Here is a 57,671-nt window from a genome sequence, read left to right as displayed (position 1 = left end):
TGATTTGACCTTTTTCCAAACGCTCCAATACATCGTTGATCCGATCTAGCGGCTGCGTCTCGATGATCGCACGAACCTTGCCACGTGCTGCAAAATCAAGTGCTTCTTGCATATCCTTACGCGTCCCCACGATGGAGCCTTTCACTGTCACCCCATTCAACACCGTATCAAAAATCGGGATGGGCAACTCTGCATTCGGTAAGCCAACAACGACGAGAGACCCACCGCGTCGAACAGATTTGTACGCTTGTTCAAACGCCTTCTTGGTGACTGCCACGCTGATCGCCCCGTGGACACCGCCCACCTGCTCTTGAATGGCTTGGACCGGATCAACCTCACTGCCGTTTACTGTCACATCAGCCCCTAGTTCTTTTGCCAAGTCCAGCTTTTCCTTGTGAATATCGACCGCTACGACGTTGTAGCCCATCGCCTTGGCATATTGGAGAGCCACATGCCCCAAACCGCCGATGCCGTAGATCGCCACCCATTCACCTGGCTTCACGTTTGCTACCTTCAATGCTTTATACGTGGTTACCCCTGCGCACAGGATCGGCGCTGCTTCCACATCCCCCAGCTCGTCAGGAATGCGTGCCACGTAAGCAGCAGGTGCTACGCAATATTCAGCATAGGCACCGTCAGCGGAATAGCCCCCGTTTAACTGTTGCATGCACAGTGTCTCCCACCCTGTCAGGCAGTAGTCGCATTCGCCGCAAGCGGAGAATAACCACGGAATTCCTACACGATCACCAATTTTCAATGAGGTAACGCCTTCCCCCAGCTTTTCGACAACACCTACGCCCTCATGCCCAGGAATCAAAGGCAGCTTTGGCTTCACAGGCCAATCCCCGTGTGCCGCATGCAGGTCCGTATGGCAGACACCACACGTTTTGACTTTTACCAGAACCTCACCGTGTCCGACTTCTGGAATAGCAACTTCCTTTACTTCCAGCTTTTGATGGAACTCGTTGACTACTGCTGCTTTCATCTTAACCTTCCTCCTCTTTTTTCCCCTTCAGGCATGTGCGTAAAGGGCAGGTGTTCTTCCCGCCTCCTACTAATTGCAAGCCGTATGCCAACATGAAAACGCTTAATCATTCAATGATCTAGCCGTTTCCTTTCTTCTAAGCAGCCGATATGACGGCACATGAGCCGAAAAAACGGCCCGCCTGCCAACCTTTTGGCCGAAAAAGGGTATTCATCCTTGCCTGCGGTATTACTACGTAGTGGAAAAAGGGGGAGAACGCATGCAAATATCCAAGTTCATGACGCCGGAAATCATTTTCGGGAACCAGTCCCTCGGCCAGGTAGGGGAAAGCTTGCGCCGATTGGGAGCTTCTCGTGTCTTTCTTGTCAGTGATCCTGGTGTCGCAAACGCAGGCTGGGTCGAGCGGATCATCTCTTATTTGCAGCAGCAAAAGCTCGACTACCATCTATGGACCAACGTGACAGCTAATCCGAAAGACTACGAGATTCATGCCGGGATTGCCGAATATCGAGCCAAGGAATGCAATGCCATTCTCGGTGTCGGTGGAGGCAGTGCCATCGATGCAGCCAAGGCAATCGCGCTGTTGGCTACCAACGAGGGCAGCATCGTCCAATACGAAGGCGTCGACAATATCCAGCATCCCCTTCCTCCCATGGTGATGGTACCGACTACTGCTGGCTCCGGATCGGAGGTTTCGCAATTTTCCATTATTGTAGATAGCGCCCGCAAGGTGAAAATGGCGATCATCTCCAAATCGCTCATACCCGATATCGCCATCATCGATCCGCAAACCTTGATGACCAAGGACAAGCTGCTCACAGCCAATACAGGCATGGATGTGCTGACACATGCCATTGAATCGTATATTTCGCTCGCCGCAACGCCGCTTACCGAAGTGCATTCGCTACAAGCCATGCGTCTCATCTCCAAGCATTTGCGCCCATCTGTCGCCAGTCAATACAATACAGAGGCCAAGCAAGCGATGGCCATGGCGAGTCTTCAAGCCGGAATCGCTTTTTCCAACGCCATCCTTGGTGCTGTGCATGCCATGTCCCATCAGCTCGGGGGATTCCTCGACGCTCCGCATGGCGAGATGAATGCCATCCTGCTCCCACACGTGCTTGAGTACAACTACATCGCAGCACCGGAAAAATACAGACACATCGCAGAATGCCTCGGTGAAAACACGGCGGGCTTGAGCACACATGCTGCCTCTCGTCTCACACTCAAAGCGGTTAAGGAGCTGGTAAGCGATCTGGAAGTGCCCCAATCGTTGTCGGCTATCGGCCTGCATCCAGAGCAAATCGACCTGCTCAGCTCTCTCGCCGTACTGGACGTGTGTATGACGACCAATCCCCGCGACATGACCGTCCACGATGTCGCGACGTTGTTTCGCCAAGCCTTGTAGGAGGTTCGTCATGCATACCAAACAAGAGATTTTGGAAAAATTGACCGGGATTCAATCCTCGCGAAAAAGCTATTACAGTGAACTCGTCTATCTTATCGAGGAGATGAAAAAGAAAAACAAGCAGCTCGCCGTTATTAACCAGCTGACACAAATTCAGATCAACGCCACCTGGCAACAAACAACCAGTTATATCGCCGCACAGCTCTCGCAAATTCTCGTGTTCGAGCATTTCGCCCTAACCATCGTGAAGGGAGGCACGCTCTCCTCCTATCTCGCCAAGTGGAATGACGGGGATTGGCAATGCCATACGATGACACAAACCGTTCCAGTGAAAGCCCCTGTGCTCACCGGGCAGGTTCATCTTACCCTTGCCGAAGTACTGCCTGAGCATCACGCCACCTCGGTTCCATTGCGCAGTCAGTTGAATCAGACTTTTGGTTTTCTGACTCTCTTACGCCAAACAAAGCAGCTAGTCGATCGGGACGAAGCCGAATTGATTCAGCTCGTCGCCAGCCATGTCGGTGTCGTCGTAGAAAACAGCCTACTTTTTCAAGACGTGAATGAAAAGATCAAAATCGAAGCCCAACTGATTCAATCTGCAAAAATGGCTGCGATTGGAGAGATGGCTGCCGGCATTGCCCATGAGCTGAACAGTCCGCTCACGGCCATCCTCGGAAACTCTCAATTGCTCATGCGCGAGATGACAGATGCACCAGAGGCTCCCTTGATGAAAGACATCTATCAATGCGGGGTACGCTGCAAAAAGATCATTCAAAACCTGCTCACCTTCTCGCGGCAGGAAGAGTACTTGTTTTCTACTACCTCTATTGACGTGGTCGTAGAGGACGTTCTAGGACTGATTGGCTACCAGCTGTCTGTTTCCGGCTTGACCATAACCCGGGAAATGTCTGAGCCTCCTCTGCTGTTTCATGGAAGTCGTCATCAGATCGAGCAAATTGTGATCAATCTCCTGTTAAATGCACGGGACGCTGTGGCAGGCAGGAATTCTCCACACATTGTCATCCGTTCCTTCCTCGTACAAGAGGAGGACGGCTCTTACGTAGGCTTATCCGTCTACGATAACGGCACAGGCATTTGTGCAGAACAGCTTTCGCAGATTTTTCAGCCTTTCTTCTCGACGAAGGAACGGACAAAAGGGACTGGTCTCGGGCTTTCCGTCAGTCTTGGAATTGCAGAAGCGCACGGCGGGAAGCTGTTTGCTGAAAGCGTGGAGGGAGAGTACAGCAAGTTCACGATGCTTTTGCCACTGTTAGCTGACGAGGAGGACAACGATGGAGAAAAAACGGATTTTGATCGTGGATGATGAAACAGAGGTGACTACCTTTTTCACCTATTTCCTCAAGAAAAAAGACTGCGATATCGTCGTCGCCAATTCTGGAAAGGATGTGGAACGACTGCTTCATTCGGATTCTACCGGCTTTCACGCTGCACTCGTGGACCTGAAGCTGCCCGATGCAGACGGATTGACGCTGCTCAAACAGATCAAGGCAGTATTTCCCGCCTGCGAAGTCTTGATCATGACGGGCTTCAGTACGATTAAATCGGCTGTGACAGCGATGCAATGGGGCGCGCGCGATTACTTGGAGAAGCCGTTCGACGATCTGGACAGTCTGGAGCAGGTCATCGACGCGGTCCTCTCTTCTTCCAGCAAACACAGCGATCACCTATCCCAAGAAGCCGCCCAATATGGTATCGTGTATTCATCTGACAGTCCGATGGCCAATGTAATCGCAATTGCCAAAAAATTAGCAAAAAAGGCGATCCATGTGCTTATTGAAGGCGAAACGGGTACCGGCAAGGAGCTGATGGCCCGTTTTCTCCACGGAGCAAGCAATCGCGCCCAGCAGCCTTTTGTCGCTTTTAACTGCGGGGCAGTGCCGGAATCCTTGCTGGAAAGTGAACTGTTCGGCTATGAGAAGGGCGCTTTTACTGGAGCGCTCAAATCCCGCAAAGGCTTGTTCGAGCTGGCACATAACGGAACGCTGTTTCTTGACGAGATCGGGGAGGCTCCTCCTTCCATCCAAGTGAAGCTCTTGCGTACGCTAGAGACGGGAGAGTTCATGCGCGTCGGTGGCGAGCAGATCGGTCAGAGCAATATTCGCTTTATTTCTGCTACCAACCGCGATCTGGAACATGAAGTCGGGATGAATCGTTTCCGCAGTGACCTGTTGTATCGTCTGGAAGGGATCAAGCTGTCGATTCCTCCTCTCCGAGAACGGATTCAGGATATCCCGACAATCGCGCACTACTACTTGCAAAAGCGCAGTGGAGGCCCGTGTGAAATCGATCAGGATGCCATCGAGCTCTTGCAGCGCTATGATTGGCCGGGCAATGTCCGCCAACTGATCAACGTACTGAATCAAACCATCGCGTTGCACGAATGCGAACGACTGCGTGCCGAGCATTTGCCAGCGAATTTGCGGAGCCGCACGGTACAGGTGCATCCGCCCACTGTCCCCAAACGGATAGAACAAGTTATCGATCACGAATGCGAGCGCTTTGTCGATACAATTAGCCGCCTTGTCACCTCTGTAGACGGGATCGACTTCGATTATTTGATCAAGCGGATTAAACAGCTCGAAGGCGAGATCGGGCGAACGATTATCGAAAAAGGCTTGACCGAAACGAATGGAAACAGACAGCTTTTAAGCAAAAAATTAAACATCACCAAACGGACGATTCGCTACATTTTGAACGAAAAAGCATAACGTCTGCATTGGCGCATCTAGGAGGCATTCACGTCGTGGTACCTGAAAAACCTTTTTCGAACCTAAAAAAAATCCCTGCTGACTTCTCTCTATCTGCCGTTATTGTTGGACTCATCGCCACGATGGTCTCCTATGCAGGACCATTGCTGATCGTCTTTCAAGCTGCCAAAGGTGCAGGACTCAGCGATGCTGTCCTCGCCTCTTGGATTTGGGCCATCTCGATTGGGAGCGGCTTGACGTGCATTGTGCTCAGCATCTGGTTTCGCACCCCGATCATTACAGCATGGTCGACGCCGGGGGCAGTTCTGTTAGTCACCAGCTTGACGGTATACTCCTTTCCCGACGCGATTGGCGCGTATATTTTTTCGGCCGTGGTCATTACGCTCGTCGGTGTTTCCGGTTTGTTTTCCGTCTTGATGAAATACGTGCCGCAGTCGATTACGACCGCCATGCTTGCGGGGATTCTCCTGTCTTTTGGCGTAGACGTCTTTGTTTCCATGCAGCACCTGCCTGCATTGGCTCTTCCGATGATCTTTTGCTACCTGTTCGCCAAACGCTGGTCTCCACGGTATGCTGTCGTGCTTACGCTTTTGGTTGGCTTGGTTGTCGCCTTTCTTTTGGGGCGTTTGCAAATGGACAATGTCCAGATGTCCCTCGTCCAGCCCATCTTTACGATGCCGACGTTTTCTCTCGATGCGATCATCGGCTTGGGGATTCCATTGTGCATCGTCGCACTTGCCTCGCAGAACGCTCCGGGAATTAGCGTCTTAAAAGCAGACGGGTACGATACACCTGCTGGACCTCTCGTAACGACTACTGGCATCGCTTCGCTATTGCTCGCTCCTTTTGGTTCACCGGGAATCAATCTGGCGGCGATTACAGCTGCGATTTGCACGGGAAAAGAAGCTCATCAGGATCATACTAAGCGCTACATTGCCGGGATTGCCTGTGGGGGCTTCTACTTAATCTTCGGGATGTTTGGCGCTACGATGGCTTCGGTATTCGCTGCCTTGCCCAAAGAATTGATTGCCGTCATTGCGGGCTTGGCTCTGTTTGCCTCGCTCAGTTCCAGCCTCGCACAGGCGATGAGCGAAGCAAAGGAACGGGAATGCGCCTTGGTTACGTTTCTCGTCACGATTTCCGGTATTTCCATTGGCGGGATCGGCGCTGCTTTCTGGGGCTTGATTGCGGGAGTGGTCACCCATCTGATTTTGAATGGCAACGTGAAAAGCTGGTTTGTGAAAAAGAAGAATACGCAGCCGTTGGCGTAGCCAAGGTTGTTTAGAATGGCTCTATTCCAAAGGCGTATAAAGAGAAAAAACGGCTCCTTCAAACGAATCCGGGGAGCCGTTTTGTATGTTCCTTGCAACTAGCGGTAAAGCCCTTGTTCCTCGGCGTAATTTCCCCAATGCGGGCGGCTACCGTCTTTATCCGTAAAAGGATACTCGTCCGATAAGCCCCATGTACTGACCGCTTTCCCCGTTTTTTCTGCAACAGCCGGGTCTGTAGCCAGCGCAACTACTGCTCGACCGATGTACGCTGGCGTTTCCGACATGATAAAGTGCTTTTCTTGCTTCACTGCCTCTCTCCACGTCTCTTCTGTCACGCCAAAATGATCGAGCATCGCTTCCGAGCGTAGGAAGCCCGGCGTTAAAGCCAACGCGGTAACCCCGTGTGGGCGCAAGTCCTCTGCCATCGAAGCAGCTAGATGAATCGTCGAGATTTTTGCCAAGCTGTAGTACAGATTGCCGCGGTACCGATAGTCGACTCCGTCCGTAATTTCGATGATCAACCCTTTTTTCTGTGCCACCATGAGCGGAACCGCATAGTGACTGGTGATCATATGCGTACGAATGGCGCGCTCTTGCATCAATAGACCGTCTGCCAATGGCTGCTCCCAGAACGGCGTCCCCCAGTGAGTCAATGGATCTCCACCCCAGATGTCATTGACCAATAGATCGAGCTGTCCATTTTGCTCCGCTTTTACTCGCTCAAAGAACGCTTTTACTTCTTCTTCCTGCGTTTGATCGACGCGCACAGCGATCCCGATTCCGCCGCTTGCCGTCACGAGCTCTGCTGTCTCTTCAATCGTCTCCTGTCGTGCCATATCAGAGTGCTGACCACGCACCGTGCGTCCCGTCACATATACCGTTGCCCCTGCTTCTCCCAGACTGACTGCAATCCCCCGTCCTGCTCCTCTTGTGCCGCCTGCTACCACCGCTACTTTGACTTGTAATGGTTTCATTCGTAATGCCTCCTTTATCGATTCATACATCAAGAATAACGAAGGAAATATGACAACTGCTGTCATATTCGTTACGATACAATCAAAGTAATGTTGTTTTTACTTCTAGGAGGGCTTTTTATGCGGGCAGATCGACTCCTTACGATTTTGTTGCTCTTGCAAAACCACGGTCGCATGACTTCCAAGCAATTAGCAGAAAGGCTGGAGGTGTCCGAGCGAACCGTTCATCGTGATATGGAAGCTTTGAGTGCGTCAGGCGTTCCCGTCTATGCGCTGCGCGGTGCAGATGGGGGCTGGACGTTGGCAGAAGGGTATCGCAGTAATTTGACCGGAATAAAAATAGATGAGCTGCAATCCCTGCTCGTAGCCTCCCCTGCTGCCTTGTTGAATGATCTCGGACTACATGAAAACTATGAAGCTGCTTTTCTCAAGCTGTTGTCTGCCCTGCCAAAAACCGTTCAGCAGGATGCCATCCACGTACGCCAGCTCCTTCATATCGATGGGGCTGGCTGGCATGAATCAACGGAGACGTTTCCTTTCTTATCGATGATTCAAGATTCCGTATGGCTTTCCCGCAAGCTGTTCATTCGTTACATGCGCGAGGATGTGGCCGTAGAGCGCATTGTCTGCCCGCTCGGACTCGTCGCCAAGCGCAGCATCTGGTATTTGGTCGCCAAAGTGGACGAGGACATGCGGACGTACCGGATTTCACGACTTTTGGATGCGCAGCTACTAGATGATAGCTTCATCCGCCCAAGCGATTTCGATCTCGCTTCCTATTGGGAACAATCCACCTTAGACTTCAAATCCAGCCTCCCACGTTATCCTGCGCGGTTGCTAGTCAAAAAAGAGACGTTGCCTGCTGTAAAACAGGAGCGTTATATAAAAATAGCCTCCACCCAAGCCGCAACAGACGACTGGATGGAAGCAGAGGTTGAATTTCATACACTTGCATCAGCATGCTCGCTAGTGCTCAGCTTCGGCTCACACATCCAAGTGTTGGAGCCACAAGAACTGAAACGGGAGGTCATAGAGCAGGCGCGTGCTATACTTGGCCAGTACGAGGTCCAGAATTAGCAAGGACTTTCGTTTCTCGTCCGCACATGAGCAGGACGATTGTTCCCACGATCAGCACCGCGGTAAAAACACTAAAAATGAACGTGTAGCTGTAATGATGCGACGAGTAGTAACCGACGAGATACGGTGCGATAATACTGCCAATTCTTCCGACACCGGATGCCATCCCAGAACCGGTAGCGCGCAGCGGTGTCGGATAATTTTCCGGCGTGTACGCGTACAAAGCACCCCAGGCCCCCAGATTGAAGAAGGACAAGAAAGCTCCCGTCACCAACAGCTCTGTCGTGCCACTGCTTTGTCCAAAAGCAAAGGCCATGACTCCGGTCATGAACAAGAAGGTAGCCAGCGTCCATTTCCGTCCCCATTTTTCCACGAGATAGGCTGCCGCGAAATAGCCTGGCAGTTGGGCCAACGTCATGATCAGTACGTACTGGAAGCTTTTGATCATCGTAAAACCTTTGTCGACCAAAATAGATGGCATCCATAAAAACATGCCATAGTACGAAAAAGCAATCGCAAACCAGACGACCCACAGCGTAATCGTCTCTGTCCGATGGGACGTCAACAGCGTGGCAATCGGAATGTTCTCGGCCTGCTTTTGAAACTGCGGAGATTCAGGAATGCTTCGCCGGGCAAACAAGGCATACACGACGGGCAACGCCCCGATCATGACAGCCACACGCCAGCCATAGTCCGGAATGATGAAATACGATATGACAGCTGCCGCGATCCAACCGACCGCCCAAAAGCTCTCCAACAGCACAACCGTACTTCCTCGCTTCTCCGGTGGCGCAAACTCGTTTACGAGCGTCGAGGCTACCGGCAGCTCGGCACCCAAACCGAGTCCCATCAGGAAGCGGAACAGCAGCATGGTCGCAAAACCAGTTGCGAAAGCGCTCGCAAAGCTCGCCAAGCCAAACAAGATCAAGGTCAGCAAAAACACTGGCTTGCGGCCAATTCGGTCAGCCAAATAGCCACCTACAATCGCTCCAATCGCCATACCGACGAGATTGCCCGTCCCTAAGAGCCCGGCCTCTTCCCCTGTCAAACCCCATTCCTGTCGTAATGCCACCATAATAAAAGATAAAAGTGCAACATCCATGGCATCGAACATCCAACCAAAACCGGCTGCCCAAAAAACTTTTTTGTAAGGCTTTGACATGCTCGTTCCCTGCTTTCCTTTCTTTTGCGCAAGATATTCGCGCCTAGTTATCATTTCGCTTTTTCGCCCAATATCCTGCTCGAGGAAAAAAGTTCGACTATTGTGATAGTAGGCTTTCCCAAGAAGCTCCATTCTAACCAGCCCATGACGAAAAGGCAGTCCGCTGAGTCGTAAGACCGCCATTTTGAAACAAGGGACTTGTTCTTATTGAGGGAGCCTCTGAATGAATCTGTTCATGAGCAAAGAAAGAGAAATCAAGATGGGAGGGTCGTCCGGATGAGGCACATGAAGAGTAACTTGCTGATGAGGGACGATCGTAGTTGGTGTGACAATGATTGGTTTCTTGGAACGTGTGCGCAATGTCTCGTACGGCAGGAGAAAATCCATTGCCTGCATGCCCCAGGCAACAGATGTCGCCATCAAGTAATACGTGCCCGGTTTGACATTGGTAAAACAAAAATTCCCTAGCGAGGGCAGCAATGTGCCGTATAAAGGAAGACCTTCTGGGATCGGCTTGGCAAACAAACCAATCAAAATGACGCCTTGAAAAGGCTCTGTAGACTCGATTGTCCCTGCAATGGTCATCGGTCGCTCGGGGGCTGGATGTAACCGAGTCCACTCAGTCAACTGCTGCAAGGAACGGAGACGGTCTTCCGCTACCTGGGCCGTTTCTCGAAATTCGCTAGGCGATACCCCGACACGCTCCGTAAAACGGGTAGAGAACGTCCCCAGACTCTGCTGGCCAATTTCTAGACCAATGTCGCGAACACTCATGTTCGTGCGTAGCAGTAAATCCTTAGCCCTTTGGAGTCGCATGGTCGATACGTAATAAAGCGGCGGGAGACCGATTCTTTCTTTAAAAATCCGCGCAAAATGATACTGGCTATACGCAACATGATTCGCCAGCCGGGAAAGTGGCAACGGCTCATCTAAATGTCGATGTATATAAGCGATCACTTCGTCAATTTCGGTATACCTGTCCATCAATTGAGCCGCTCCCTCCTTTTTCTGCACAGCCAAACACAGAACGTTTGTTCTGAAATAAAATTTACCATATTTTTCTGACATATGGAAGAGGAAATTGTAGCACTTACGTTTTCGTTTTCTGCAAACGAATTTCGTTCAGAAACGCTTGCATCGTGTTCGTTACAAATGAATCTTTTCGGCGAATAAAGACGGTTGTCACCTCATGATAAGGCTCCGGGATGCGATGAATATGAACCGTTCCGCTCTCGACCAAATGGTGTACTGCCGATTTCGGCAAAATGGTAATGCCGATCCCCGCTGCTACGCCCCCGATAATTGTCTCAAACGTTCCGAATTCCATCACTTTTTTCGGAATCAAGCCCTCTACCTTCATCCAGGTCTCTAACCGTTCTCTATACCCGCAACCCTTCTTGTAGAGCAAAAGAGCTTTCCCTGTGATATCACTGGCAGTGAAGGAACTGTTTTTCGTTACCAGCACCAGCTCCTCTTGAAACACTTGCTCTTGCTCGATCAAAGGATGGTTAATCGGTCCACTCACGAACGCTCCATCCAGCGCGAGATCCAGTACTTTTTGCAGCAAATTCTCTGTCACACCTGCCTTGAGAGAGATATCCACATGCGGATACTGGCTACAATACGAGGATAGCAACCTCGGAAGGGCATTGATCGTCTCGACCATCCCAACCTCCAGCACACCGGACGGCTCGGAAGCCCGATGAAAGTACTTTTGCATTTCTTCGAATTTGGCGATGATCTCTCGCGAATATTCGAGCAGGCGCTTCCCTTCTGTATTTAAGGTCATGCCTCGCTTGTTGCGATAAAACAAAGGTGTCCCCAGCTCTTTTTCCAGCAGCTTGATCCGCGCCGTCACATTCGACTGAACATAACTCAGCTCGGCGGCGGTCTTGCTCACGCTGCCTAAAGTGGCGACCATCTGGAATATTTTCAAATCGTTGATCTCCACGTTTCTCCCCCTCCTTTCATCTATCACTGAAAATGATACATAAAGTTATTATCAATCATTATACTAACATATTTCCATCCAGTATGATGTGGTAAGTCAACTTTGTCAGCTTCAGAATGAAAGGGAGAAATCGCATAATGAACAAGCAACTACTTTTGGGGTCTATTTTCTGCATGGTGGCCAGTATGTCATGGGGGGCGATGTTTCCAGTTGCGCACATTGCTCTGCAAGAGATCGATCCATTTTACTTCTCATTTCTTCGCTATTTTTTCGTAACGATCATTTTGTGCGGTTTGCTCTGGGCAAAAGAAGGCTTGTCTGCTTTTCGTCTTGAGGGGCGCGGGAAGTCTCTGCTATTTTTTGGAACAATGGCGTTTACCGTCTACAATATGGGAGTATTTCTCGGGCAGGATTTGATGGGAGAGCCCGGCACGATTGCAGCGTCCATTATGGAAGTGCTCATGCCGATGATCTCGATTGTACTTTTGTCCATTACTACTAGAAAGCTGCCACCGTACTATACTTTGGCGACGATTCTGATAGCTTTGGTCGGCGCTGTCCTTGTTATTACCAATGGCAATCTTACCTTCTTTACTACAGCAAGTGAGCATTTGATTCCGTTGTTCTTCATTTTCATTGGTGTCGTGGGTTGGGTCGTCTACTCGATCGGCGGCGGGCGTTTTAGCACGTGGTCTACACTTCGCTACTCCACGTTGACGTGTCTCTTAGGAACAGGATTGAATTTCGTGATTGTCACGACTGCTTCACTCTTTCAATGGCTTCCGGTTCCTACCGTCGAAACGGTGATGTCCATCAAGTACGAAATGGCGTTCATGGTTCTTTTACCCGGTTTTGTAGCTCTTTTGAGCTGGAATGCAGGCATCAAGCTACTCACTCCGCTCAACGGCATTTTGTTTATCAACCTGGTTCCGATCACGACCTTTGCCATGATGGCGTTACAAGGTTATGAGATTAGCCGTTACGAATTGTGTGGCACCTTGCTCGTGATTCTGGCCCTGATCGGGAACAACCACTTCCAAAGAAAGCAACTACAATACCGTACCGTCACAAAGCAACAACCGAGCGGAAGAAAAGTTCCGTCCATGTAGTCTAAAAAAGTAAGGATAGAAATTCAGGAAGCCCTGAATCTCTATCCTTTTTTTATAGCGACGGTCGCCGCTACCCCTGCGTGACAAGCATACAATTTTAACAGAAGTGATCCGAATATTGTCCGACTAGTACCTTCGTCGTTTCAATCCAGAGCTTCCGATGCAAAATCGTCGGACCCAATCTTCTTTCCATAAACCGCAGCATGGGCTCGTTGTCATGCTCGATAAAGCAAATGCCAAAGGGAAAGGCTGGCTGAGCCTGTGCAATGGTTTTCATCAACAGCGCAATTCCTCTTGCCTGCTGCTGATACTTCTCCTGTACGAACATCGTTTTGTACAAAAGCATATTACCAGCCATTCGCTGTACGATCACCCAGCCAATGACTTTCCCCTGATAGCGCAAGCCTGTACTGTAATCAGGATCGAATTTTCCTTCTTCAAAAAACGGAGACAACAGCGGCGTATACCATTGCCCTTCTCCCTGTTCAATGTCCAGTCTCTCTGCTGGTGTCAGGTCTTTCCAGGGAAAGAGGGTATAACCTTCGGGGAGTACCAGCCTCTCCATCCAATGGCATTCACCCAACCGCATCGAGCCGAGTGTGTACATATAGGTTTTTACCTTTGGCAACTGCCAACCTTCCCTGATCGCAATTTTGGAGAGCCATGAAAAATCTTGTGCTTTGATGAACCCAGCGAACTGTCCATCGCTGCTACCTTGCTCTCTCATTTTTTGCTCAGCGTACCACAGCAGCTTCATGCCCATTCCCCGCCGTTGATGCCCCTCCGCTACCACTAGCTCGATGATCTTGGCCTGTCCTTCGTTTACAGCGGATCGCCCCAACACGATGCCCGCAGGCTGATTGTTGTTAGAAGCCCCGAATCCCCAAACAGATGAGCCGTTGATCTGGTCCAGCCACTCCAGGTGTTTGGGGTGCACTAACGATTTATACGCCCGTGCAGTGCTAGCAGTCAGTTCCTCTAGTTGCAATGTTCGTACCTCCTCGATGGACTTTGGCTTACTCATTGCTTGGGTTTTACAGGTGCTGTTGCTGTACCTTGTATAAGATTTCCGGCCTTATCCCTCAAGAAGCCTGGGTCAAAGGAAACCTTGCTCTGTTCCGTGATGAGAGACCCGTACGTGGTGTAGAACGTATCCTGGAACATTACGCGAATGGTGTTTCCTGACACCTGGAATTTGGCATACGCCGTTACCTCTCTCTTGTCGTCAAAATTCCCGGAAGGTGAGAATAACATTCTCAAATTGGGGTTCGGGTCATTTCGAAGTGGTTCTGACGCCGACAAGGTATAGGTTGTTCCCTCGCAGGTGACATCTGGAGACAATTGTGGAGGGGTAGCGTCAAATCCGACACTGATCTCCTCTGTATCCAACAAATTTTCACCCCGATACAGCTTAAACACTGCATAAGAGTTGTCATCTTCTATTACCGTTGGCTTTGCCTTGATCGTCACTCCATAATCTCCATGGGTCATTTCCAGCATTGACTCGTCGACCTCGACGGTGATGTATTCCTTTTCATTGATTACAAAACGGTCCAACTGGTTGTCATAACGATACGAGAGGGGCTGATTTTTTACAGATACCTCAAGATATTCGCTCAATGCCCTCTTGTCCATTGCTGGCTCCCACTTGTCGGAAATCGTAACTTGACGAGACTGGGTCGGAGCAATCGGCAGCTCGATCTCGGCATCAGGCAAGCGATCTATTCGTGGGTTGTTGAACAACAATTGTGCTTTTGCTATGTAGGACATCCAGTGTGTTTTTTCTGGGCCCTCACTCAGAAGCTCGACCTTGGCAAAGGCCGCGTCGATCATTTCCTGAGTAACCTTGGGCCTCAGTTCAACCATATCATTATTTGTATATAGCCCCTCTACTGCTTGCTTTGCTTCTTTCAGCAAATCTTTCCCGTTGTCCAATAACGTTTGCGCCTTTTGGATATCCGCTAACAGCAATACTTTTGTCTCCGAGCCGTCTTTCAGCTTTTCTACCTTTTCCTTCGCTGCATCGATCGTGCTCTGTATCACTCCTGGTTTTAGCCCTGTCTGGTTTTCATCGGTGAACAGATCACGAACGGCTTTTTTTGCTTCGACTAGCAACAAGTCGTCATACTGCTCCTGTGCCTTCTCAATATCGGCGAGCAGACCCGGCTTTTCCGATACACGATTGTCCAGCCCCTCGACCAGCTTCTTCGCATCATCGATCTGTTTCTGTGTCGTGCCTGGGCGCAGTTCTTCTTTTTTCCCATCCGTAAACAGCTCTTCGACTGCTCTCTTCGCTTTTAGCAGAGCCGGGATTGGCGGAGGATCGATTGGGGACGGAATCACAATGACGGGGTCTTTGAAACGAATGGAAAAACTGTCACTCGTGACATCTTCCTGTGCGCGCTTGATATGTCGCTTGTCGATCGTGAAGCTGACCTCTTTTACATTGTCCGCGCCTGTATGCTTCCTGGCCTGTCCCGTAAACAAAATGGTGAGCTCGTCGCCGCTCTCTTGTTTGACCTTAATATCCAGACCGTCAGGCAGATTATGTACCTCGATATCATCGGCAGACAGTTCACCAAGGAACTTGCCGTTAGACAGCTTAAGCGTTTGTTTTGCCGTGATGCTGCCATCATTTGCTCCTGCCTCTTCTATCACCGCCTCGCTGACAGAAAGCGCGGGCAAATCAGGCAATTCGGCTCCATCTACAGCTATCTCAAAGACGGCCTCCGCCTCGTCCATTTTTGCCGTAATTTCTACCAGGCCTTCTTTCTTGGCTGTTACCTTGCCCTCAAAGTTGACGAAGGCAATTCGTCTATTGCTAGAGCTCCAGAACAGCTCCCGTCCAGTAACGATGCGGTCATTTTCATCAAATGCAACGGCGATCAGCGTTAGCGACTTATCCGTATGATCTTTGGTAGATAGCCGGGCATCCTCTGCGACTGCTACCAGCTCGATCCGCTCTGCTTTCGTCCCTCTTTCGGCGATTACGAATGGTTCTAATTCCTCTTCTTCGCCGTCATACTGCAAGCGTAGGGAAACCGTCTGTTCTTTTTTCGCTGCACGAATCGGTGAAAAACTGAGCAATACAAGCTGTTCTTCCTCTAGCCAGACAAAGTTTTTGATTTTGATTCGAGTGGGCTCTCGATCATCTATAGCGGCCGTCAAACGGAAATCCTTTGCAACAGGTGCCTTGTCTGGAGCTGTCTCCAATCGATAGGCAATGACGCCGTTGGTCGCTGTATGCTCCTCTGACTCTAGCAAGGACTCCCCTGACTGGTTCTCGTCTTCTCCTACTTCCTCTGATGCCTCTCGAACTTCCTCATCTGTTTGGTCTTCTGCTACTGACGGACTGGCTATGCCGATTGTCTGCCTTTCTTTAATCGGATAAGAAACGGCTGCATAGGCATTGCCGACAAAAGAAAGCAAAAAACCGGTGGAAACAACAGCCGTTAGAATAATTTTGGCCTTTGGCTGCTTTTTGCTCATATGTAAATACCCCCTCTTTTTCTTTTGTATGACAAAATCATGCAAACTAATGCTATCAGAGGAGGAAATGAAAAAAACCTAACAAAAGTTAGGTTTTTGACATACTTTTTAAACGAGTAATAGATCGACAAAAGACGCTTGATCCAGCTTCCCGAAAAACTCCTGAAGATTGATATCTGCCAGTCGCTCACTGATAGAGGAACGATCATACGGCGTATCTCGCAGCACTGCTTCCAGCTCTGCTACATCACGTACACCGAAGAAATCCCCGTATATTTTCGCTTCTTTCATTTTGCCTTTCTCAATATCAAGCTGAATCTCCACGGTGCCGATATCGAAACGCTTGGATTGACGGTAATTGCTTTTCGGTGACTTGCCGTAGTTCCACTCCCAAGTCTGGTAACGGGAACGGGAAAGCTCGTGAATTTTCTCCCAATCCTCGTCAGTCAGCTTGTATTCTTCGATTTCTCCTTCTCCAAAAATCGAACGAAGTATCGCCAGCCGGAACTCTTCAATGGTCATCTTATTCACCAAAAACTCCGAAATGTTGGCGACGCGGCTGCGAATGGATTTGATCCCTTTGGACTGGATCTTCTCTGCATTTACCTTCAGCGCAGACACGACGTTTTCCATCTCCGAATCAAAAAGCAGCGTGCCGTGGCTGAACATGCGTCCTTTGGTTGAATACTGCGCATTGCCAGAAATTTTCCGTTCCCCGACCTGTATGTCATTTCGTCCAGTCAGCTCTGCTTCTACCCCTAATGTTTTCAAGGCTTGTACGACAGGAGCCGTGAATTTGCGGAAATTGTGGAAGGACTCGCCGTCATCATTCGTAATAAAGCTGAAGTTGAGATTGCCCAGATCGTGATAAACAGCACCACCGCCAGACAGTCTGCGAACGACGTGAATGTTGTTATCCTCTACATAGGTCGCATTGATCTCTTCAATTGTATTTTGGTTTTTTCCGATAATAATAGAAGGTTCATTGATATAAAACAGCAAGTAGTCGTCACTGTTGGTCAAATGCTTCAGGGCGTATTCCTCAATGGCCAAATTGATCCGTGGATCTGTTATCCCTTGATTATCGATAAATTTCATTGGATAGCCTCCATCCGTAAGCGTTCTATCCTCCTATCATACCATTTCCTGCTGGTCTGTACTGCTTTCGAATCTGCTCATACATGCAGCAACATTTACTTATATAATTTTTTTGTGGATTTTTTGAAATTCCTCTATAAAAACGTTTTCATATTGTCGATATAGGACGTAAGTCTAGGGCAATCATCTTGGTGTTTTCTTTTCTAGATCAAATACTATGGACCAACGAGGTGTTCTTTATGAAAACAGCCAAGTTCTCCCGTTCAAGCTCTCTTCGTACCAAACTCATCCTGTTATGTCTCCTGCTAATGGCGATTCCTTGCCTTAACATTGGAATTCAGGGCTATTATTCTGCGAGCTACAGCTTGGACGATATGGGCAGTCGCATCTTAAAAAACAACGTGAACTTGACGATTGAAATGATTGATGTTCTCCAGAAACAAGTCGAATCTGGCAAAATCAGCAAAGAAGATGCACAAGAGCAAGTAAAAATTCACATCCTCGGGCCTAAGCAATCGGATGGAACCCGCTCAATTAACAAAAATATCGATACTGGTGCTAGTGGATACATGTTCGTTCTGGATGAGAAAGGTGTCATGCTGGCCTCTCCTTCGATTGAGGGGAAGAATCAGTGGGATGCAAAAGATTCTGACGGTATCTTTTTTACCCAAGAAATGATTAAGCGCGGTCAGGAAGGTGGCGGCTTTACATACTATCAGTGGTTGAAGCCAACGGAGCCAGATGTTCTCTATCCAAAAATCGCCTACTCCAAACTAGACCCTCACTGGGGATGGATCGTAAGCGCCAGCAGCTACATGGAAGACTTCAATGCCCCTGCCGAAGAAGTGCTGTCTGATTTGATGATCGTGCTGGGAATCTCCTTGATCGTCGGATTCGTCGTCTCATGGTATGCCTCCGGGTTCATTTCCAAGCCCATCTCCTTGGTTGCTGAGCGCGTGAAAGAAATTGCCGGTGGTGATCTATCAGGGAAAGACATCGTGATAAAAAACCGTGATGAAATTGGGCAATTGGTACATGACGTGACCCATATGACAGAGAATCTGCGCCAGCTCATTTCTCATGTCCGCATCAGCTCTCTGCATGTCGCTTCTACCTCTGAGGAGCTGACGGCGAGTGCAGAACAGACGAGCAAGGCAACCGAGCAAATTGCCGTCACGATGCAAGAGATCGCCCTCGGAGCAGAGGATCAATCCAAAACGATCGATGGAACGGTCAAAACGATCAACGACATGTCTTCGCGTCTGCAACAAATTGCATCCAGTAGCGAACAAGTCTCTCTGACAGTCGATACAGCGAACATGCTGGTCTCAAGCGGCAATCAAGCGATTGACGGTGCCATCGCTCAAATGAATTCCATCAGCACGACTGTTCTTGAGTTGGCAGATTCAATCAAAATGCTTGGTCACCGCTCTTCGGAAATCAGTAAAATTGTTGAGGTCATCACCTCGATTGCTGAACAAACGAACCTGTTGGCGCTAAACGCTGCAATCGAAGCGGCCCGTGCTGGAGAGCATGGACGTGGATTTGCTGTCGTTGCCAATGAAGTACGTATCTTGGCCGAGCAATCAGCAAAATCTACTCAGCAGATTAAAGATCTCATTAGCGCGATTCAAGTCGATACGAACAAAGCCGTATACGTGATGGAAACGACGACATCTGAGGTTTCGGCTGGAATCGAAGTCGTACATGAAGCCAGCAAGGCCTTCCAGGAAATTTTGTCTGGAACGACAGAAGTAGCACGTCAAATTCAGCAAGTGACCACAGCCACTCATCACATGACGACCGGAGCAGAGCAAGCTGTCCATTCCATTGAAACTATTGCCTCCACTGCTGAGACAACGGCTTTCGGAACACAAAACATTTCCGCTGCTGCTGAACAACAATTAGCCTCTATGGAGGAAATTTCGTCTTCTGCTGCTTCCTTGTCAAAAATGGCAGACGAGCTGCATGAATCGATTCAGCAATTTAAGGTGTAACCATATAATCTTGCAAACGAAAAAGGCTGCCTTTGCTGGTCAACCCTGACCTCGCAAAACGCAGCCTTTTCTTCTCCATCAAAACCTATTTACGCCCGAGGCGGTTGCTCCGCTTCCCACGTAATCGCAATCGTCGTCCCCTGCCCGACAGCAGTTTTCACTTCGAGGGAACCACCAAACGCTTCCACTAATGCTTTAGTAATGACCATCCCAAGACCAGAGCCTTCCGTCCTGGACTCGGTGTCTGTGCCACGATAATACCTCTCAAATAGTCGATCTGCTGTTTCTTCATCCATCCCACTACCATTGTCGCTAAAAATGAGCACAACTGTTGATGGCTCGACAGCCTGTACGCTGATGGATACAATTGTACCGCTTTTATTATGAATCAAGGCATTGGCAACCAGATTATCCACGATTCGCTGAAACCAAGGCTTGTAGATGAGCATGTAAACAGGCTCGGCAGAGGGGGTAAACCGGATGCAGCCTTCCGGGTACAAGGGATGTTTGGCTGCTTCCGTAATAGCTTCAGCCGTGCAACCATTCAGGTCAACGAGCTCTACTGAAGGAGCTCCTTGTCCGTTCCTCAATCGATACGTCAGCGCCAAATCGTTGATCAAGTCTTCCATATACGCTGACTTGTCCAAAATAATTTTCGCGAAAGTATGTACCTCTTCTGTCGTCCACGTATACTCAGCATTTCCTAACAGATGCGCGTATCCTTTGACAGAGGACAACGGCGTTTTTAGATCATGAGAAACGCCTGCGATCCACTCATTTCTCAATTGCTCCGTTTCTTGGCGCAGCTTTTCGTTGCGGTAAAGCGTTTGTGACAAGGAATCCATCGAGTCAATCACATCTTGGTAGATACGATATTTGCGCTTTCTCTTCCCTCGCTTGTCTTGGCTGAGTGGAACACCATCCGCATTGGTAGGCTCCTCGTACTTTCCTCCACGCAGAAAGGTCAGCCACCGTAATACGTGAACAATCGGTGCGCCAAATCGCTGTCCGAACAAGTAGGACACAATCCCGAAGACGAACATCGCCGATAAGAGCAGCATGCCCATTCCGATGAAAAGGGCCTTACTTTCCGGTGTCAAAAGCGGTTCTTCCCCGGGAGTCGTTCCTGACAACGGATAACTGAGTACCCAGGTTTGGCCGCTTTTTTGATCATAGTGCGATACGATTGTTGCTCCGTAGCGATCCGGGTATATCGAGCGTAGCGCCAGCTCTTCCACAGAGAAATCTTTGATCGCTTTTGCAGGCTTATTGAATGAAGCCAGCTCTGCTCCCTTCGGGTCCAGGAGCTGTACCCAGCCCTCTTTACTCTTCAGTTGGTTTTGGGTGCTTAGAGGAAGCATGATCTCGTTATTTTTCAGATCAGCCTCCTTAATCATCTGCTGCAAGAAATCGTCATCGCGGTTCGTCATCCCATACAGCAAGGTGTGTACCACGCCGTCTTTTTCCTGTATCCATAACGATAACCGATACGGAAACGGGCTTTTTCGGAGCCAATAAGCCGTTAATTGACCAGGACCGTAATAACTGGGTACGTCAGGCGGGGTAAAGAAAGAGTCGGTGACATAACCCTTTTCATCAATTCGCTGAAGCCACCCCCCGCTATCTCGCACCTGCTCCAGCAGCTTCGGGTCAAAACGGACATCCCCCCCCTCTACTTCAATGGTCTGGATCAGCCGCTGCAAGCCGACACTCTCAAATTCACGTGAGGACTGTACCTTTGTCATTTCTTCAAGCGTCCAATATAACGTAAACCCGGCTAACACAAAGAGGATGAGGCCAACCAGCACCAGCCACATGATCAGATGGAGCGCGATTCTGCTCTTAATATTCATAAGGAAGGCCCTTTTTCACCATTTTGTACCCGAGTCCCCTGACGTTCACCAAAAACTCCGGTTGCGCTGGATCGGGCTCGATGCGCTCCCGAATCCGGTGGATATGTACCATGATGGTGTTGTCATCACGTAAGCTATTCACGCCCCATACTCGCTCGTACAGCTCGCTTTTCGAATATATCCGATTCGGATTTTTACACAAAAATAGCAACAGTTGAAAAACAAGGGACGGACAAGGAATGACTTTCCCCTCCACATAGAGCTCCCCTGCTGCTTCATAGACTTGAAAACGGCCAAAATCATAGACCCCTTGAACGGGTGCTGTCGGTACGACTGGGTTCAGTTTGCGCGTACGGCGAAGCAATGCCTTGATACGTGCGACGATTTCCATCGGATTAAACGGCTTCGTCACGTAATCATCCCCACCAACAGCAAATCCGGTCAGCTTGTCAAAATCGGTATCTCTCGCACTCAAGAACAAAATCGGAGCATCAGTCAGACGGCGGATGAATGGACATGCTTCTATGCCGCTCATGTTCGGAAGCGTTACGTCCAAGACGATCAGGTCATAGCTTTTTCGTTCGCATGCACAGAGCGCCTCCTCAGACGTTTTCACCTTGTCGATCGAGTGGAATCCTTCTTTGTGCAGTACGGTCTCAAGCAATTGGAGAATGGCTTGCTCATCGTCCACGAGAAGGATAGTTGCATCTTTCACGATCACTTCGCTCCTTTTGCGCTTTTGCGTTATCCTCCATTTTATCATGCGTAGTGTCAGCGCGCGTCCACAACAACCTTAACGGAATCATAATTTTGCGTACGTTCGATTTAAGCATCCTGTAAGGTAGCGTTTCATGTCCGATAAGAGTGGCTTTCTATAATAGAGCTAACGCTTAAAACAAGATAGGAGTGGCAACATGAAAAAAGTTTGGATTTCACTCGGTGTAGGAGCAATTCTGTTGACAGGATGTGCTACGCAATCAGAAGCAACCGCAATACCCTCTACTACTGAATCCCCCACAAAGAAAGAAGAAGGTGCAAAGTCGATGACGGTTAAAACGGAATCTTTTGTGCAAGCTCTCCATAACGGAAAAATAGAGGATGTGTATGAGCAAACAAGCTCGTCATTCAAACAGCAGGTTTCAAAAGCACAATTTGTAGAAGGGTATACTGCTTTTAGCAAGGGGTTGAAGTCGTGGAATCACCATTCCCACACGTACGTAAACGGGAGCTATTATGATACCTGGGTGGATCAGGACGCTAAACGGGGTCTCGTCCTTACGATGGATGAAAAAGGGATCATTACAGGCGTTTTATTAAAGCCATTGCAAAGCTACCCTGACACCGACAATGCTATGACAAAGCTGGCGTATAGCGCCCCGTTTACAGGTGAGTGGTATGTGTTCTGGGGAGGTCAGAATGTCCTTTCAAACTATCACTACGAGGTGGAAAGTCAACGCTATGCATACGATCTGATTCAGGTCAAAGACGGATTATCCTACAAAGGTGATCCAGCGAAAAACGAGAGCTATTTCGCATTCGGGCAAGAAATACTCGCACCGCAGGCAGGAACCGTCGTGCATGTCGTCAATGATATCAAGGATAATGTCCCTGTCGGAGCGATGAACGCACAGCAGCCCGCTGGCAACGTCGTCATCCTCGATCATGGCAACGGAGAATTCAGCTATTTCGCCCATTTGAAGGAAGGCTCCGCCAAGGTAAAGGTTGGCGATCATGTGAAGAAAGGGGATTTGCTTGGGGTATGCGGCAACTCTGGTAATTCCAGCGAGCCTCATCTGCATTATCAGGTTTCTGACGGCAAAGATTTGTTCAACAGCAAATCCATTCGCGTGCAATGGGAAAACGGATTGAATCCGCGTCAAGGCGAAAGCATTACCGCGAAATGATCGTATAGCTGTTCATCAGCGGCAGTCCATCACTTTTTCTTGTATCCAAAAAGATGGACTGCCGCTTTCATTTAGAGGACAATATCATACTCCATTATCTTCGCAGTCTGTTCTGCTACTTCCGCGCCTACTAATCGTTTGATGATGTGAAAGGACATATTGATACCCGCTGAGATCCCAGCAGATGTCACGATATTTCCTTCATCCACGAATTTTACTCCTTTTTGCACAACGACTTCTGGAAATTCCTTTTCCATACGATCGAGACTGGCCCAATGGGTCGTTGCTTTTTTGCCCGATAATATGCCTGCTTTTGCAAGTAAAAAAGCTCCTGTGCAGACAGAGGCCATCAGCTCCACCTGCTGCATTTGTTCACGAATCCAGTTGATTACTTGTTCATTATGTACTTCTCGTTCCCTCGCACCTATCCCACCAGGAATGATGAGAATATCAAAAACAGGCATATTGGCAAAACTGTAATCAGGTTGAACCTTCAGACCATTCAGCGTCTGAATCATACTCCCTTTTTCCGATACCGTTTTTACACGAAAAGGTATATGGCTGCCATTTTCCATAGATGTCACCGAGAATACTTCAAACGGACCTGCAAAATCCAACACCTCCACATCGTCAAACAAAAAAATTCCTACTCGCCATTGCTTGGTCTCCATGTAGATCTCCCCCATCCTTGTTTGGATATATTTTACAACAACTATTTACGGAACATCTCTTGTTTTTTTCACTGTAAGAATCTGCTAGAGTCATGGGTAAGAAGAGAAAAAGGATGAGGAGGTCCACTGTCTGATGAGTACCAGTCCGAATATTATAGAGGTCGCATCTCTCATAGGAGAACCATCCCGCGTCTCCATCCTTGTCAGCCTGATGAACGGTAAGGCACTCCCCGCCAGTGAACTCGCCCGAAACGCAAAAGTCACCCCTCAAACGGCAAGCACGCATTTGGCAAAGCTGGTGGAAGGCGGTCTTTTGGTCAGCGAATCGCATGGCCGACATCGCTACTATCGCCTAGCCAACCCCGAAGTCGCCCAAGCCATGGAATCGTTAATGACTATCGCTGCACCTAAGCCGGTTCGTTCCTTGCGCGAGTCCGACCAATTGCGAGCCATCCGCTATGCTCGCACCTGCTACGACCATCTCGCAGGCGAAGTGGGCGTTGCCCTGACGCAGAGAATGCTGGAATTGCAGTTGATTGAAGCATCCGGTCAAGACTACGTACTCAGTGAAGCCGGAAAAAATAAGCTACAATCACTCGGCGTTGACCTTTTGACAAAGCCGAAGAGCAGGCGTCGTTTTGCCCGTCCGTGTTTGGATTGGAGCGAGCGTCGCCATCACTTGGCAGGCAGCCTCGGGGCCTCACTCACTAACCGATTTTTTGAGCTTGGCTGGATCGAGCGAGTACCAGGAGGGAGAGCAGTCCGTGTCACGCCGTTAGGCAGCTCTGGATTTATGACCGAGTTCGGACTGCATGTGGATGAATGCAAAAAGCACAGCTAGCTACTCTGCCAGCTGTGCTTTTTCACTCATTTGCCTTCGCGGAGCAAACGTCCAATTCACCAGGAAAATCCCTGCGAAAATCAACAATCCGCCCATATACACATGCCATTGCACGACCTCACCGAGCAGCAACCACCCCGACAAAACACCGAAGAACGGAGCGAGGAACAAGAAAGCACTCGTCCTGCCCGGATCTCCGTGATTCAGCAAGTAAAACCACGTCGCAAACTGCACAATGGAAGCCATAATCGCGAGCCATAGGACGATGAACACAGCGGTCGGTGTCACAATCAGCTTCGGCGTTTCCAGCGTGAACCCCATAACAAGGAGAAGAATTCCTCCGAACAACATCTGATAGGCAGTCATCACCCACACATTGAAGCGGACTCCCCACTTTTTGACGAGAATCGTAGCAATTGACCACGCCAGGGCGGACCCGATGCCGAACAACGTCCCAGTCTCCCATTGCAGATGGAAGCCAAGCGTGATGAACACCCCAACCAATCCAATCAGAACGCCCATCCATTGCGTCAACCGATAGGATATTCCTAGAAACAGCGTTCCCCATATGACCACGAGCAGTGGGTTCATAAACGTCAGGATCGAGGATTCACCCGCTGTAATTGTACGCAGACTCAAAAAGATACACCCCATGACGGCGGCCGTCTGCAAAAATCCGATCAGACACAGCTTCCCCCAGTCACCCGCCGACTTCGGAAGCGGCTTTTTCCATACCCACGCTCCCATGATCAGTCCTGCTAACGTAAAACGCAGTCCTACCAGCAGCAATGGTGAAAAATAGGCCAATCCAATTTTTCCTACCGCAAAAGACGAGCCCATCAATGATGTCGTCACGACGACAAGTATCCCGAACAAAATTCGATTCATGGCGTTGTTCCCCCGTTTCAGGCAAGCTACTTGTTTCTACTTACATGTAGTGTACCTGACGGTTAGTTCGATGAGGGTCGAAGTGTGCAAATGGTTTACAGTCGGTACTTCTCCACCATTTTGATCCCGATTTGATTCAGCAAAACAGCGAGTACCTTCCAGACCAATTGACGATAATACGGCAAATGTTTGACATACACCGCTGTATATTCCGGTTCCCCCTCGGCTCCCCTGTCCGCTTTGAAAGCACCTACGCCCGCACTTTGATGGAGCAGGATGCCCTTGCTCTGTGCTTCTTGTACCAAGAGGCACGACAGCATCCGATACAGCCCGGTCTCTTTGGGAAGCGTCGTATCATAGCCAAATAGCGGTGTCGTCATCACACCATTTCGCTCAAAATAGCCAAGAATGCCGTCCAACCGTCCGTCTTTTTCCAAGCCGATGAGGGTCAATGTCCTCTTTTGCATCGCCAGTCGGACGAACTCCACCGAAAACTGTGGATTATGCTGGGAGTATTTATCCAGATACAGCGCGTTATATAAAGCAACGATTCGCTCGACATGCTGTTCTCCCAGCTCCTCATGACGCAGGATGCGATAGCCGGATTTGGCAAGCATTTTCCGATCGCGGTTGAGCGTATTGCGGACCCGCCACTTGCCCTGCGCTGGCCAATCGGGGTGAAACAGATAGACGTAGCGACTGGGAACCATGAGATAGCCCTTCTCTACGAGTCCCTTGTAGAAATCCGGGTACAGCCTGCGACAAACAGATCGAAACGCGATGATATGACCGGGGAACTTTTGGATGCCGTTTTCCGTGATGTCCTTCACTTCATCTGCACGCACATCATGATACAGATTCGTCGATAACAGCCAATTGTTGACGATGACCATTTGGTTGCATTGGCTTTTTTTCATCCAGCGTCCAAGCCCTGTGAGTACAGTCGACAATACCCGCCTCAACACCCCTGAATCGAGCATACTTAGCTCTTCCTTCGCGTACGTCACGTAATGGGTAAACACCGAACTGACATACGAATTGTCGTACTCGGTATCGTTCACCGTTACGGGCATGATCCGATCGCCTACACGGAGTACATGCATCCGCGTCTGTACATTTTGCACATAGCGGGATGGTTGTTCTGTCATCATGGGCAACAAATAGCTTTTGGCGTAGTCGGCATCCTGCGCCTGTTCCCAAGGGATTTGCCCCACCGAGGTCCCTTCATACCATTCAATCAATGGCCTGCTCACCTTGAACAAACATCCTCTCTACCCGCCGCAATTTTTTCGTACCGAGATTCAACTCGTACGGCGCAAACACAATCGCAGGCAATTGTCCTTGCTGATCGGCAATGACTCGCTCCAGACCTTGGCGTACTCGCTCCTGCTCTTGCGTGGACGGTCCGTCTCCATCCTTCATGAGCAGTGCTACCTCCACTTGCTCATAGCTTAGCTGCCGTACCGTATACTCTTCTATCGCATCAGATGAGGTAATGACGGCACGGCGGATGAAATCAGGAAAGACCGATACCCAACGGGCTTCCGTTTCATGGCGAAAAACAAACAAATCATCTGCCCTGCCCTCAATCGATTCCAGCGCCATAAATACAGAGCCGCACGGACATGGCGTACGTTTTTCCGTCAAAATGTCGTTCAAACGATAACGGATAATCGGCTGTGTCGCCCGGGAAAAATCTGTGATGATCGGAAAGAAACGCTCCTTTTGCTCATCGAGATACTCCTTTTCCACCACCACGATGTCTTCATTGACATGCAATGTCCCGTGTGAGCAGCTCACCGCAAGCAGCCCTTCTGTGCATTGATAAATTTGATGCACGATCTGCCCGAACACTTCTGCGATGTATGTTTGATCCAACGGGTCCAGCACTTCTGCCACCGAGATCACCTTGATCGGAGATATCCGCAATTTCCCTTGACGCTGGGCAGTCGCGAGCATTCTCAACATCGAGGCGGGCGCAACCAACACCGACGGCTGATACTGATTCAGGTGATCAAGGTGCTGATCGAGCGGTATTTGCAGATCGAAGAACGAGAATTGAATGCGACGCCTGTTGACCGCCGTATACAGGTTGCTATTCGCTCGCAAGAAAAAAGCAACCCGCTGTGTCGACCATAGCTGACCAGGCAGTGCTTTCGCCAAAATCACCCCTGCCCATTTCGCCTGCTCCTGCGGTCCCACGAGAAAAAGCCCGCGATTACCAGATGTCCCAGAAGATAGTCCTACGGTCACACCGTTTAATTGGGGAGTGAAATCGCGTGTCGTTTCTGCTTTCAGTCCAATCGCAAATGCTTCTTCCTTCTTGATTCCGCACGTATTCAACTCGTCAAAATGGTCCATCATGTGCTTTTTATCAATCGGCTCCATCTGTCTCCATTGTTCTGGCGCTCCCAATCTCTTTCGGTAAAAAGGAGAAGCTGGCAAAGTGCGAGACAACATCGCTCTGACCTGCGCTTCTTGCCATTTTACCAGCTGCTCACGCGAGGAAAAACGACGGGCAAGCCACTTCGTTTTTACATACTGCTTCAAGAGCGTCATGATCTCCATGTGAACTCTCCTCTGCTGGCCTGCCAGACTTCCCCGCAGTGTGTCGGCATGATTTTCATGTCGGGACGTTGGCGGGATAGCACATGCAGCTTGTGCAAATGCTCGCGATACGCCTGTCGATCCGCCATGATCAACCTAGCCAGCGGGTGAGGCAACAAGTTGCCGCGATAGGCTTCACTCGACCAAGCGGCATCCGCACACAAAAATACATCTCCATGATCCCGATCGCGCAGGAACACACCAAACTGCCCGATTGCATGTCCGTTCAGATCGACAATGTACAAACTCTGATCCGCAAATAAATCATAGCCTTCGGTGTATGGCGCGTAAGCCTCTGGCAATGCCACTAGCCCTCCTAGATCAATGAAAGTCACCCGTTCTTCGAAATCGTCAGGCATCAAATCAGGCAAATACGCCTCCCGTAGCGCCGCCCACCCCGTCTTTCCCTTGACGTGGTTGTAGGCACTCTCAAAGCAGTATAGTCGCGCATGCGGAAAATCGCGCAAACCGCCAATATGATCCGCATGAAAATGGGAAATAAGAATACCTGCTATATCTGTCGTTTTGATTCCACGTGCTGCGAGCTGCTCAGAAATACTCTCATGTACCTCCGAGAATACGGGGGTTATTTTGCCGTATAGCGAATAAGGAAGCTTGCTCGTGGCTTCAAAAAAGCGCTGCGAATAGCCCGTATCAAAGAGCAGCAAGCCATGGACGGGATGCTCGATAAGCCCTACGATGGCGTGAAACGGGATGTTTTTCATCCGGCCGCCTTTTCGGGAAAACATCTCGAGCTGCTGGCAGTAGCCCGTGTCCATCAGCGTTAGTTTAACGTCCATCATGCGTCCTCCACCAATCTGTAAACGTCTCGATGCCCTTGGCAATGCTCACCCGCGGTTCATAGCCCAGATCGCGCTTCGCCTTTGAAATGTCCAGGGTTTGTGATTTGGCGAGCACACCTACCGAGTAACGCGTCAAAACCGGCTCGCGATAGCCCAAAACGGTCTTGGAGAGTGTCTCCAGTACCCAAGCTGCCGCATACGCCTTCCAATATGGCAGCTCGCGCGTTTTCAGTGGAACTCCCAAGCGACGAAACACATCTGACAACACCTCAATCATCGTCACTGGTTCCCCATTTGTAATGTTGTAAGCCTGTCCCAATGTGTATGCTGGAGAATCCATGCACAAGATCAGCGCGTCCACGACATTTTCCACATAGGTCAAATCAATGATCGCCTTGCCTCCGTCGATCAGCGGAACGAATTTCTTTTCATTGGCGCGGATCAATCTGGGAAGAATGGCATTGTCCCCAGGGCCAAACAAGGCCCGAGGACGAATCGTTATCGTCGGAAGCCCTGCAAGAAACGCCTTGTCGACTTCCAGCTCCGCCTGGTATTTGGTCTGTGCGTATGTATTAGCAAACCGTACGGGCATCGGCTCATCTTCGCGGATACCCAGCTTGTCGTCAAAAGCAAAATAAATACTCGGCGTCGATACATGGACCAGACGCTCTATGCCGTGTTGCTTGCAGCCCTCGATGACATGAATGGTCCCTGTCACATTCGTCTCGTACATGTCACGATACGTTCCCCACGGGGAGGAAAAAGCAGCCGCGTGATGCACGATGTCCTGATCGCGGCAAGCCTTCAACATGGCTTCTCTATCTTTTAGGTCTGCCCGAAGGAATCGAATACCCTGCTCCTGCAATTGCCGGCCGATTCGCTCGTCTCGTCCTTGCGCTGTCACCTCATAGCCCATTTCATGCAGTCGCGTGGCCAGCTTCTGCCCGAGAAACCCTGTCGCCCCTGTTACTAGCACTCGCTTGTTCATATCTTCCTCACGTCCTTACGACTCTTCTCCGTTCCATTCGATATCGCTCGTACTACAAGCGATCATGCTTTTTCTCGTTCGAAAACTCTGCCAAGCCAAATCTGCCAGCATGGAGAACTGATCAAAAAAAGGCCATGGATCATCCCACCTAAACAGTACATCCCTCGCAGAAAGCAGGTCGCTCACCCAACGCTTTGCCTTCTTGCCATTCGTCATGCCAGCAAGGCCGTATGTCAGCATTGCCATCCCTAGCATGCAAGCTTGTTTTCCAGCAGGGACAACGGTTTTTCCCCGATCAGAAAAGTAAGCAGTCGCAGCCTCTTGCTGTCCTGTAAACAAATGCACACCGCTTGTCAGGCGTGGATTGCATTCGATCACGTATAACTCTCCCTGCTCATTCTCAATGAAATCAAACGCGATTTGTCCGCTTAACTTATGCCGTTGCACGAAGCGACTAACAAATTCTCTTACCTGTGGATGGGCTGAATAGGCGAAGTGAATCGAGGCCCCTTGCCCTGCTGTATGTATTGTTTCGTAATCGGCGTACAAGGCGAGCTGCCCATCCTGAGCAACCGCGTAGCTGCACACCTGTTTTCCTTTTATAAACTGTTGGACTAGCCATGGCTGCCCAACTGTCGGTTCGGGTAGCATAGACTGCCCTGCCGCAAAGGACGGGTCTGCCACGATCTGTACATGAGCGGCAAAGCGCGAATAGACGGGCTTCAGCACAACAGGCCCGCTTGCTTGTAGCATGGCCTCCCGCAGTTGAGCAGGAGATTGTACCCGAACTGTCTCTGGAACCAGTGCTCCCACCTCGCGCGCCATTTCGGCAAAAAGCCATTTGTCGTGCAACGAACGCAGTACCTCGATACCTTCTACAAGCACTTCACCAAAGTCAAGCAAGCGATCCCGCCCGCGCGAGACGTAGAATATCTCTTCACAAGTCGGGATCAACAGATCGATGCGCTCGCGCTGCATGATTTCGCACAGCTTTTCGATATAAGCATCGGGCTGCTGACGGGGAGGAGGCACTTGGTAGGAGCGCTCTACATAACGAGAGTGCTGGCATAAATGTCGCCGCGCACTCTCTGCTACAATGACTCGATGTCCCACAGAACCCAGCAAACGCGCTAGCTCTAACGTAGCTGGAGCTCGTCCTCCTGTCAGCAAGACTGATTGTTTAGTATTCAAGCACAATTCCTCCGAGAGACAAGCCGGCAGATGTGCCCAGCAGCATCAGGTGATCGCCTCTCTGTACCCGATTCTGCCCAATCGCTTCATGCAGCGCCATTGGAATGGAAGCTGCGATGACATTGCCATGCTCTGCTAGAATGTTCACCATTTGCTGGTCGCTAAAACCGAGCTTGCCTGCCATGATCCGCATCGCCATTCCACTGGCCTGATGAGGAATGACTGTACGAATTTGCTCCTTGGTTACGGAGGCTCCGGACAGCAAGCGATCCACAAATCCGGTAATCAGCTGTGAGGTCAGGCGAAAAATTTTTCTTCCGTCCATATCAAATGCAAAGTCTGCTTCTCGTCCTTGCGCAAATTGGCTCGGGTGGATCAGCGTACCGCCACCCCTTATTTCGGAATAGTGCGCCCCTTCACTGTATGTTTTCATACTTGAACCCAAGATGCGGGAGCTTTCTGTTTCAGGCGTCCTGCCGATGACAACAGCCGCAGCTCCATCTCCGAACAACACACAACTCTCTTTTTGCTCCCAATTCAAACCTGCGGAGGATATCTCAGATGAAATAATCAAAACTCGCTTGTAAATACCAACCGCCATCTGGCACGACATCACATCCAGCGCAGTGACGAAGCTAAGGCATGTCGCATTTATATCAAAGCAAGGAATACCTGATTTGCTTAGTTGAAGCTCTTCCTGAATCAAGGCAGCCGTGCATGGGATTTCCTGTTGCGCCGTTCCGCTTGCACATACGATACAATCGATATCGTGAAGAGAGAGGCCCGCCGCTTCCAAAGCACGCCTAGCAGCAATGGCTCCCATCTGTGCTGCCGTTTCGTTCGTTACAAAATGCCTGACGCTAACCCCGGACTTTTTCTCTACCCATCCAGCCGCAAGTCCCAGCTTTTCTTCCAGTTCTGCTGCTGTCACACGCCGAGTGGGCAAGTATTTCCCTGTTCCGAGGATTTTGATTTTTCTCTCCATGATCTGTGTCTCCCTTAGCTCGCGTTACTCACACACTATTCGACATCTGCCATTTATTTTACCTAAGTTTGTCGATTTTTGGTAAACAGAATAAACACTTGGTACGAAATACCCAAGTGTTTACGTATGCAGTATTTCTTTATTGCTCTCACAAAAGATAGTTCACTCGTTTCCACCTATTTATAGTAAAAATCGATAACCGACACCCCACACCGTCTCGATGTATTGTGGCTTAGCCGGATCGCTTTCTATTTTTTCCCGCAGCTTGCTGATATGCACCGTCACCGTCGCGATATCCCCGTAGGAATCGAGACCCCAGATTTTTTCAAACAGTTCCGTTTTGCTAAATACCCAGTTCGGGTGGGTTACCAAAAAGAGCAGGAGGTCGTATTCCTTGGAAGTGAAAGCTACTTCGTTTCCATTGATATAAACCCTCCGCGCCAGCTTGTCGATGCGAACCCCACGAAGCCTGATCTCCTCTTTTGCCGTACGCGGTTTGGAATCGGAGACGAGACGGTCGTAACGGGCTAGATGGGCTTTGACCCTCGCTACCAGTTCGCCCAAGCTAAACGGCTTACTGATATGATCGTCGGCCCCTAGACCCAGACCACGGATCTTGTCGATGTCTTCCTTTTTAGCGGAGACGAGCAGGATCGGAATATTTTTGGCTTTCCGGACTTGCTTGCAGATTTCAAAGCCATCCACGATGGGGAGCATCAGGTCTAGAATCAGGAGGTCATACTCCTCTCGCAGTGCCTTTTGTAGGCCCGTATCCCCGGAAGTAGCGACATCGACCGAGTAGCCGTTTGCCTCCAAGTAATCCTTTTGCACCTCTGCGATCACCGTGTCATCTTCAATAATTAAAATGTGTTTCATTCCATGTCACCCCCGGCTCTCTTGAGATCTGGCAAGGTAAAACAAATGCGGGTTCCGCGTCCGCTTTCACTCTCCGCCCAAACACGACCACCGTGCCCCTCCACAATTTGTTTGACGATGGCGAGTCCAAGACCACTGCCTCCCATGGCCGAATTACGCGAAGGGTCCGCCCGATAAAAACGGTTAAAAATATGGGGCATGGCTTCTTTTTCAATTCCTGTCCCATTGTCTGAAATCGCCACAATCACTTCACCGTCAGCTTTCTCCACTTCCAATAGGATCAGCTTCTCGTCCTTGTTCAAGTACTTCAGGCTATTGTCCACGATATTCATGAGCACGCGATGAAGTTTTTCCTGATCAGCCATGACTGGAATCGGACTTTCCTTATGCTCGTCATAGCGAATAGAAACGCCGTTCATCCGCGGATCTAGCCGCAGCTCCTCGGTAAACTGAGCCATATATGCTCGCATATCGACTTCTTCAAAGTGAAAGGGAAGCTTGTTCAAATCCAGTCTCGAGAATAAAAATAGCTCATCAATCAGACGGTCCATCTGTTCTGATTTGATGGCAATCATCTTCATATATTTTTCCCGCTTCGCTTCTGTGTCCGCAATCCCTTCCTGAACCGCTTCCACACAGGCTTTGATTCCTGTTATGGGTGTTTTCAGATCGTGGGAAATACTAGAAATCAATTGTTTACGATTTTCTTCATACTGAAGCTGCAAGTGGATCGAATCATACAATCTGCCACGCATCTCTTCAAATGCTTCTCCCAGCTCTCCTAGTTCATCTTTGCGATGGAGTTGAACAGGGCGCTCCAGATTGCCTTCTTTCATTTCGTTCGCTGCCTGCTTTAATGCGTACAAAGGTCGAATGATACTGCGTGAAACAAGAAACGTTAGTACACCGTTCGTCAGCGCCACAATCGTTAGAAGACTGAGAATCAATGCGATAAAAAAATAAATGCCTGTCTGCATAAATGGGAAAGAATTTGCGAGGAAGTAGAGCTTTCCTTTACTCTGATCAGCAAAAGTAAACTCGTACGTATCAAACGTGTAGCTGTCCTGTTGAAACTGCTTCCAGCTATGCATGCGCCCCTGATCCGGCTGATCCTGCAAATAGTCAGGCAAGTCAGCGCTATCAATCGACTGGGAGAGGAATAGTACTTTTTCGTCCTTTGTCAGTATCAATGCTCCGCCAACTGCTTGTAGCTGCTCATCCGTCTCTGTTAGCATGTTCTGGTTCGTCAATTGATTGGGAGCGTATTTGGCCATGAATGTGACACCAGCAAACAACTCGTCTCGTTTATTGAGAGTATCACGAAGGAACGGTTTGCCTGCTTCTCGTTCCCCCCAAAAGTAATTCGCCAATCCCGATGCCACCAATCCAAACAAAACAAGGGGGATAATAATCATGGCAATATAGGAGAGCAAAAGTCTTGTTTTGATCGACATGGTTCATCACCCCCTTGTAGTCATGGTTTACTCGGAATCGGAATGCTTCGTCCAGCCTTTTCTCCCTTTGTTCTTCATGTCCTCACGGGAAACCTTCTCAACTTGTTTGCCTGTAAGATCGATGCGATCAGGTGTGGTCGTACCCAGATCGGACAAGCGGATATCCAAAGAAAGCTGGAGCTTGTGGACTTTCCCAGACGCGTCCGTTCCCGAGAGGTGCACCACAGCAGATTGCTGTTCGATTTGATTTTTTTCGTCGATCTTGGCGTTCAGCGATACTTGGTCCACTTGAAAATCCTCTTGCAAGCGAGGAAGCTGGACAGATAGATGGTTTTCAGAGGAAGACGCTTCTTGACTATGTTCGGCGAGCTTATCGTAGAGAATAGGTCCAGCTGCTTGAATAAATGCCGGAATTTGCGTTTCGGAGAGCTGAAGCGACGTACGCTTGCCTCCATCCGGTAGATTCTCAACGGTCGCGTTTTTTCCGAGATCGCCGAATACCGTAGCAAACAGCTTATGCATCATGGCGCCGCGTTTGTTATCGTCGTCATTTTCTGGTTGGTGTCTTCTATCCATTTTTTCCATGACCCGATAAACGTTACTATCCCCTTTTTTAACCACAACTTGATCCTTTTCCAGAAAGGCCTGCATGCTTTTCTCGCCCAGCGTGTCTGTAAAAGTCGCATCTACATTTCCGATGTGCTGGTTATGATCGATCTTTGCGACTCCCTCCAGTGTGAGCAACTTCGCTCCGTTGTCTGTGAGTGATAGCTGCGCGTGGGCCGTCATGCTTTTCGCTTCCTTCGTCTGATGCAGGGCTGATTCATATACACCCATCGTCGTGCTATCCGCACTCGCTGATGCCCCATACCCCCAAATCAATGCTCCTGTGACTCCAACCGACAAGCCGATACCTAACCATTTTTTTCGCATGATGATCCCTCCTATTTTCATCGAAAGCAACTGTCATCGCTTTCTATACCAGTGATGATAAATAGAGGGTCTAAACACGCTCTAAATCAATTCTAAAAAAAGTGTAAAAACAATTCCATATGCTATATTGAAAGAAGAAGAGATCAGCATGAACCTGAAGTGGAGGCATTATCTATGAGCATGCAAGAAGGCTATATTGAAGTTCCTGGCGGAAGAGTATGGTACAGTCGTGTCGGCGAAGGGGAGAAAACGCCTCTGATCGTCCTTCACGGAGGACCTGGCAATACGCATGATCCGCTCAAATCAACGCTTCATGTCTTAGGCAGCGACAGACCCGTCATTTTCTACGATCAGCTCGGGTCAGGAAATTCCGATCGCCCAACTGATCTGACTCTTTGGAAAACCGAACGCTTTGTGGAAGAGCTAGCTTGCATCAGACAAGCCCTTGGTTTAAAAGACGTTCATATCCTGGGGCACTCGTGGGGCACGATGCTAGCAGCAGCCTATTTGGTGGATGCTAAGCCGGAAGGGGTACAGAGCATCATCTTCTCCAGCCCATGCCTGAGCGCAGAGCGTTGGAAGCACGACGCAGATCGTTTAATCGAGCAATTGCCAATGGATGTGCAACAAACCATTGCCACACACGAAGAGCAGGGCACAACTGATTCACAAGAATACCAGGATGCCATGAAAGAATACTACAAGCGCCATGTGTGCCGCCTTGATCCAATGCCAACAGTCATGACAGAAAGCCGTCCAAAAGCAAACAAAGAGGTTTACATGACGATGTGGGGACCTTCTGAGTTTTGCCCGACAGGGAATCTGAAAACATTCGACTACACACCAAAGCTACATCAAATCAACATCCCTTCCCTGTTCGTTTGTGGCCGTTACGATGAAGCGACGCCTGAATCGACAGGTTTTTATCAGTCTCTGGTGCCAAACGCCGAGCTCCATGTCTTTGAAAACAGCTCGCATGTCGGCTATTTGGAAGAGACAGACGAATACGTGCAGGTTATCCGCAGCTTTTTGCAAAAAGCAGATACGAAATAAAAGCGCCGCAGCCTCGCTGGCTTAGCCTGGCATATAAAAAAACGGAAAGACTTCGTATCGCTGAACGATGCGAGTTTTTCCGTTTTTTTCAACCTTCGAGTCCTCCTTCTTTTTTTAAGTAAAGAAGGAAATTAAGTATGTTTAACCCTAATATGATAAAAAACATATAGGTGGACATCGCATCTCCACTTAATGAAATTCATGGCAAGCATGTCCTTTTGCAAGATTCGGTCCCTTCTTTTATACTCCTCTTCTTTTCTCTCGTCCGATCAAATACAAGAAATACGGCGCCCCAATGACAGCTGTCACGATGCCCACGGGAACCTCCATCGGCGGCAAAAGCCATCTGCCTAGCCCATCAGCGGCGACCATGAGCGTAGCACCGAGCAGAGCAGCGACTGGGAGAAGAAGTGTGTGCTTCCCACCTACCAATCGACGAGCGATATGCGGTGAGAGCAGACCCACAAACCCGATGGAACCGACAACCGCCACACATGCTCCTGCAAGTGCGACAGAGGTTACCAAAAGGACAACACGCAGGCTCGACACATCCTCGCCCAAGCCTTCTGCTACATCATCTCCGAGGGACAATACGTCGAGCCGGTACGCCAATAAATAAGCAATCGGTAAAAAGATGAGTATCCACGGAAGCACCGCCCATACGTGTTCCCATCCCCTTCCCCACAAGCTGCCTGCCATCCAGAGCAGTGCCGCATTGACATCCCCCGGATTTTTGACCATCAGGTATTGGATGCCCGCCTGACAAATGACCCCGATGGCGATCCCTACCAGCGCTAAAGTAGCGGGCTGGACGCGTTTTCGCGCGGTATATACATACAAAATAACCGCGACAACTGCCGCACCCCCAAATGCCGCTAACGGTAGCAAATAAGCAGGAGATTTTGGAAAAAGAAAAATAACGATGGCAGAGGCGAGCCCCGCCCCTTTGGTGATGCCGATTACATCAGGAGAGGCCAAGGGATTGCGAATCATTCCTTGTAAAATAGCACCGGATACCGCCAAGCCTGCTCCAGCAAGCATGCCGAGGACAACACGCGGCAAACGATACTCTCCAATAATAAAGCTATGATTTTTCGGCCCCGTCCCGAAAAGCGAATCGACTACCTCACGCGGCGATATGGACACCGCCCCAGTTCCGATACTGATAACAGCGGTGACGATGAGCAACAGAAGTAAGGCAGGTGCAATACTTTGTCTGCGTGTCATGAAGCTCTCCTCTCCTTACCCACTAAATAGAGGAAAAAGGGAGCGCCCAGAAAAGCGGTCACGATGCCTACTGGCGACTCATACGGATACGCGATGAACCTGGCAAGAACGTCGGCATAGACCAACAGCAATGCACCGAGCAACGCTGTAATCGGGAGGTATAGCTGACTCTCTCTCCCTAACAAAAGTCGGGTCAAATGAGGCACCATCAATCCGATAAAGCCGATCGGACCAGCAACGGCAACAGCCGAGCCTGCGAGTACGATGACAATGATTCCACAGATCGTCCGTACCCGAAATACATGTTGTCCAAGATTTCTGGCCACATCCTCACCCATACGCATAATCTCGATGGAGCGAGCCATATAAAATGCAAGCACGAGCCCCGCGATCGACCAAGGCAGCACACGGTTCACATCCGTCCAATCTGCTCCATCCAATGACCCTGCAAGCCAAAACAGGACTTGATCGGTAGAGTGCTGATGAAACAAGATGAATGCCTCTGTAATCGAAGCGAGAAACAGATGGACGGCTGTGCCAGCCAAAGCCAGCTTAACAGGAGTCATCCCCCCAGCCGCACCGAGATAGTACACCGCAAATCCACCTATGACAGCCCCGCCAAAAGCGAGTGGCGCTAAAAAAGGCACCGGGAGATTTGGCAAGAGTACCAAGACAGCTACGACAGCCATCGATGCACCTGCGTTAACCCCAAATGTCTGTGGAGAAGCAAGTGGATTGCCTGTCATTGCTTGCATAATCGCACCAGCCACACCGAGACCGGCCCCAATGATTACCGCCAATAGCGCTCTTGGAAGCCTGAGCGTCGTCACAATCAAATGCTCCTGAGATGTAGAGGGGGCAAAAAGGGATTTTACGCCACTCACCAACCCCATGTCTGTCCAACCAACCGAGATACTGACGACTAAACCAAAAACGAGCAGGAGCATTCCTGCCGAAAGAACGATGCCCGCCTTTGAAGCTCCCTCCATAGGTACAACCTCCTCCCGCAAAAACGACGGGATCGATGTCAGCTATGACACCCATCCCGCAAAGCTTCCTCTTATTTGCTAGAAAGAAGCGTTACTGCTTCCTCCGAACTTAACTCTGATCCGATCAAGCCCCGCGACAGCGCCCATTTATTGCGTGCTACTTCAAACACCTTGCCATTTTTTACGGCGTTGATGTTTTGCCAAAGTGGGTTCGTCTTCCATTCATCCACAATCGTCTTGTCACCTGTTTTCATCAAAAACAGTACGTCTGGATTGAGGGCAACCAGCTGTTCCAAATTCGTTTTTGGATACGCCTCTTCACTCTTTGCCGCATCCTCCAACCCGAGGTATTCCATCAAAGAACCCGCATAGGAAGCATTGGAGTGAGCAAAGAATCCGGTCGGGTTCACTACTGCTGGCAGAACCTTCAGCTTGGCATCTGTTTTTGGCAGCTTCGCTTTGATAGCCTCCATTTTCGCTTGATGCTCGTCCAAGCGTTGTTTGCCCTCTTCTTTCATGCCCACTGCATCCGCGATTACGGCGTAATTAGCTAGCATATGCTCATAGTTCGCTTGGTGGTCATTCAGTACAATCGTCGGTGCAATTTGCTTTAATTTGTCGTATACAGCCTTGTGCTTGTTCAAATCTGCAATGATGAGATCAGGAGCAAGGGAACTGATCAGCTCCATGTTTGGTTCGTAACGAGAACCGAGTGATGTATAAGTTCCTACTTTTTCTTTCACCTCAGGGATGATCAGATTCGCATCACTGTCATCAGAGATTCCTACAGGAGCTACACCCAATGTCGCCAAAGCATCTGCAAAGGAAAAGTCCATCACGACAATGCGCGTAGGCTTGCCCACAATTTCCGTTTCTCCCAGCTCATGCTTGATCACTCGTTTTTCACTTGAAGCTGCTGGCGTAGACTCTGTATGGGTCGCAGCTGCTGGAGCTGTTCCCTCTGCATTTTGTGTCGCTGTACCGCAACCACTCAAAAAGACAGATACCATAAAAATAAGAAGAAAGCCGGGTAACAACAGTCTTGCTCTCATGATGAGAAAACCTCCTACCAAAATAAAACTCTATCGAAATTGAAAATCATTTTCAATAGAGATTATATCGATAGCCACTATACCATACCATGAAGAATCTTGCTCGATTTCATGAATTATCTTGTCTCATATGCGTCTTGACGTATTCCGATGGTGATAGGCCAACGACTTTTTTAAACATCTTGCTGAAGTAAAACTCATCGTTATAGCCTACGCTTTGTGCCACCTCACGCAATCGACTCCCCGACAATCGGAGCAGCACCTTTGCCCGATTGATTCGAAGGTTTGTCATGTAATCGGAAAAGCTCACACCCTTTAGCGTTTTGAACATGCGTGAATAATAGCTGGGACTGACATTCGCCTTTCCTGCCAACATCTCCAGCGTGAGATTGAGCATATAGTGCTGGTCGACATACAGGATCGTTTCCTCGATGCTAGCCATCGTATTTTCACTGCTTTCAATCGAAGAAAAATCTTTCACTAGAATGTACAGAATGCGCTCGAATAACAATCTCTGCCGAAATTGCTCTCTCTCCTCATTTGACGCATAGCTTTTATGTAGTTCTTCCATTAAATGCAATACCTGCGAATGACTGCGTACACGGAAAGTCCCTTCCAGGGGAAAATTTTCTTTGCCCGGAACAAATACTCTCTCTTTCCCTGTTTCGTTTTGTTCGATCCAATAGGAGAATGCAATGAAGAAGACTTCCAGCTCTTTGTCTGGTTCCGTCCGCAAAGAAACGCTCGTCTTCGGCTTGATAAAAAACACATCGCCTGCTTCAACTACCTGTCTCTTCCCGTTCTCTCCCATTGTTCCTTTTATATTTTTGACAAACCCGATTCGATGAGAATGAGCAGGTGAGATAATCAGTGGATCATGGTTACGGCAAATCTCAAGACTGACGGTGTCGAGGGAGTAGATCATCTGTTTTAACTGTCGATAGGCTTCATTTGCAATCAACGGTGCTTCCCCCTCTCATATGCCTTCTATTATAGCTTGTTTCCGTTATCTGACGCATTATTTGAGGGTAATGGTAAATTCAAGAAGGCTGCCCGAAGTAGATCCTCGACAGAACCACTTCGAACAGCCTATTTTTATCTCTTAAATCCGATATGCTTGTCATACACATCGTATACAGAACGTGAAATGATCGCAGCCGATCTTCCCCCATAACCACCCTCAGGAACGATTACGGCTACTGCCAGGACAGGATCGTCGACTGGGGCATACGAAATGCTCACACCATTCGTAATGCGGCGGTGCATTTTCCATCTTGTCTTTTTCTGTCCGGTTTTCTCATCTGTCACCGTCACCGGTACATAAATATCTTGCTCAGATGTTCCTGTCTTTGCAGCTACCTGAAACGGCATTCCTTCATACGCACGGACTGCCGTCCCCCCTGACTTCGTCACCAGCACCATGCCTTGCTCTAGAATGTCCCAATATTTATCTGGGTGAGGAAAGGTACTCATGGTTTTTGGCGTGTACGTTTTCACCAGTTTTCCTTCTGCGTCTGTGATCTTATCTACCATCTGCGGCTGCAAACGAACGCCTTTATTCGCTAATGTCGCCGCAAACTGTGCCAATTGCATCGTCGTTGCCCGAACTTGCTGCCCGAAGGAAGCTTGCACCATCGCTGCTAATGGTCCATAGTTTTCATCCATCACCAAATAGTCTTCTTTGCCCTTGTTTTCATTCGGCAAATCCACGCCAGTCTGAACCCCTAACCCGAATGCGTGATAGTACGATTGCAGCACGGCCGCTGACTCTTTTCCTTTTCGGCGGGACAATTCCTCCCCGATTCTCGCCATGTACGTATTCGATGACTTTTGCAGGGAAATCGCAGGGGTAATCATGCCATGCGCTTTGGAACTGTCGTTCTTAATTCGGTCTGTTCCACGTCCATAGTGATACACCCCTCCATCATTCCAGCGATCGGAGGGAGAGATGATACCTTCCTGCAAACCAAGCAATACCGTAATCGGCTTGAGGACAGACCCTGATGGCACAATGGAACCCGGATGCTTGTACCCCTCCTGGATGGCCGCCTCGCCCGTTAATGGCCTCGTATCGTATGGCGCTTCCCGAATCGTCCCATTCGTCACCACCAGCTTGATCTCGTCATACGTTTTTTGATCCGGCCCCTCAATCCATACGTTTGGATCGTATTCCGGATAACTGACCATCGCGACGACCTTGCCTGTCTTGACCTCGACTGCCACGACGTACGCTCCCTTTGCTGCCCTCGCCTCAGGGATGGATGCACGCATCTTCGGAAGAAACTCTCGAATCGAATCCCGGATATCTAGTTGGACCCGTTGATCAATGGTGAGATACACATGATTGCCTGGGACGGACGGAACTTCCTCCACTTGCTTGACAACTGTCTGATTTGCTGCGACCTCATACATCCGGTAACCATTGCTCCCGCGAAGCTCTTTTTCGTAAGATAGCTCAATCCCATCGAACCCAACTAACTGGTTCGGTAAATACCGCGTGCTCTCATCCTTGTAGGAGGCGAGCTTCACATTTTCAGCAATATGAAAGGGCCGGACATACCCGACCGCCTGTACGGCGATTTGCTTGGGATCGTATTTCCTGATCGGTTTTGTCACCACTTCAATCCCCGGCAAATCGCCGCGATGCTCACCCAGCACTGCGATTTCTTTATCTGTCAAATCCACCTTCAACTCTTTTTCCAAATAACGCGGCAATTGTCGTGCCGCTTCCACATAATTGCCTTTCTCGTAGGCATAGCCGACATCCATCTTTTTTAACAGCGTGGCCTTGTCGACGCTCAGTAATTTCTCCAGCTTTTCCACCAGGGCAAAGTACGCTTTCTTCCCCATGACCTCTTGTTCACGGAAGACAGCGAGATGGGAAGGCCGACTTTCGGCAATGACATACCCGTTGCGGTCATAAATGTTTCCTCGCATAGCGGAAATGTAATCTTTTTTATACGATCTATCTGCCAGCTCATTTGCATAATCGCTCCCTTGCTGGATTTGGATTTGCGCTAATCTCAAAATAATTGCCACAAACATAAGGAATACGACGATATAGACGATTTGCAGTCGTTTTAAACGATCACTTTTTGCTTCCTTCATACTTACTCTCCCTACTCTTTCAGTACCTTCGTGAAAATCCGTTTGATACGTGCATCGAGTACATGACTGCCACCCCGACCACGGACATCTTCGATCATCATGGTAACCAGCAAACGCGGATCATCTACATTAAAAACGGCGTACCATCCGTTTTCCAACCCGATCTCGCCCTTTTTCTGTTTCAGCTCAGCTGTTCCAGTCTTGCCCGCCATGCGAATACCAGGCACCCGTGCTCCTCGTCCAGTGCCGCGCGGGTCTTCCATAACCTGTATCAAATGCTGCTTCACCGTGCTCGCCACATCAGCAGGTATGACATTCGTCTTCCAATACCCGCCTTTTTTGTCTTCCTGCAACAGTGATGGATAAATGATATTTCCGTCATTTGCAAAAGCACTGTACACCAACGCGAGGTGTAGCGGTGTCATCGTTACCTCGCCCTGACCGTAACCGGAGTCTGCCAATTGAATCTCGTTTTTGAAACTGTCGTTATACAGCTTCGATTTGTCCAGTGGATATGGAATCGGGAGAGCTTCATGGAACCCAAACAACTCGCTCTTTTTCACGAATGGCTCCTCCCCCATGGAGAGCGCCGCTTTCGCAAAATAAATATTGTCGGAGTACACCAATGCTTTTTCCAAATTGACAGGTCCCCCGTAATCGCTGACCCGCGTTACCTCGTATCCACCCCAGGACGCATCCTTTTGCCAATGCAGTCCACGGACGTGGATACTGTCCGTAGGGGTAATCGCTTTTGACGCAAGGCCAATCGCTGCCGTGATCGGCTTGAAGGTGGAGCCCGGCGCAAACCCGCGCGCGAATCGATTGAGAAGCGGCTTTTGCGGGTTTTCATTCATTTGCTTCCATTCTGTTGCCGACATACCAAGCACAAACGCATTCGGATCAAAGGACGGAGAATTGACGAGGGCCAGTATTTCCCCGGTCTTTGGTGAAATCGCCGCAGCCGTGCCTGCTTCGTTTTTCAGCTCCTGATAAATCGTCTTTTGTACTTCGGCATCTATGGTTAATGCCAGTGGCTGTCCTTGCTTGGCGAAGCGTTCCGCCACGGTCTTTTTTTCCGTACCATCTGCATCCGTAATGACGATACGCCCACCTGCACTCCCTCTTAGCTGCTCCTCAAAAATCTGTTCCAGTCCTGATTTGCCAATCACATCAGACGTTTTATAGCCCTGATCCTTTCGCTTCTCGTACTCTTCCTGACTGATCGCTCCTACATAGCCAACCAGATGGGCAGTCGCGTCCTGATAAGGATAGTAGCGGACTTTCTTTTTGTGCAATTTGAGCCCTTCTGTTTTCTCTAATTGTTTGATGCGTGCATCGTCCTGCGGCAGCGTGGCGATCCGGATAAACTTGGTCGACTTGCTTGTCGTAGCTTGGACCTTCGAGGTGAGGTCATCCAACGGAATGTGCAAAAGCTTGCTGACCTCCATTTTCCCGGTCTGGGAAGCCTGGCTCCATTCTCCCGGATTTATCCCGATATCTACCACGACACGCTCTGTTGCCAATGGACGCCCTGCCCGATCCGTGATTTCACCTCGTTTGGGATACACCGTATTGGCTCTAACTTTGTCCCCTTCTTTCATTTCTGGAAGAATAAAAGAAGGATTCCAATGAATGTACCAGTCCTCCAAGTCATTCTGCGTTTCTTTGACAAGCGTTGCTTTCCCTGTAAAGGAAATCGGTTCAATGAACGTTTCCATCGTCAGCCGGTAATGAAAGTTGATCTGCCCATCCTCCCCTAGGATGACGTCGCCATTGTACATCGGCTCGACCGCAATCGCTTTGGCCTCGATTCCACCGTAAATGTTTTGGTAACGCGAAACGAATTCATCTTTACTAATGGTCTTTTTTGTATGTAAAGAAAGCTGCTCGTACATGTCAGAGAATTTCTGTTCTCTCCACTTTGTCGTATACGCGGTGAATGCTGCCTTTGCCCTCTCGCCATCCGACTGCGTGGTGTCCTTCCAAAAGTCCCAGAAAAGATAGAAAAACCCTGAAAGAACAATGACAAAAACCGTCCAAAATACTATCCATGTCTTTTTCACTAGTCGTTCACCTTCCCTATCACACGATATTACAGTCGGGTACCATAATATATGGAAAAAATATGATGGCAAGATGAGACTATTCTCATAGGACGATGATAAGTGTCAGACAGTTACATCAAATGCAAAAAAAACACAGGAAATTCATCCTGTGTCTGTCGTACTGCTTACTATTCTTCCCACATGTAACCGAAGCGCGGGATCGTGGTGACGTTCTCACCATATCTGCCCAGCCGCTTACGCAAGCGATAAACGAGAGCGTTGATCTCGGCTCGCCCAACATCTGGGACGCTGCTCTCCGCATTCAGCAACCGCTCCGGCCAGACCAGTACCATGATTTCATCATAGCTGACCGCCTGATTCGCACGTTGGTACAGAAGCATGAGCAAGTCCATATCTTTTCCGGTCAAATGGATTCTCGCACCATCGAGACGAATTTCTCTGCGTTCCAGATTGATGACCAAGCCGGAAGTGGAGGTAGTTTCTTTTGGAATCATCAAAGGAAATGAGAACTCCCGCGTCACATCCATCTCGCTACCCTCTGCGAAAAATATCATCTCTACCACGCCTCTAGCCAGCGTAATATGATCACCGTGATAAAGAAAATGCGGTGCTTGCTGTATCGGCATTCCGTTCACTTCTGTCCCGTGCTTGCTTTGCAAATCTGAAATCGTATATTGGCTATTGATTTTCCGTATCACTGCATGCCTTCTGGAAATATACGGACTAGAAAAAGCAATGTCTGGTTGTAATTGATTGCCTCGTCTCCCAATCGTACACTCTTCCTTATGTAGAAACTGACGCTTCTGAAGCTGCTCGGGGTCTCCTTTTTTAATCAATACATATATGCCGTCGTCCAACATTCATCACCTCGAAAAGAGTTGGAGCTATCTGTATTTATTACATAGTAAATTACGCATAAGTCAACACTTTTTTCTATGAGCCGAAGCTCAAAAAGCAATCTTTTTGAACATATATTAATAGCAAAAAAGCCACCAATTGTCCAGCCTACGAAAGTGACCGGTCGATTGACAGCTCTATATCATCACTATCCGCGAACGAATAGCGCTCGATTTTTCTATGTTGATCGTCTTAGGAGCAGCGCTTGAGAGCAGCAAATTTTTTCGGTTCAATCGCCAGTAGATGACAATCGCCATTCGGGATAAACAGCTTGTAGGAAACTCCCTTTGGCACAACGATAAACTCTCCGGCTTCCACCCATATATTACGCTCGTGGTACATCAGCAGCAGTCTGCCTTTGACGACAAACAGCAGTTCATCTTTCTGGTCATTTTGTTGCCAAGGATACTCACCTTGCAGCTTCTCTAGCGTAATAGACGTATCATTCATCTCTCCGACAACCAGAGAGCCCCAGGAATCTTGCAAGCGTGATAGATGTTGTGCGACGTTCACTTTCTCCATGATGATCCTCTCCCCTTTGCACTCTACGATAATATAATTTGCAGGAGAGAGACATAGTAGCGAAATGATAAATCATCTCATAAGAAGATGATAAGATGCTGAAATTTCTGACTGAACAGAGGATAGTGCCATAAATTAATCGGAGAAGTCCCGAAACAGTACATCCAACTCCTTCTCGTCGTACATGTCACCGTCACTTATAAATTTTTCGATCTCTATCGTACCGTCCTCCATCATCTCGATCTCCCATCTTTGACCAGGGACAGCTACCTCGATCATGATGCTTTCGCTCCTAATTTTACTCAAGCGATAAAAAATATGCCGCTCCTCCAATTTGTTTAGCAAGTCGTTCAACTCATGTAACCGCTCCATAGGCTCACCCCCGTATTGATTTTCCTGCATAAGAAAAAATGGGCAGTCGCCCTAATGGACTGCCCCTAGAAAAGACTGTTTGTCTTTATCCTCTCACTACTCTGTCGTGCCAAACCGTTTGGCGTTTCTCGCGCGAGCACGCTCGATTTCGACTTCTCGATTGCGTGGCTCTGCATTCGTCACCAGCGAATCCAAGAGATTTTTCGCAACATCGGAGACCTCTTGGACCGCGCGGTGAAAAGCCTCTTCATTTGCCTTCGAAGGCGTGTTGAAGCCCGAGAGCTTTCGCACGAATTGCAGGGCTGCTGCTTCAATCTCATCTTCTGTCGCGGGTGGATCGAAGTTGAACAAGGTTTTGATGTTTCGGCACATAGCTTACACCTTCTGTTCCCTTTTTTGTATCATTCTACTATACGTGATCGATGAATCCTAGATGAGAGGAAACGGAGTGAGGATGACGAATTTCACGGTTTGGCGGATTGTAATACTAGCCGAATCTCCCCCGCTTCACTTCGGAAGGATTACATCCATACTGCTTGCGAAACGCCTCGGAGAAATGACTGAAGTTGGAGAATCCTACGATGAGTGCAACCTCACTGACATTCAGATTCCCCTCCCGCAGCAGTCCAAGCGCTTTTTCCAAACGCCTTTCCCGCAAATAGGCAAATACACTCGTCCCGAACTCTTCTTTGAAGCCGATCTTCAGCTTGTATTCATTGAGCTGTGCCATACGAGCCAGTTCAATCAGAGAAGGCGGAGACTCCATATTTTCGAGTAGAATGTCACGGGCGTTGTGAATCTTTTCCCGATCACTCCGGGATAACTGTGACCTCGGTCGATTCTCTTCCCGCTCGAACAAAAACGTATCCAGCGCCGACGACACAATCTCAAGAATCTTGCCTTCCGTATGCAATCTCCGCAACTTCAAATGGGAAGATGAAAAATCGTTCAACTGCTGGAGCATCCGAGCCATATTCGGTTGCAACGGCATCCGAAACAGACGATAGGCCTGATTGCCAAGCAGTCCTTGAAACGAATAAGCTGCTCCCACATCGCTTTCCGCCACCCATTCATTAAATTGCTCTACGGAAATACCTATGCCAACAGATCGATGAGGAACATCTGCCCGGTACATAAAATGCGCATGAAAGTCGTTCATCAATTGAAGGGAACAGCTCCCAGGCAAAAACTCGTGCTGACTTCCCGAAACGACGAACTCCCCACTCCCCTCCAAGCAAAAGCTGAGCTCCACCATGGCTGCCTGCGACTGTAAATCCATGACGCGGTTTTCCTGAAGGGAGTAGCTGGATTCGACCAGCTCCAATCCCGGTCGAGGAATCACTCTCCGAAAGTAGCCATCATTATTCGTCAGTGTATACCGATTCGCTTCGGACACAATGCGATCACTTTGTGTAGAGGGCAATGCATTAATATAGCTATCGTATATGGAATGTACAGTTGCTTGATCCATGACCTTCTCCCTGCCTAACCATACGTAGGATAATCTTGCAAATGATTCTTATTCTCATAATAGTGACACAGGCGACTATCTGCAACTACAAAAGCTGCCCCTCAGAGCAATGGGCAGCTTCCTTTTCCACGATACTATTTATACTCAAAAAAACATGGATAAGTATAGGCGAGAAATTCAAAGCCTTTTTTCTCCAAAATCGGTCGGCTCATCGGACTCGCATCCACCATCAAAAGCGGATACCCACGCTCGTGCGCTACTTGTACCCGTATCGCTACGAGTGCCGTATAGTAGCCTTTATTCCGGTAAGCAGGCAGCGTTGAGCCTCCCCACAGACTGCCAAAGGACGTCCCCTCATGTAGATACATCCACGCTGCGCTCACCGCTTGATCGCCACTGTATGCCGCGTACACGAGAAGGTGCTTAGGATCTTCGGCCAAATCCTTTTTCAATCTCGCGGCCAACTCCGGATTCGCACTGCCCCATACTTGCTCTTCCAGTTGCATAATGTCATCGATGCCTGCCGAATTGGTGATTTGGCGAATCTCAGGAGGAATGCTACGGCTTCGCATGTCCTCTGCTTGCGCCACATCCATGACCAACAGCGCTTCTTCCTCTCCTGTTGTAAAACCATGCGCCTCCAACCGTTCGAGCAGATTCGCAGGCTGATCATAATCAAACAGCTTCCATTCAAAAGACTGTTGAAGGCTTGAGAAATACTCGATTTCGCGTGCGATGAGCTCCTCTGCATTTGCCTCAGACATTCGGGAAAACAAGACTGTTCCCGGCTCATCTGAGAGAGAGACGTGGCGAACAATATGCTCGGTCTCTTCGCGTCGAACATTCGGATAGTTCATCTCCACTCTCATCTCTTGATCGTACAGTCGTAGTAACTCTTGTTTGTGCATGTTTATTCCTCCTATTTAGTGCAAAATGTTCAGCAAAAACGTTAATGTACCTATACTGATCACCGTCGTAACCAACACGCTGCTGGAGACGAATTGTGGACGCATGTTGAATTGGATCGCATAGATCGCAGTAGTTGCGGCAGAAGGCATGGCTGCCAGAACGACCAGCACCTTTTGCAGCAGCGGATCAATCGGGAATAACAGACAGATGAGGTACGCCAAAAGCGGTGACGCCACCAACCGAATGACACTCGCAGCACTGAGTCCCTGCCACTCTAGCGCTTTGGTAGATACATTGGCGAGCTGCATGCCCAAGATGAGCATCACAACTGGAATCGCCGCCTGTGCAACGAGATCAATCGCCTGATAGTAGCTTTGCGGGATGACGATTTGCAGCTGTTGCAGCAAAATCGCGAGAACCACAGCGTAATTGGACGGCTGCTTGAAGATCGCCTTGACGGCCGTCCCCATCCCATTCCCTCCTCGGGAGGCAAAATACACGCCGAATACGCCCATCATGATCGAATGGAAAACCATAATTTGCACCGCATACGTAAAGCCAGCCTCTCCGAAAGCGAACAAAATAATCGGCGTCCCGTAGTTGCCACTGTTCATGAAGGCGGTCGCGAGCATCAGTGCGCTTTCCTGTTGTTTGTCGTATTTGAACAATCGTGCCGTCAACTGCGTAATCACAACGAGAGCAGCCAGCAGAAGCAGCGAAATCACGACGATATAAAATAATTGCAAGTCGAGCTGTGTTTTGTAAAAGGTACGAAAAACGAGCGCCGTCGACAAGATGTAAATCGCCAGGGAAGAGATCGGCTTCAAATCCATTTTGAAAATGCGCTGCAAAATATAGCCACTAAGAAAAATGAGCAGGACAGGCAGGATGACCTCCACAAATATCATGATTCTTCCCTCCTACCGTGCTGCTTCCATGAAGCTTTTGACCTCAGACAGCGTAGGCATGGCGGGAATGGCACCTGATCTCGTTGTCGTGAGCGCACCTGCGGCATTAGCAAAGCGAACCATGCCCTCTAACGTCGCTTGTGGGATATCCAGCATACTTTCCCCCTCCTCAAGAAGCTGATAGAGCAGCGCGCCCACAAACGCGTCTCCCGCTCCAGTCGTATCGATCGCGGTTACTTGAAATCCACCGACTATACCGAAGTGATTTCGAATACGGTAAAAACATCCCTTTTCCCCCAACGTGACAAAAACAGCTTGCAGATCATATTGCGCAAGCATCCACGCTGTCGCTTCTATGACGTCCTCGCTCCTCATGAGAAAAGCCAGCTCTTCCTCGGAAAGCTTGACGATATCAGCCTGCGCCATGCCTTTGAGGGCCATAGCCTTCGCTTCCTCCAGATCAGCCCATAAGGACGCTCGAATATTCGGGTCAAATGAAAGGAGCCGCTGATGCTTTTTCGCGTATTCGACTGCTTTCCAGGTTGCTGATCTGGCTGGCTCTTGCGTCAAAGACAACGTACCAAAATGAAAAATGGCTGCCTGTGCAATCAGCGCCTCGTTCACGTCTTGCTCCCGCAGCATCATGTCTGCACCCGGATTGCGGTAAAAGTGAAAAGAACGATCGCCTGTCTCATCGAGATGGACAAACGCCAACGTCGTAGGCGCTTCCTCCGTGAGTACGAGACCTTCTGTGCCAATATTCTGTCGGTTCAAGGTCTGTTGTAAAAACCGCCCAAACACATCGTTTCCCACCGCACCGATAAAGGAAGTCCGCTTCCCAAAGCGCGACAAAGCGGCAAGTACATTGGCAGGTGCTCCTCCAGGGTTTTGCTCAAATGCAGCGCTGCCTGGCTTTTCCTTCTGCTGTACAGGTGTAAAATCAATCAATAACTCGCCACATGCAACCACATCTACCATGTTGATTTCCTCCGATGACCGTGATAGCTCCAGTATGTCACAGGTTCTTTTTTTTGCCAATGAAAGCCAGCGACTGTATGTTGCTGTTTGCGTATGGGATTGGAGTCACTTTGTCTATTTTCCAACGAAAGATTGCTATCGGAATGCATCGAAGTCCTATTAAAGCGGAAACTATACGAATATATACCGAAATGTTAAAATTAGGAAATTAGCCAACGTATTTTTTATTTATGAAAGAAGGGGGAATTATGCAATGCAGGAAAAAAACCTTTTATCAACTGGTCCTTATAACACACTATCGACATCTGCTTATCAACAGTTGAACAATCTATCTAACAAAGCAGACGGATTGGATTGGGAGCAATTATTAAAAGATGTTTGGCATGATGTTTACAATGGACAAATTACACAAGATTACCTTCTGCTTGCAACAGACAATAATATCGATTATCGTGCCTTAGTCACGACTATATTAAGCTATGCTTCTTCCTTTGTTCCTTTTGTAGGGCCTGTAATAGGCTTTTTTATTCCTATTATGGATTTAATTTGGCCCCCCTCACAACCCGATTTATTTGATATTTTGCGTCAGCAGATTCAAGATTTAATTAACCAAGCGTTAACAACAGACACATTGAACAAATTAGAGGCACTGCTACAAGGTTGGAAAAATGAACTAGATGTTTTAGCTACAGAAGTCAAGAATTTAACCGATCCGAAGACCTCCACTATAGGGAGCACAGTTAATACGATTCACCTCCAATTCGTTCATGATATACCCCAATTTACACTAAAAGACTATGCAGCTTATGCACTTCCTTTATATGTTCAAGCAGCAACCATGCATCTAGGCCTTTTAAAGGAGGCCATTTCTAAACAAACAGATTGGGGAATTAGTGATTCAGATAAAACTAACTTTCTGACTTATCTAAAACAGTGGATCGTGAAGCATAGCGAGAATGTTCGTACTCTTTTTACAACAGGGTTACAAAACATACAGGATGATAAATCTAGTCAAATTAGTACCGCTGGCTTTATCTACACGTCAACATTATATGGGTTTGATATTGCTGCATTATGGCCTACTTTTGATAAATGGCCTACTAATGACAGTCCGGAAGTTTACTCGGCACAAACAGATATAGAACAAACGAGATTCTTATTTTCTGATCTAGTAGGAAGGTTTGATTGGAGAGGCTATCCATCCGCTGGTGATCCAAGTACGTACCTGTATGGAAATTTCCCTGGTGAACTGACTCAAATTTCAACGAGAACATGGGATCGAGTGGATCAGATTCAACAAGTATTAGATAGAGGATACAATCAATCACAAACATATACTTACGGCGGTTCCGGTGGAGCTGCAAATGACCCTATCAACATATCAAGAGACAATCCTTTAATTGGAGTAACACCACGGGTTATGAGTCCGTATGTTGGAATCATGATGGATTTTGCAGATGGGACTAGTATTACCAATGGAGGAGAATATGGATATGACAAGAGAGTTGTAGCACCTGATAACCATAAAGTTCATTTTGTCTTTCCATGGACAGATGAGCTGGGTGGCCAAGATGCAGTGATAAATGCCTTTGTTTTCAAAAATCTATATTCCGAAAATGTCATAGGCCAATCAGATCCAACAACAGGAGTAGTTACGATTAAAGGAATTCCAGCTGAAAAAGGTTATATTGAGGATGGGAGCTCACTTAACGTTGTACAGGAAAGATTGAACGGGACCAACGCGGTTCAACTTCCACTGGGACCTTCCCTCATTGTACCTATTACAAATAAACTAGCTGGTCAGTATCACATTCGTGTACGTTATGCAAACCCTTCAGATTCAAGCATTGATATTTGGCAATCAGTTAATGCAGGAAATCAGAGTCTTCAAGGCGGTAATTTTACATTTCCAAGTACCAAAAACGTTCAAGATCAAGGATACGTGCCAGGACAAAATGGAAACTATAGGTTGCTTACAATATCTCTTCCTGATCCTATCTCCCTACCTTTAGGAGAGATCGATGTACGTCTCGGACAATACACCAGTCAAACGCAGGGTAATCTGTTTATTGATCGGATTGAGTTTGTTCCAGTTCAAACTCCTGTAAATTTATTTTCAGGCCCATACTACCTTTATGCTCCGGATGGTTATCCTTTTTCACAAACTCTTTGGAATGGTAATACAATTAACAGCCGTATTTCTATAGCAGGAACCGCAAATTCTTCTAGTGAACCAGCGGTACTCCAATTTTATCAAGGTTCAACATTGCGAAAAGAAATTCCTATACCTGGTTCAGGTCAAAATTACAATTATCCTAATACATCCATTCCAAATGGTTTTAATAAAATTGTACTTCACACAAACCAAAGTGCTGGTAAAGGAATAAGAGGAACAATGACAATTTCCTTGAGTAAATAGTTGTTTATAAATGAATCAAGGTACAATGGACAAAAAGAAATGGCTAAAGATCCAGACATGATCTGTGATCTCTAGCCATTTCTTTTTAATAGATCGTCAAATCCCACGCACTTGCCATATGCTTGAGCAGCGCTACCCCTGCTACGCTGTTTCCGTACTGGTCAATAGCAGGGCCATACACACCGATTCCGCAGCCGCCAGCAAAAGGCAGCTCCCCAGAACGCCCACGCGGAGGGACGGCAACCATAATGCCTCCTGACACGCCGCTTTTCGCTGGCACACCCACAAAAGCAGCAAAATTGCCGGAAGCGTTGTACATGCCACATGTAACCATCAGTGCTTTGGTCACGCGAGCCAGCTCTTTTTCGAAAAGCTGTTCCTTGCGTACCGGATCATAGCCATCATGCGCCAGGATCAAGCCAATTTTCGCGATGTCCTCTGCCGTTACCTCGAGTGAGCATTGCCGGATGTACACGTCCAAAGCATCCTCTACCGGACAGGCCAAAAAGCCAGTAGCTGCGAGATAGTAGGCGAGGGAGCGATTGCGGTTGGCTGTTTGCCACTCGGAGTGATAGACTTCCTCGTTGATCTGATGCTTGCGTCCTGTCATGCCCTCGACCATGTCTTGAAAAGAGCGAAATTTTTCCTGGACTCCGTTCCCCTGCAACAAGGAAGACACCGTAATGGCTCCCGCATTGATCATGGGATTAAAAGGCCTTCCTGGCTTGTGCATTTCCAGCCGAACCATCGAATCAAATGCGTCTCCAGTAGGCTCTACATCCACCTGCTCCAATACATTTGCAATCCCGTGGTGCTTACATGCTGCCAGAAAGCTGATGACTTTGGAAATGCTTTGCAGGGTGAAAGGAGCATCGTAGTTGCCAGCCCTGCTAATTTGTCCATCTGGTCCCATCACACAAATCCCTAGCTGTGTCGGGTCAGCCTCTTTCAAAGCAGGGATATATGCAGCGCATTTGCCCTTACAGGACTCCCCGCGATATTGCTCGATCCATTGTTCCAAGCAGTCTGTCTCGATCGTTCTTGTTTGCTGCGCCACTTGTCTAACCAACTTCCTTTTCACCTTCGATTTACGCTTTTTGAGGTGGTTGAACATCGTCCGGAATGAGCGAGAAGTATTCTTCCCCTTCCAAACGTTCCTGCAATTCGGCTTTTGCCTGTTCAATCAGTGCCGGGTTTTCCATTGCCTCGATCGCTGTAGCAGCCATAACTTTACCTGCTTGCAGCATCCCTTTGTGTGCAATTGGCATAGCCCCCTGCGAGACGACCTGCCACGTATGGAAAGGCGTTCCCAGTGCCCAGCATGTCGTCATGCATTGCATCGTCGGAACCTGCCAGCTGACATCTCCCACGTCCGTAGACCCAGCAAGCGTAAACTCGTGCGTAGAAAGTGGCCCGATCACATCCGCAATCGCTTTGTCCTTCAGTTGCTTCGCTGTTTCACGATCCAACCCGAACAACGAAGCCCTCATATCCTCGGCTGTTAACGTTGCCTGAATTTGTTTGGCATATTGCTGATCTGCTTCATCGTACGTAGGCACGCCGACTTCAACCAGATTTTTGTGCATGAGCTTCGCCAATACCGTATTCGGCACCAGATCAGAAGCTGTCCCCTCAAACACCGCTTCCATGGTGGTTCCCGTCATCAAGGCGGCTCCTCGTGCGATGTCGTAAACTCTTTCATACAGTTCCTTCACTTGCTGCTTTTTCGGAGCGCGAATCAAGTACACGACCTCTGCAAACGGCTGGACGACGTTTGGCGAAATTCCGCCTGTATTCGTAATCGCGTAGTGAACCCGTGCTTCCGGAATCATATGCTCTCTCATGTAGTTCACGCCGACATTCATCAGTTCGACCCCATCCAACGCACTTCGTCCCAAATGCGGTGCTGCTGCTGCATGTGCGCTTTTTCCGTGGAACTGAAAACGAACAGAGTAATTCGCAAGCGAGCTGATGTTCATGATGCTTGGCGCTGTCGCAGGATGCCAGGAGAGCGCAAAATCTACGTCAGCAAACATGCCTGCCCTAGCCAAATACGCTTTCCCAGAGCCAGCTTCTTCAGCTGGACACCCGAAATAACGGACCGTTCCTGTTAAGCCTGTTTTCTCCATGTAATCTTTAACAGCAACCGCTGCTGCCAGCGCGCCGGCACCTAAGAGATTATGTCCACATCCATGCCCATGACCATCAGTCACAATCGGATCATGGTTGATCGCGCCTTTTTTCTGGCTCAAACCTGCCAGTGCGTCGTACTCGCCCAGGATGGCTACGACAGGCTTGCCGTTTCCAAAGCTGGCAACAAAGCCAGTCCCCAGTCCAGCGATTCCTTTCTCCACTTCAAAGCCCTCTGCTGCCAAAGCTTGACACAAGTACTCGGCAGAACGATGCTCCTCGAAGTAAATTTCTGGTGTTTCCCAAATTTTATCGCTAACGCGAATAAGCGCGTCTCTTTTTTGTTCAATTAACGCAGAAATGATCTCGGTTCTGTTCATTTCATACGCTCCTTTCTCTAAGTGTTCAGGCGGATGCACTGTCGGCGTTTTGCTGCAACAGCTCGCCTTTTTCATAGTTCAACGATAATAGTGCGCCAATGCAAATGACCGCGAAGCCGATCAGCATCCAGAACGCTGCATCAAATGAACCGTTAAACGCTTCTACAATAAAACCAATCGCCATTGGCGTGATAAAGCCAGCTAGCTGTCCACCTGTATTCACGATGCCCATCCCTGTTCCCGCTACGGCAGCCGGAAGATTTTTCAGGACAACAGATGGCAACAGAATGATCACAAAGGAAAGGAACAGCGACACAATTGCTTGGTACGTAATAAACATCGTCACGCTCGAAGCGGTAAACATGAAGTACAAGAGCACTGCGACTACCACACAGGAGAGACTTCCAATAATTTTTTCGCGACCTTTTGGCAGCTTGTCCAGTACATAGCCGCTCACATAAATACCGACCAACGTAGCGAAGCCTGGAATCGTTTGCAGCCAGCCGAGCGAAATCATATCCAGTCCGCGTACCTTGCTCAAGTAAGTCGGCATCCAGGTTACAAGACCCCAGTTTACTGCATAAATGCTAAAGTAAGCGATTAACAGACTCCATAGCAAAGGCGTTTTTAACAACAAGGACACGGAGCTTTTTGGTTGCTCGGAGCCATTCATTGTATTCGTTGTAGACTCATCTTGCGGAAGTTTAATATGGCGCCAGTACAGGAAAGCAATCACGGCACCAACTGCACCAATGACGACGAACATGGTTCGCCAGCCCATATTTTGAATCATCCAAACGGATAAAATCGGGGAGAAAAGCCCAACAATGGCACTAGAGGAGAGCATCACAGACATTGCTCGCGAGCGTTCCTTTACAGGAAAAATCGTGGCGATAATCTTCGAGCTGGCTGGTTGGAAGCCACCTTCACCAATCCCGAACAGAAAGCGGATAAGGATCATCGAAGCCAAAGACCAAGCAGCTCCGGTCAATCCTGTAAAAATAGACCACATGACAACGGATGCGATGAGTACTTTCCTGGAACCAAACCGGTCTGCCAGCCAGCCTCCAGGCATTTGCATGAGTGCATAGCCAGCAAAAAAACTACTGAGCAATAATCCCGTGGATGAAGCACTAAGCTGCAAGTCTTCTGTGATCGACAAAATGGCATAGTTCATAACGTATCGATCCAGGTTCCCTAATGCCCAGCCCAAAAAGAGTAGCGCTAAAATCCAGTTTCTCGTGCGTGCTGATACCATATGTGTGGATACCTCCTTCTAGATGCATTACTAAGCTAGTCTTTCATTTTGGCGAAAGCGCATTCATCTCGTTCGATGACTGACGATCCGCGCAAATATGGTCCAGCCCCCTTATTTACCGCATATATTACGACATGTCGTTATATATACTCTACGAAATGTTGAGACTATTGGCAACGGTTTTTTTAACAGTTTGATTTCTTGGCAATGAAAAAAGCACCCGTAGCAGGGTGCTTACAAAAGTCGGTATCGTTTGGTGGGTCTTCCTCGCGTTGATTGCGATTCTTCCCCGGAGCTTTCCGCAAGCTCCACCGCGCACAAATCCGCGACGATTCGCTGTGCATTTCGCTCGCTCATTTGCAAATACTTAGCCAGATCCTTTGTCGTGAAATCGGTCCAACCCATTTTTTGTAGCAAGGCATCGAGCTTTTTATAGCTTTTGACGCTGATGTTCCCTTTTTTCAGCTTTTCCAAAATCTCATCATCATCGGCACGATACGAGTAGATGAGCTCCTCTTCCTGACCGACCCACTCTACGATCGTACCGTCATCCTGAATCATGACGATATCTCGTGTAGCTTTTTCCTTTGATTGGCGCAGGGCTCGGTGGGCATTCATCTCGGCTGCAAACGCAGTCTCTCCGAACCCGATTCCGACCGCGACCGTCGTATCCGCTTCCTTCGCCAAA

The 57,671-nt window shown here is 48.8% G+C and carries 50 protein-coding genes (2 of these 50 only partly in view); 11 read left to right on the top strand and 39 right to left on the bottom strand.

Annotation, left to right across the window (positions count from 1 at the left end; translation table 11 throughout):
- Positions 1-985, bottom strand: partial view of an alcohol dehydrogenase AdhP gene (adhP, locus tag HP398_RS15305; protein WP_173623016.1) — the 5' portion only. The gene continues 29 nt to the left of window position 1, outside the view; the window shows 985 of its 1,014 coding nt (coding positions 1-985); the start codon lies at positions 983-985; its stop codon lies off the left edge, out of view.
- Positions 986-1,244: 259 nt separating this feature from the next.
- Between adhP and HP398_RS15300 the strand changes: the two genes are divergently transcribed.
- Genes HP398_RS15300 through HP398_RS15285 form a run of 4 tightly spaced genes read left to right on the top strand, consistent with a single transcriptional unit; the run spans position 1,245 to position 6,393 of the window.
- Complete coding sequence (locus HP398_RS15300) at positions 1,245-2,393, top strand: iron-containing alcohol dehydrogenase (protein ID WP_173623015.1); 1,149 nt, start codon at positions 1,245-1,247, stop codon at positions 2,391-2,393.
- A 10-nt stretch (positions 2,394-2,403) separates the two neighbouring features.
- Positions 2,404-3,717 (top strand): sensor histidine kinase, encoded by a 1,314-nt coding sequence (locus HP398_RS15295; protein WP_173623014.1) that lies wholly within the window; start codon positions 2,404-2,406, stop codon positions 3,715-3,717.
- On the top strand, positions 3,686-5,122 hold the full coding sequence (locus tag HP398_RS15290) for a sigma-54-dependent transcriptional regulator (RefSeq protein ID WP_173623013.1): 1,437 nt from the start codon (positions 3,686-3,688) through the stop codon (positions 5,120-5,122). Before HP398_RS15295 ends, HP398_RS15290 begins: the two co-directional genes overlap by 32 nt.
- Before the next feature lie 35 nt (positions 5,123-5,157).
- Positions 5,158-6,393 carry a benzoate/H(+) symporter BenE family transporter gene (locus tag HP398_RS15285; RefSeq protein ID WP_173623012.1) on the top strand — a complete coding sequence of 412 codons (1,236 nt, stop codon included), beginning with the start codon at positions 5,158-5,160 and terminating at the stop codon, positions 6,391-6,393.
- A gap of 98 nt (positions 6,394-6,491) precedes the next feature.
- On the opposite strand, the gene HP398_RS15280 is transcribed toward HP398_RS15285, so the two are convergent.
- Positions 6,492-7,367 carry an SDR family oxidoreductase gene (locus HP398_RS15280; RefSeq protein WP_173623011.1) on the bottom strand — a complete coding sequence of 292 codons (876 nt, stop codon included), beginning with the start codon at positions 7,365-7,367 and terminating at the stop codon, positions 6,492-6,494.
- A gap of 120 nt (positions 7,368-7,487) precedes the next feature.
- Here HP398_RS15280 and HP398_RS15275 point away from each other — a divergent pair, with 120 nt between their 5' ends.
- A complete protein-coding gene (locus tag HP398_RS15275; protein WP_173623010.1) occupies positions 7,488-8,444 on the top strand; it encodes a helix-turn-helix transcriptional regulator in 957 nt (318 codons plus the stop codon).
- Here the strand turns inward: HP398_RS15275 and HP398_RS15270 are convergent.
- The 3 genes from HP398_RS15270 to HP398_RS15260 all read right to left on the bottom strand — a co-directional run bounded on the left by HP398_RS15270 (position 8,413) and on the right by HP398_RS15260 (position 11,557).
- Positions 8,413-9,606: an MFS transporter gene (locus HP398_RS15270; protein WP_173623009.1), complete on the bottom strand. Its 1,194-nt coding sequence runs from the start codon at positions 9,604-9,606 to the stop codon at positions 8,413-8,415. The two genes, HP398_RS15275 and HP398_RS15270, sit on opposite strands and share 32 nt — an antisense overlap.
- A gap of 204 nt (positions 9,607-9,810) precedes the next feature.
- The gene (locus tag HP398_RS15265; protein WP_017251240.1) at positions 9,811-10,590 is read right to left on the bottom strand and encodes a helix-turn-helix domain-containing protein; all 780 of its coding nucleotides are present in this window, start codon (positions 10,588-10,590) and stop codon (positions 9,811-9,813) included.
- A gap of 106 nt (positions 10,591-10,696) precedes the next feature.
- Complete coding sequence (locus HP398_RS15260; RefSeq protein ID WP_017251241.1) at positions 10,697-11,557, bottom strand: LysR family transcriptional regulator; 861 nt, start codon at positions 11,555-11,557, stop codon at positions 10,697-10,699.
- 137 nt (positions 11,558-11,694) lie between these two features.
- On the opposite strand from HP398_RS15260, the gene HP398_RS15255 reads away from it, so the two are divergent.
- Entirely contained in the window at positions 11,695-12,666 is a 972-nt protein-coding gene (locus HP398_RS15255; protein ID WP_173623008.1) for a DMT family transporter, read from the top strand.
- A gap of 97 nt (positions 12,667-12,763) precedes the next feature.
- Here HP398_RS15255 and HP398_RS15250 read toward each other — a convergent pair whose 3' ends face one another.
- The 3 genes from HP398_RS15250 to lplA form a co-directional block, all read right to left on the bottom strand.
- Positions 12,764-13,690, bottom strand: a complete 927-nt coding sequence (locus tag HP398_RS15250) for a GNAT family N-acetyltransferase (RefSeq protein WP_254476124.1) — start codon at positions 13,688-13,690, stop codon at positions 12,764-12,766.
- Positions 13,687-16,155, bottom strand: a complete 2,469-nt coding sequence (locus tag HP398_RS15245) for a toxin Cry1Ac domain D-VI-related protein (RefSeq protein WP_173623007.1) — start codon at positions 16,153-16,155, stop codon at positions 13,687-13,689. The genes HP398_RS15250 and HP398_RS15245 overlap by 4 nt, the downstream gene beginning before the upstream one ends.
- A gap of 108 nt (positions 16,156-16,263) precedes the next feature.
- A complete protein-coding gene (gene lplA, locus HP398_RS15240; RefSeq protein WP_069848504.1) occupies positions 16,264-17,253 on the bottom strand; it encodes a lipoate--protein ligase in 990 nt (329 codons plus the stop codon).
- 239 nt (positions 17,254-17,492) lie between these two features.
- On the opposite strand from lplA, the gene HP398_RS15235 reads away from it, so the two are divergent.
- A complete protein-coding gene (locus tag HP398_RS15235) occupies positions 17,493-19,250 on the top strand; it encodes a methyl-accepting chemotaxis protein (RefSeq protein ID WP_173623006.1) in 1,758 nt (585 codons plus the stop codon).
- Positions 19,251-19,339: 89 nt separating this feature from the next.
- On the opposite strand, the gene HP398_RS15230 is transcribed toward HP398_RS15235, so the two are convergent.
- Positions 19,340-21,103 carry a HAMP domain-containing sensor histidine kinase gene (locus HP398_RS15230; RefSeq protein WP_173623005.1) on the bottom strand — a complete coding sequence of 588 codons (1,764 nt, stop codon included), beginning with the start codon at positions 21,101-21,103 and terminating at the stop codon, positions 19,340-19,342.
- Entirely contained in the window at positions 21,093-21,818 is a 726-nt protein-coding gene (locus tag HP398_RS15225) for a response regulator transcription factor (RefSeq protein WP_017251248.1), read from the bottom strand. Before HP398_RS15225 ends, HP398_RS15230 begins: the two co-directional genes overlap by 11 nt.
- Positions 21,819-22,017: 199 nt before the next feature.
- Between HP398_RS15225 and HP398_RS15220 the strand changes: the two genes are divergently transcribed.
- Positions 22,018-23,007, top strand: coding sequence for a M23 family metallopeptidase (locus tag HP398_RS15220; protein WP_173623004.1), 990 nt, complete (start codon positions 22,018-22,020; stop codon positions 23,005-23,007).
- Positions 23,008-23,078: 71 nt separating this feature from the next.
- Here the strand turns inward: HP398_RS15220 and HP398_RS15215 are convergent, their stop codons facing one another.
- Positions 23,079-23,678 carry a DJ-1/PfpI family protein gene (locus HP398_RS15215; protein ID WP_017251250.1) on the bottom strand — a complete coding sequence of 200 codons (600 nt, stop codon included), beginning with the start codon at positions 23,676-23,678 and terminating at the stop codon, positions 23,079-23,081.
- Positions 23,679-23,811: 133 nt separating this feature from the next.
- Here HP398_RS15215 and HP398_RS15210 point away from each other — a divergent pair, with 133 nt between their 5' ends.
- Positions 23,812-24,519 (top strand): ArsR/SmtB family transcription factor, encoded by a 708-nt coding sequence (locus tag HP398_RS15210; RefSeq protein ID WP_173623003.1) that lies wholly within the window; start codon positions 23,812-23,814, stop codon positions 24,517-24,519.
- Here the strand turns inward: HP398_RS15210 and HP398_RS15205 are convergent, their stop codons facing one another.
- From HP398_RS15205 to HP398_RS15160, 10 genes are all read right to left on the bottom strand, one after another.
- Positions 24,520-25,407, bottom strand: a complete 888-nt coding sequence (locus HP398_RS15205) for a DMT family transporter (RefSeq protein ID WP_017251252.1) — start codon at positions 25,405-25,407, stop codon at positions 24,520-24,522.
- 95 nt (positions 25,408-25,502) lie between these two features.
- Positions 25,503-26,648, bottom strand: coding sequence for a GNAT family N-acetyltransferase (locus HP398_RS15200; RefSeq protein ID WP_173623072.1), 1,146 nt, complete (start codon positions 26,646-26,648; stop codon positions 25,503-25,505).
- Complete coding sequence (locus HP398_RS15195) at positions 26,641-27,975, bottom strand: F390 synthetase-related protein (protein ID WP_173623002.1); 1,335 nt, start codon at positions 27,973-27,975, stop codon at positions 26,641-26,643. Before HP398_RS15195 ends, HP398_RS15200 begins: the two co-directional genes overlap by 8 nt.
- Complete coding sequence (locus HP398_RS15190; protein WP_173623001.1) at positions 27,963-28,814, bottom strand: MBL fold metallo-hydrolase; 852 nt, start codon at positions 28,812-28,814, stop codon at positions 27,963-27,965. The genes HP398_RS15195 and HP398_RS15190 overlap by 13 nt, the downstream gene beginning before the upstream one ends.
- Complete coding sequence (locus HP398_RS15185; protein WP_173623000.1) at positions 28,804-29,805, bottom strand: NAD-dependent epimerase/dehydratase family protein; 1,002 nt, start codon at positions 29,803-29,805, stop codon at positions 28,804-28,806. The genes HP398_RS15190 and HP398_RS15185 overlap by 11 nt, the downstream gene beginning before the upstream one ends.
- Positions 29,806-29,820: 15 nt before the next feature.
- Complete coding sequence (locus tag HP398_RS15180; protein WP_173622999.1) at positions 29,821-30,996, bottom strand: ATP-grasp domain-containing protein; 1,176 nt, start codon at positions 30,994-30,996, stop codon at positions 29,821-29,823.
- Entirely contained in the window at positions 30,986-31,981 is a 996-nt protein-coding gene (locus HP398_RS15175) for a beta-ketoacyl-ACP synthase III (protein WP_017251258.1), read from the bottom strand. Before HP398_RS15175 ends, HP398_RS15180 begins: the two co-directional genes overlap by 11 nt.
- A gap of 180 nt (positions 31,982-32,161) precedes the next feature.
- Positions 32,162-32,857 (bottom strand): response regulator transcription factor, encoded by a 696-nt coding sequence (locus HP398_RS15170; RefSeq protein ID WP_017251259.1) that lies wholly within the window; start codon positions 32,855-32,857, stop codon positions 32,162-32,164.
- The gene (locus HP398_RS15165) at positions 32,854-34,311 is read right to left on the bottom strand and encodes a sensor histidine kinase (protein WP_173622998.1); all 1,458 of its coding nucleotides are present in this window, start codon (positions 34,309-34,311) and stop codon (positions 32,854-32,856) included. Before HP398_RS15165 ends, HP398_RS15170 begins: the two co-directional genes overlap by 4 nt.
- A gap of 27 nt (positions 34,312-34,338) precedes the next feature.
- Positions 34,339-35,244 (bottom strand): hypothetical protein, encoded by a 906-nt coding sequence (locus HP398_RS15160; RefSeq protein ID WP_173622997.1) that lies wholly within the window; start codon positions 35,242-35,244, stop codon positions 34,339-34,341.
- Between the two features lie 174 nt (positions 35,245-35,418).
- Between HP398_RS15160 and HP398_RS15155 the strand changes: the two genes are divergently transcribed.
- A complete protein-coding gene (locus HP398_RS15155; RefSeq protein WP_173622996.1) occupies positions 35,419-36,297 on the top strand; it encodes a proline iminopeptidase-family hydrolase in 879 nt (292 codons plus the stop codon).
- 240 nt (positions 36,298-36,537) lie between these two features.
- On the opposite strand, the gene HP398_RS15150 is transcribed toward HP398_RS15155, so the two are convergent.
- From HP398_RS15150 to HP398_RS15085, 14 genes are all read right to left on the bottom strand, one after another.
- Positions 36,538-37,524 (bottom strand): FecCD family ABC transporter permease, encoded by a 987-nt coding sequence (locus HP398_RS15150; protein WP_173622995.1) that lies wholly within the window; start codon positions 37,522-37,524, stop codon positions 36,538-36,540.
- Positions 37,521-38,513, bottom strand: coding sequence for a FecCD family ABC transporter permease (locus HP398_RS15145; RefSeq protein WP_017251264.1), 993 nt, complete (start codon positions 38,511-38,513; stop codon positions 37,521-37,523). The genes HP398_RS15150 and HP398_RS15145 overlap by 4 nt, the downstream gene beginning before the upstream one ends.
- A 71-nt stretch (positions 38,514-38,584) precedes the next feature.
- Positions 38,585-39,565, bottom strand: a complete 981-nt coding sequence (locus HP398_RS15140) for an ABC transporter substrate-binding protein (protein WP_017251265.1) — start codon at positions 39,563-39,565, stop codon at positions 38,585-38,587.
- 109 nt (positions 39,566-39,674) lie between these two features.
- Positions 39,675-40,526, bottom strand: coding sequence for an AraC family transcriptional regulator (locus HP398_RS15135; RefSeq protein WP_173622994.1), 852 nt, complete (start codon positions 40,524-40,526; stop codon positions 39,675-39,677).
- Between the two features lie 134 nt (positions 40,527-40,660).
- Positions 40,661-42,673 carry a peptidoglycan D,D-transpeptidase FtsI family protein gene (locus HP398_RS15130; protein ID WP_173622993.1) on the bottom strand — a complete coding sequence of 671 codons (2,013 nt, stop codon included), beginning with the start codon at positions 42,671-42,673 and terminating at the stop codon, positions 40,661-40,663.
- An 11-nt stretch (positions 42,674-42,684) separates the two neighbouring features.
- Positions 42,685-44,736 (bottom strand): penicillin-binding transpeptidase domain-containing protein, encoded by a 2,052-nt coding sequence (locus tag HP398_RS15125; protein WP_173622992.1) that lies wholly within the window; start codon positions 44,734-44,736, stop codon positions 42,685-42,687.
- A 170-nt stretch (positions 44,737-44,906) separates the two neighbouring features.
- Positions 44,907-45,599, bottom strand: a complete 693-nt coding sequence (locus HP398_RS15120; RefSeq protein WP_173622991.1) for an FHA domain-containing protein — start codon at positions 45,597-45,599, stop codon at positions 44,907-44,909.
- A gap of 229 nt (positions 45,600-45,828) precedes the next feature.
- Entirely contained in the window at positions 45,829-46,158 is a 330-nt protein-coding gene (locus tag HP398_RS15115) for a cupin domain-containing protein (RefSeq protein ID WP_173622990.1), read from the bottom strand.
- A gap of 135 nt (positions 46,159-46,293) precedes the next feature.
- Complete coding sequence (locus HP398_RS15110) at positions 46,294-46,530, bottom strand: hypothetical protein (protein ID WP_069848545.1); 237 nt, start codon at positions 46,528-46,530, stop codon at positions 46,294-46,296.
- A 96-nt stretch (positions 46,531-46,626) separates the two neighbouring features.
- Entirely contained in the window at positions 46,627-46,902 is a 276-nt protein-coding gene (locus HP398_RS15105; RefSeq protein WP_173620594.1) for a DUF2277 domain-containing protein, read from the bottom strand.
- A gap of 115 nt (positions 46,903-47,017) precedes the next feature.
- Positions 47,018-48,001, bottom strand: coding sequence for a helix-turn-helix transcriptional regulator (locus HP398_RS15100; protein ID WP_173622989.1), 984 nt, complete (start codon positions 47,999-48,001; stop codon positions 47,018-47,020).
- Positions 48,002-48,135: 134 nt separating this feature from the next.
- Positions 48,136-48,909, bottom strand: coding sequence for a GNAT family N-acetyltransferase (locus tag HP398_RS15095; protein WP_173622988.1), 774 nt, complete (start codon positions 48,907-48,909; stop codon positions 48,136-48,138).
- Positions 48,910-48,924: 15 nt separating this feature from the next.
- The gene (locus HP398_RS15090) at positions 48,925-49,818 is read right to left on the bottom strand and encodes an AEC family transporter (RefSeq protein ID WP_017251275.1); all 894 of its coding nucleotides are present in this window, start codon (positions 49,816-49,818) and stop codon (positions 48,925-48,927) included.
- Between the two features lie 12 nt (positions 49,819-49,830).
- A complete protein-coding gene (locus HP398_RS15085) occupies positions 49,831-50,796 on the bottom strand; it encodes a carbohydrate kinase family protein (RefSeq protein WP_173622987.1) in 966 nt (321 codons plus the stop codon).
- Between the two features lie 253 nt (positions 50,797-51,049).
- Between HP398_RS15085 and HP398_RS15080 the strand changes: the two genes are divergently transcribed.
- Complete coding sequence (locus HP398_RS15080) at positions 51,050-53,215, top strand: insecticidal delta-endotoxin Cry8Ea1 family protein (RefSeq protein WP_173622986.1); 2,166 nt, start codon at positions 51,050-51,052, stop codon at positions 53,213-53,215.
- An 85-nt stretch (positions 53,216-53,300) separates the two neighbouring features.
- On the opposite strand, the gene HP398_RS15075 is transcribed toward HP398_RS15080, so the two are convergent.
- The 4 genes from HP398_RS15075 to HP398_RS15060 all read right to left on the bottom strand — a co-directional run.
- A complete protein-coding gene (locus HP398_RS15075; protein ID WP_217368716.1) occupies positions 53,301-54,284 on the bottom strand; it encodes a glutaminase in 984 nt (327 codons plus the stop codon).
- 19 nt (positions 54,285-54,303) lie between these two features.
- Entirely contained in the window at positions 54,304-55,725 is a 1,422-nt protein-coding gene (locus HP398_RS15070) for a M20 family metallopeptidase (RefSeq protein WP_173622985.1), read from the bottom strand.
- Positions 55,726-55,750: 25 nt separating this feature from the next.
- The gene (locus HP398_RS15065) at positions 55,751-56,983 is read right to left on the bottom strand and encodes an MFS transporter (protein WP_173622984.1); all 1,233 of its coding nucleotides are present in this window, start codon (positions 56,981-56,983) and stop codon (positions 55,751-55,753) included.
- A 234-nt stretch (positions 56,984-57,217) separates the two neighbouring features.
- Positions 57,218-57,671, bottom strand: the final stretch of a protein-coding gene (locus tag HP398_RS15060; protein ID WP_173622983.1) for a hypothetical protein. The gene runs 845 nt beyond the window's last position; the window shows 454 of its 1,299 coding nt (coding positions 846-1,299); its start codon lies beyond the right edge, outside the window — the gene reads right to left on this strand; its stop codon occupies positions 57,218-57,220.

Source organism: Brevibacillus sp. HB1.4B, assembly GCF_013284285.1.
GTDB lineage: Bacteria > Bacillota > Bacilli > Brevibacillales > Brevibacillaceae > Brevibacillus > Brevibacillus porteri.
The sequence above is the reverse complement of the archived record's forward strand: the minus strand, read 5'-3'. Positions and strand labels throughout refer to the sequence as shown.

What these genes read in the sequence shown, in the direction of transcription:
- HP398_RS15300 (WP_173623015.1), top strand. Translation starts at nt 1,245, where the DNA reads ATGCAAATATCCAAGTTCATGACGCCGGAAATCATTTTCGGGAACCAG.
- HP398_RS15295 (WP_173623014.1), top strand. Translation starts at nt 2,404, where the DNA reads ATGCATACCAAACAAGAGATTTTGGAAAAATTGACCGGGATTCAATCC.
- HP398_RS15290 (WP_173623013.1), top strand. Translation starts at nt 3,686, where the DNA reads ATGGAGAAAAAACGGATTTTGATCGTGGATGATGAAACAGAGGTGACT.
- HP398_RS15280 (WP_173623011.1), bottom strand. Translation starts at nt 7,367, where the DNA reads ATGAAACCATTACAAGTCAAAGTAGCGGTGGTAGCAGGCGGCACAAGA.
- HP398_RS15275 (WP_173623010.1), top strand. Translation starts at nt 7,488, where the DNA reads ATGCGGGCAGATCGACTCCTTACGATTTTGTTGCTCTTGCAAAACCAC.
- HP398_RS15270 (WP_173623009.1), bottom strand. Translation starts at nt 9,606, where the DNA reads ATGTCAAAGCCTTACAAAAAAGTTTTTTGGGCAGCCGGTTTTGGTTGG.
- HP398_RS15265 (WP_017251240.1), bottom strand. Translation starts at nt 10,590, where the DNA reads ATGGACAGGTATACCGAAATTGACGAAGTGATCGCTTATATACATCGA.
- HP398_RS15255 (WP_173623008.1), top strand. Translation starts at nt 11,695, where the DNA reads ATGAACAAGCAACTACTTTTGGGGTCTATTTTCTGCATGGTGGCCAGT.
- HP398_RS15250 (WP_254476124.1), bottom strand. Translation starts at nt 13,690, where the DNA reads ATGAGTAAGCCAAAGTCCATCGAGGAGGTACGAACATTGCAACTAGAG.
- HP398_RS15245 (WP_173623007.1), bottom strand. Translation starts at nt 16,155, where the DNA reads ATGAGCAAAAAGCAGCCAAAGGCCAAAATTATTCTAACGGCTGTTGTT.
- lplA (WP_069848504.1), bottom strand. Translation starts at nt 17,253, where the DNA reads ATGAAATTTATCGATAATCAAGGGATAACAGATCCACGGATCAATTTG.
- HP398_RS15235 (WP_173623006.1), top strand. Translation starts at nt 17,493, where the DNA reads ATGAAAACAGCCAAGTTCTCCCGTTCAAGCTCTCTTCGTACCAAACTC.
- HP398_RS15230 (WP_173623005.1), bottom strand. Translation starts at nt 21,103, where the DNA reads ATGAATATTAAGAGCAGAATCGCGCTCCATCTGATCATGTGGCTGGTG.
- HP398_RS15220 (WP_173623004.1), top strand. Translation starts at nt 22,018, where the DNA reads ATGAAAAAAGTTTGGATTTCACTCGGTGTAGGAGCAATTCTGTTGACA.
- HP398_RS15215 (WP_017251250.1), bottom strand. Translation starts at nt 23,678, where the DNA reads ATGGAGACCAAGCAATGGCGAGTAGGAATTTTTTTGTTTGACGATGTG.
- HP398_RS15210 (WP_173623003.1), top strand. Translation starts at nt 23,812, where the DNA reads ATGAGTACCAGTCCGAATATTATAGAGGTCGCATCTCTCATAGGAGAA.
- HP398_RS15205 (WP_017251252.1), bottom strand. Translation starts at nt 25,407, where the DNA reads ATGAATCGAATTTTGTTCGGGATACTTGTCGTCGTGACGACATCATTG.
- HP398_RS15195 (WP_173623002.1), bottom strand. Translation starts at nt 27,975, where the DNA reads ATGGAGATCATGACGCTCTTGAAGCAGTATGTAAAAACGAAGTGGCTT.
- HP398_RS15190 (WP_173623001.1), bottom strand. Translation starts at nt 28,814, where the DNA reads ATGGACGTTAAACTAACGCTGATGGACACGGGCTACTGCCAGCAGCTC.
- HP398_RS15185 (WP_173623000.1), bottom strand. Translation starts at nt 29,805, where the DNA reads ATGAACAAGCGAGTGCTAGTAACAGGGGCGACAGGGTTTCTCGGGCAG.
- HP398_RS15175 (WP_017251258.1), bottom strand. Translation starts at nt 31,981, where the DNA reads ATGGAGAGAAAAATCAAAATCCTCGGAACAGGGAAATACTTGCCCACT.
- HP398_RS15170 (WP_017251259.1), bottom strand. Translation starts at nt 32,857, where the DNA reads ATGAAACACATTTTAATTATTGAAGATGACACGGTGATCGCAGAGGTG.
- HP398_RS15165 (WP_173622998.1), bottom strand. Translation starts at nt 34,311, where the DNA reads ATGTCGATCAAAACAAGACTTTTGCTCTCCTATATTGCCATGATTATT.
- HP398_RS15160 (WP_173622997.1), bottom strand. Translation starts at nt 35,244, where the DNA reads ATGCGAAAAAAATGGTTAGGTATCGGCTTGTCGGTTGGAGTCACAGGA.
- HP398_RS15155 (WP_173622996.1), top strand. Translation starts at nt 35,419, where the DNA reads ATGAGCATGCAAGAAGGCTATATTGAAGTTCCTGGCGGAAGAGTATGG.
- HP398_RS15150 (WP_173622995.1), bottom strand. Translation starts at nt 37,524, where the DNA reads ATGACACGCAGACAAAGTATTGCACCTGCCTTACTTCTGTTGCTCATC.
- HP398_RS15145 (WP_017251264.1), bottom strand. Translation starts at nt 38,513, where the DNA reads ATGGAGGGAGCTTCAAAGGCGGGCATCGTTCTTTCGGCAGGAATGCTC.
- HP398_RS15140 (WP_017251265.1), bottom strand. Translation starts at nt 39,565, where the DNA reads ATGAGAGCAAGACTGTTGTTACCCGGCTTTCTTCTTATTTTTATGGTA.
- HP398_RS15130 (WP_173622993.1), bottom strand. Translation starts at nt 42,673, where the DNA reads ATGAAGGAAGCAAAAAGTGATCGTTTAAAACGACTGCAAATCGTCTAT.
- HP398_RS15120 (WP_173622991.1), bottom strand. Translation starts at nt 45,599, where the DNA reads ATGTTGGACGACGGCATATATGTATTGATTAAAAAAGGAGACCCCGAG.
- HP398_RS15115 (WP_173622990.1), bottom strand. Translation starts at nt 46,158, where the DNA reads ATGGAGAAAGTGAACGTCGCACAACATCTATCACGCTTGCAAGATTCC.
- HP398_RS15110 (WP_069848545.1), bottom strand. Translation starts at nt 46,530, where the DNA reads ATGGAGCGGTTACATGAGTTGAACGACTTGCTAAACAAATTGGAGGAG.
- HP398_RS15105 (WP_173620594.1), bottom strand. Translation starts at nt 46,902, where the DNA reads ATGTGCCGAAACATCAAAACCTTGTTCAACTTCGATCCACCCGCGACA.
- HP398_RS15100 (WP_173622989.1), bottom strand. Translation starts at nt 48,001, where the DNA reads ATGGATCAAGCAACTGTACATTCCATATACGATAGCTATATTAATGCA.
- HP398_RS15095 (WP_173622988.1), bottom strand. Translation starts at nt 48,909, where the DNA reads ATGCACAAACAAGAGTTACTACGACTGTACGATCAAGAGATGAGAGTG.
- HP398_RS15090 (WP_017251275.1), bottom strand. Translation starts at nt 49,818, where the DNA reads ATGATATTTGTGGAGGTCATCCTGCCTGTCCTGCTCATTTTTCTTAGT.
- HP398_RS15085 (WP_173622987.1), bottom strand. Translation starts at nt 50,796, where the DNA reads ATGGTAGATGTGGTTGCATGTGGCGAGTTATTGATTGATTTTACACCT.
- HP398_RS15080 (WP_173622986.1), top strand. Translation starts at nt 51,050, where the DNA reads ATGCAGGAAAAAAACCTTTTATCAACTGGTCCTTATAACACACTATCG.
- HP398_RS15070 (WP_173622985.1), bottom strand. Translation starts at nt 55,725, where the DNA reads ATGAACAGAACCGAGATCATTTCTGCGTTAATTGAACAAAAAAGAGAC.
- HP398_RS15065 (WP_173622984.1), bottom strand. Translation starts at nt 56,983, where the DNA reads ATGGTATCAGCACGCACGAGAAACTGGATTTTAGCGCTACTCTTTTTG.